56 protein-coding genes and 1 pseudogene (2 of these 57 only partly in view) are annotated in these 53,943 nt (G+C 70.6%); 25 read left to right on the top strand and 32 right to left on the bottom strand.

All coding sequences use genetic code 11. The features are described 5' to 3' along the window. Both wrbA and ACF08B_RS30885 read left to right on the top strand, forming a co-directional pair. Nucleotides 1-447: the 3' portion of an NAD(P)H:quinone oxidoreductase gene (gene wrbA, locus ACF08B_RS30890; RefSeq protein ID WP_392320440.1), read on the top strand. The gene continues 168 nt to the left of window position 1, outside the view; the window shows 447 of its 615 coding nt (coding positions 169-615); its start codon lies beyond the left edge, outside the window; its stop codon occupies nt 445-447. A 90-nt stretch (nt 448-537) separates the two neighbouring features. After that, nucleotides 538-830: pseudogene (locus tag ACF08B_RS30885) on the top strand (muconolactone Delta-isomerase family protein). A gap of 154 nt (nt 831-984) precedes the next feature. Here ACF08B_RS30885 and ACF08B_RS30880 read toward each other — a convergent pair. From ACF08B_RS30880 to ACF08B_RS30865, 4 genes are all read right to left on the bottom strand, one after another. Beyond that, nucleotides 985-2,049, bottom strand: a complete 1,065-nt coding sequence (locus ACF08B_RS30880) for an alpha/beta fold hydrolase (RefSeq protein WP_392320439.1) — start codon at nt 2,047-2,049, stop codon at nt 985-987. A 443-nt stretch (nt 2,050-2,492) separates the two neighbouring features. Further along, nucleotides 2,493-3,929, bottom strand: coding sequence for a dihydrolipoyl dehydrogenase family protein (locus ACF08B_RS30875; RefSeq protein ID WP_392320438.1), 1,437 nt, complete (start codon nt 3,927-3,929; stop codon nt 2,493-2,495). Between the two features lie 230 nt (nt 3,930-4,159). After that, entirely contained in the window at nt 4,160-4,777 is a 618-nt protein-coding gene (locus ACF08B_RS30870) for a TetR/AcrR family transcriptional regulator (RefSeq protein WP_392320437.1), read from the bottom strand. A gap of 45 nt (nt 4,778-4,822) precedes the next feature. Beyond that, nucleotides 4,823-5,266, bottom strand: coding sequence for a VOC family protein (locus ACF08B_RS30865; RefSeq protein WP_392320436.1), 444 nt, complete (start codon nt 5,264-5,266; stop codon nt 4,823-4,825). 138 nt (nt 5,267-5,404) lie between these two features. Between ACF08B_RS30865 and ACF08B_RS30860 the strand changes: the two genes are divergently transcribed. The 3 genes from ACF08B_RS30860 (at nt 5,405) to secY (ending at nt 8,074) form a co-directional block, all read left to right on the top strand. Next, nucleotides 5,405-5,734, top strand: coding sequence for a hypothetical protein (locus ACF08B_RS30860; protein ID WP_392320435.1), 330 nt, complete (start codon nt 5,405-5,407; stop codon nt 5,732-5,734). 108 nt (nt 5,735-5,842) lie between these two features. Beyond that, nucleotides 5,843-6,538, top strand: a complete 696-nt coding sequence (locus tag ACF08B_RS30855) for a type 1 glutamine amidotransferase domain-containing protein (RefSeq protein ID WP_392320434.1) — start codon at nt 5,843-5,845, stop codon at nt 6,536-6,538. A gap of 225 nt (nt 6,539-6,763) precedes the next feature. Continuing rightward, complete coding sequence (gene secY / locus ACF08B_RS30850; RefSeq protein ID WP_392320433.1) at nt 6,764-8,074, top strand: preprotein translocase subunit SecY; 1,311 nt, start codon at nt 6,764-6,766, stop codon at nt 8,072-8,074. A 27-nt stretch (nt 8,075-8,101) separates the two neighbouring features. Here secY and ACF08B_RS30845 read toward each other — a convergent pair whose 3' ends face one another. The 5 genes from ACF08B_RS30845 to ACF08B_RS30825 form a co-directional block, all read right to left on the bottom strand. Continuing rightward, nucleotides 8,102-9,166, bottom strand: a complete 1,065-nt coding sequence (locus ACF08B_RS30845; protein WP_392320432.1) for an LLM class flavin-dependent oxidoreductase — start codon at nt 9,164-9,166, stop codon at nt 8,102-8,104. A gap of 168 nt (nt 9,167-9,334) precedes the next feature. Further along, nucleotides 9,335-9,895, bottom strand: a complete 561-nt coding sequence (locus tag ACF08B_RS30840) for an NADPH-dependent FMN reductase (protein WP_392320431.1) — start codon at nt 9,893-9,895, stop codon at nt 9,335-9,337. 136 nt (nt 9,896-10,031) lie between these two features. Next, nucleotides 10,032-10,646 carry a TetR/AcrR family transcriptional regulator gene (locus ACF08B_RS30835; RefSeq protein ID WP_392320430.1) on the bottom strand — a complete coding sequence of 205 codons (615 nt, stop codon included), beginning with the start codon at nt 10,644-10,646 and terminating at the stop codon, nt 10,032-10,034. A gap of 29 nt (nt 10,647-10,675) precedes the next feature. Next, nucleotides 10,676-11,941: an MFS transporter gene (locus ACF08B_RS30830; protein ID WP_392320429.1), complete on the bottom strand. Its 1,266-nt coding sequence runs from the start codon at nt 11,939-11,941 to the stop codon at nt 10,676-10,678. A gap of 324 nt (nt 11,942-12,265) precedes the next feature. After that, nucleotides 12,266-12,850, bottom strand: coding sequence for a hypothetical protein (locus ACF08B_RS30825; RefSeq protein WP_392320428.1), 585 nt, complete (start codon nt 12,848-12,850; stop codon nt 12,266-12,268). A 494-nt stretch (nt 12,851-13,344) separates the two neighbouring features. Between ACF08B_RS30825 and ACF08B_RS30820 the strand changes: the two genes are divergently transcribed. Further along, nucleotides 13,345-14,058 carry an SDR family NAD(P)-dependent oxidoreductase gene (locus ACF08B_RS30820; protein WP_392320427.1) on the top strand — a complete coding sequence of 238 codons (714 nt, stop codon included), beginning with the start codon at nt 13,345-13,347 and terminating at the stop codon, nt 14,056-14,058. 170 nt (nt 14,059-14,228) lie between these two features. On the opposite strand, the gene ACF08B_RS30815 is transcribed toward ACF08B_RS30820, so the two are convergent. Both ACF08B_RS30815 and ACF08B_RS30810 read right to left on the bottom strand, forming a co-directional pair. Beyond that, nucleotides 14,229-14,933: a YoaK family protein gene (locus ACF08B_RS30815; RefSeq protein WP_392320426.1), complete on the bottom strand. Its 705-nt coding sequence runs from the start codon at nt 14,931-14,933 to the stop codon at nt 14,229-14,231. A gap of 14 nt (nt 14,934-14,947) precedes the next feature. Continuing rightward, nucleotides 14,948-15,598 (bottom strand): response regulator, encoded by a 651-nt coding sequence (locus ACF08B_RS30810; protein ID WP_392320425.1) that lies wholly within the window; start codon nt 15,596-15,598, stop codon nt 14,948-14,950. Between the two features lie 425 nt (nt 15,599-16,023). On the opposite strand from ACF08B_RS30810, the gene ACF08B_RS30805 reads away from it, so the two are divergent. Beyond that, nucleotides 16,024-16,635: a hypothetical protein gene (locus tag ACF08B_RS30805; RefSeq protein ID WP_392320424.1), complete on the top strand. Its 612-nt coding sequence runs from the start codon at nt 16,024-16,026 to the stop codon at nt 16,633-16,635. 213 nt (nt 16,636-16,848) lie between these two features. Next, nucleotides 16,849-17,127 (top strand): GlsB/YeaQ/YmgE family stress response membrane protein, encoded by a 279-nt coding sequence (locus ACF08B_RS30800; RefSeq protein WP_073896213.1) that lies wholly within the window; start codon nt 16,849-16,851, stop codon nt 17,125-17,127. A gap of 169 nt (nt 17,128-17,296) precedes the next feature. Here the strand turns inward: ACF08B_RS30800 and ACF08B_RS30795 are convergent, their stop codons facing one another. Together ACF08B_RS30795 and ACF08B_RS30790 are read right to left on the bottom strand one after the other, a co-directional pair. Continuing rightward, nucleotides 17,297-17,650: a hypothetical protein gene (locus tag ACF08B_RS30795; RefSeq protein ID WP_392320423.1), complete on the bottom strand. Its 354-nt coding sequence runs from the start codon at nt 17,648-17,650 to the stop codon at nt 17,297-17,299. Between the two features lie 181 nt (nt 17,651-17,831). Next, complete coding sequence (locus ACF08B_RS30790; RefSeq protein ID WP_392320422.1) at nt 17,832-18,377, bottom strand: TetR/AcrR family transcriptional regulator; 546 nt, start codon at nt 18,375-18,377, stop codon at nt 17,832-17,834. A gap of 170 nt (nt 18,378-18,547) precedes the next feature. Between ACF08B_RS30790 and ACF08B_RS30785 the strand changes: the two genes are divergently transcribed. After that, entirely contained in the window at nt 18,548-19,381 is an 834-nt protein-coding gene (locus ACF08B_RS30785) for an SDR family NAD(P)-dependent oxidoreductase (protein WP_392320421.1), read from the top strand. 69 nt (nt 19,382-19,450) lie between these two features. Here the strand turns inward: ACF08B_RS30785 and ACF08B_RS30780 are convergent, their stop codons facing one another. The 5 genes from ACF08B_RS30780 to ACF08B_RS30760 all read right to left on the bottom strand — a co-directional run bounded on the left by ACF08B_RS30780 (nt 19,451) and on the right by ACF08B_RS30760 (nt 25,514). Continuing rightward, on the bottom strand, nt 19,451-21,658 hold the full coding sequence (locus ACF08B_RS30780; RefSeq protein WP_392320420.1) for a xanthine dehydrogenase family protein molybdopterin-binding subunit: 2,208 nt from the start codon (nt 21,656-21,658) through the stop codon (nt 19,451-19,453). Continuing rightward, the gene (locus ACF08B_RS30775; protein ID WP_392320419.1) at nt 21,655-22,644 is read right to left on the bottom strand and encodes an FAD binding domain-containing protein; all 990 of its coding nucleotides are present in this window, start codon (nt 22,642-22,644) and stop codon (nt 21,655-21,657) included. The genes ACF08B_RS30780 and ACF08B_RS30775 overlap by 4 nt, the downstream gene beginning before the upstream one ends. After that, the gene (locus ACF08B_RS30770) at nt 22,631-23,161 is read right to left on the bottom strand and encodes a (2Fe-2S)-binding protein (RefSeq protein WP_392320418.1); all 531 of its coding nucleotides are present in this window, start codon (nt 23,159-23,161) and stop codon (nt 22,631-22,633) included. Before ACF08B_RS30770 ends, ACF08B_RS30775 begins: the two co-directional genes overlap by 14 nt. A gap of 164 nt (nt 23,162-23,325) precedes the next feature. Then, nucleotides 23,326-24,129, bottom strand: a complete 804-nt coding sequence (locus ACF08B_RS30765) for a class I SAM-dependent methyltransferase (RefSeq protein WP_392320417.1) — start codon at nt 24,127-24,129, stop codon at nt 23,326-23,328. Then, the gene (locus ACF08B_RS30760) at nt 24,126-25,514 is read right to left on the bottom strand and encodes a S28 family serine protease (protein WP_392320416.1); all 1,389 of its coding nucleotides are present in this window, start codon (nt 25,512-25,514) and stop codon (nt 24,126-24,128) included. The genes ACF08B_RS30765 and ACF08B_RS30760 overlap by 4 nt, the downstream gene beginning before the upstream one ends. Nucleotides 25,515-25,778: 264 nt before the next feature. Between ACF08B_RS30760 and ACF08B_RS30755 the strand changes: the two genes are divergently transcribed. Next, entirely contained in the window at nt 25,779-26,213 is a 435-nt protein-coding gene (locus ACF08B_RS30755; protein ID WP_392320415.1) for a VOC family protein, read from the top strand. A gap of 116 nt (nt 26,214-26,329) precedes the next feature. Here the strand turns inward: ACF08B_RS30755 and ACF08B_RS30750 are convergent, their stop codons facing one another. Continuing rightward, complete coding sequence (locus ACF08B_RS30750) at nt 26,330-26,833, bottom strand: winged helix-turn-helix transcriptional regulator (RefSeq protein WP_392320414.1); 504 nt, start codon at nt 26,831-26,833, stop codon at nt 26,330-26,332. A 95-nt stretch (nt 26,834-26,928) separates the two neighbouring features. On the opposite strand from ACF08B_RS30750, the gene ACF08B_RS30745 reads away from it, so the two are divergent. Further along, nucleotides 26,929-28,341, top strand: coding sequence for an MFS transporter (locus tag ACF08B_RS30745; RefSeq protein ID WP_392320413.1), 1,413 nt, complete (start codon nt 26,929-26,931; stop codon nt 28,339-28,341). A gap of 117 nt (nt 28,342-28,458) precedes the next feature. On the opposite strand, the gene ACF08B_RS30740 is transcribed toward ACF08B_RS30745, so the two are convergent. Then, a complete protein-coding gene (locus tag ACF08B_RS30740) occupies nt 28,459-29,007 on the bottom strand; it encodes a GNAT family N-acetyltransferase (protein ID WP_392320412.1) in 549 nt (182 codons plus the stop codon). A 47-nt stretch (nt 29,008-29,054) separates the two neighbouring features. Next, nucleotides 29,055-30,047 (bottom strand): preprotein translocase subunit SecD, encoded by a 993-nt coding sequence (secD, locus tag ACF08B_RS30735; RefSeq protein ID WP_392320411.1) that lies wholly within the window; start codon nt 30,045-30,047, stop codon nt 29,055-29,057. Nucleotides 30,048-30,207: 160 nt separating this feature from the next. Here secD and ACF08B_RS30730 point away from each other — a divergent pair, with 160 nt between their 5' ends. Together ACF08B_RS30730 and ACF08B_RS30725 are read left to right on the top strand one after the other, a co-directional pair. Then, nucleotides 30,208-30,534, top strand: coding sequence for a hypothetical protein (locus tag ACF08B_RS30730; protein WP_392320410.1), 327 nt, complete (start codon nt 30,208-30,210; stop codon nt 30,532-30,534). Nucleotides 30,535-30,646: 112 nt separating this feature from the next. Beyond that, a complete protein-coding gene (locus ACF08B_RS30725) occupies nt 30,647-31,336 on the top strand; it encodes an SDR family oxidoreductase (protein WP_392320409.1) in 690 nt (229 codons plus the stop codon). On the opposite strand, the gene ACF08B_RS30720 is transcribed toward ACF08B_RS30725, so the two are convergent. The 4 genes from ACF08B_RS30720 to lanKC form a co-directional block, all read right to left on the bottom strand. Next, nucleotides 31,272-33,170 (bottom strand): ATP-binding cassette domain-containing protein, encoded by a 1,899-nt coding sequence (locus ACF08B_RS30720; protein ID WP_392320408.1) that lies wholly within the window; start codon nt 33,168-33,170, stop codon nt 31,272-31,274. The two genes, ACF08B_RS30725 and ACF08B_RS30720, sit on opposite strands and share 65 nt — an antisense overlap. Nucleotides 33,171-33,249: 79 nt before the next feature. Continuing rightward, the gene (locus tag ACF08B_RS30715; protein ID WP_392320407.1) at nt 33,250-34,998 is read right to left on the bottom strand and encodes an ABC transporter ATP-binding protein; all 1,749 of its coding nucleotides are present in this window, start codon (nt 34,996-34,998) and stop codon (nt 33,250-33,252) included. Between the two features lie 136 nt (nt 34,999-35,134). Continuing rightward, the gene (locus ACF08B_RS30710; protein WP_392320406.1) at nt 35,135-35,278 is read right to left on the bottom strand and encodes a SapB/AmfS family lanthipeptide; all 144 of its coding nucleotides are present in this window, start codon (nt 35,276-35,278) and stop codon (nt 35,135-35,137) included. 96 nt (nt 35,279-35,374) lie between these two features. After that, complete coding sequence (gene lanKC, locus ACF08B_RS30705; RefSeq protein ID WP_392320405.1) at nt 35,375-37,933, bottom strand: class III lanthionine synthetase LanKC; 2,559 nt, start codon at nt 37,931-37,933, stop codon at nt 35,375-35,377. Between the two features lie 373 nt (nt 37,934-38,306). Between lanKC and ACF08B_RS30700 the strand changes: the two genes are divergently transcribed. Together ACF08B_RS30700 and ACF08B_RS30695 are read left to right on the top strand one after the other, a co-directional pair. After that, nucleotides 38,307-38,972: a HEAT repeat domain-containing protein gene (locus ACF08B_RS30700; RefSeq protein WP_392320404.1), complete on the top strand. Its 666-nt coding sequence runs from the start codon at nt 38,307-38,309 to the stop codon at nt 38,970-38,972. Nucleotides 38,973-38,975: 3 nt separating this feature from the next. Further along, entirely contained in the window at nt 38,976-39,980 is a 1,005-nt protein-coding gene (locus ACF08B_RS30695) for a HEAT repeat domain-containing protein (protein WP_392320403.1), read from the top strand. Nucleotides 39,981-40,071: 91 nt separating this feature from the next. Here ACF08B_RS30695 and ACF08B_RS30690 read toward each other — a convergent pair whose 3' ends face one another. Further along, nucleotides 40,072-40,902, bottom strand: coding sequence for a helix-turn-helix transcriptional regulator (locus tag ACF08B_RS30690; RefSeq protein ID WP_392320402.1), 831 nt, complete (start codon nt 40,900-40,902; stop codon nt 40,072-40,074). A gap of 198 nt (nt 40,903-41,100) precedes the next feature. Here ACF08B_RS30690 and ACF08B_RS30685 point away from each other — a divergent pair, with 198 nt between their 5' ends. Continuing rightward, nucleotides 41,101-41,871, top strand: a complete 771-nt coding sequence (locus ACF08B_RS30685) for a hypothetical protein (RefSeq protein WP_392320401.1) — start codon at nt 41,101-41,103, stop codon at nt 41,869-41,871. Between the two features lie 805 nt (nt 41,872-42,676). Then, nucleotides 42,677-42,952 carry an alpha-amylase gene (locus tag ACF08B_RS30680; protein WP_392320400.1) on the top strand — a complete coding sequence of 92 codons (276 nt, stop codon included), beginning with the start codon at nt 42,677-42,679 and terminating at the stop codon, nt 42,950-42,952. A gap of 21 nt (nt 42,953-42,973) precedes the next feature. On the opposite strand, the gene ACF08B_RS30675 is transcribed toward ACF08B_RS30680, so the two are convergent. Then, a complete protein-coding gene (locus ACF08B_RS30675; protein ID WP_392320399.1) occupies nt 42,974-43,186 on the bottom strand; it encodes a helix-turn-helix domain-containing protein in 213 nt (70 codons plus the stop codon). 234 nt (nt 43,187-43,420) lie between these two features. Here ACF08B_RS30675 and ACF08B_RS30670 point away from each other — a divergent pair, with 234 nt between their 5' ends. Continuing rightward, nucleotides 43,421-44,497, top strand: coding sequence for a fatty acid desaturase family protein (locus ACF08B_RS30670; RefSeq protein ID WP_392320398.1), 1,077 nt, complete (start codon nt 43,421-43,423; stop codon nt 44,495-44,497). 89 nt (nt 44,498-44,586) lie between these two features. Here ACF08B_RS30670 and ACF08B_RS30665 read toward each other — a convergent pair whose 3' ends face one another. From ACF08B_RS30665 to ACF08B_RS30655, 3 genes are all read right to left on the bottom strand, one after another. Continuing rightward, the gene (locus ACF08B_RS30665) at nt 44,587-45,006 is read right to left on the bottom strand and encodes an SRPBCC family protein (protein ID WP_392320397.1); all 420 of its coding nucleotides are present in this window, start codon (nt 45,004-45,006) and stop codon (nt 44,587-44,589) included. 54 nt (nt 45,007-45,060) lie between these two features. Beyond that, nucleotides 45,061-46,071: an aldo/keto reductase gene (locus ACF08B_RS30660; protein WP_392320396.1), complete on the bottom strand. Its 1,011-nt coding sequence runs from the start codon at nt 46,069-46,071 to the stop codon at nt 45,061-45,063. 267 nt (nt 46,072-46,338) lie between these two features. Beyond that, nucleotides 46,339-46,959 carry an isochorismatase family cysteine hydrolase gene (locus ACF08B_RS30655; RefSeq protein WP_392320395.1) on the bottom strand — a complete coding sequence of 207 codons (621 nt, stop codon included), beginning with the start codon at nt 46,957-46,959 and terminating at the stop codon, nt 46,339-46,341. 269 nt (nt 46,960-47,228) lie between these two features. Here ACF08B_RS30655 and ACF08B_RS30650 point away from each other — a divergent pair, with 269 nt between their 5' ends. From ACF08B_RS30650 to ACF08B_RS30630, 5 genes are all read left to right on the top strand, one after another. Beyond that, nucleotides 47,229-47,585 carry a hypothetical protein gene (locus ACF08B_RS30650; RefSeq protein WP_392320394.1) on the top strand — a complete coding sequence of 119 codons (357 nt, stop codon included), beginning with the start codon at nt 47,229-47,231 and terminating at the stop codon, nt 47,583-47,585. An 80-nt stretch (nt 47,586-47,665) separates the two neighbouring features. After that, the gene (locus ACF08B_RS30645) at nt 47,666-48,943 is read left to right on the top strand and encodes an MFS transporter (protein ID WP_392320393.1); all 1,278 of its coding nucleotides are present in this window, start codon (nt 47,666-47,668) and stop codon (nt 48,941-48,943) included. A gap of 170 nt (nt 48,944-49,113) precedes the next feature. After that, a complete protein-coding gene (locus ACF08B_RS30640; RefSeq protein ID WP_392320392.1) occupies nt 49,114-50,385 on the top strand; it encodes an ankyrin repeat domain-containing protein in 1,272 nt (423 codons plus the stop codon). 148 nt (nt 50,386-50,533) lie between these two features. Continuing rightward, nucleotides 50,534-50,938, top strand: coding sequence for a hypothetical protein (locus tag ACF08B_RS30635; protein ID WP_392320391.1), 405 nt, complete (start codon nt 50,534-50,536; stop codon nt 50,936-50,938). A gap of 134 nt (nt 50,939-51,072) precedes the next feature. Beyond that, nucleotides 51,073-51,513, top strand: coding sequence for a VOC family protein (locus ACF08B_RS30630; protein WP_392320390.1), 441 nt, complete (start codon nt 51,073-51,075; stop codon nt 51,511-51,513). A 47-nt stretch (nt 51,514-51,560) separates the two neighbouring features. On the opposite strand, the gene ACF08B_RS30625 is transcribed toward ACF08B_RS30630, so the two are convergent. After that, nucleotides 51,561-52,043, bottom strand: a complete 483-nt coding sequence (locus tag ACF08B_RS30625) for a GNAT family N-acetyltransferase (RefSeq protein ID WP_392320389.1) — start codon at nt 52,041-52,043, stop codon at nt 51,561-51,563. Nucleotides 52,044-52,358: 315 nt separating this feature from the next. Here ACF08B_RS30625 and ACF08B_RS30620 point away from each other — a divergent pair, with 315 nt between their 5' ends. After that, nucleotides 52,359-52,937, top strand: a complete 579-nt coding sequence (locus ACF08B_RS30620; RefSeq protein WP_392320388.1) for a Type-2Aa cytolytic delta-endotoxin — start codon at nt 52,359-52,361, stop codon at nt 52,935-52,937. A gap of 150 nt (nt 52,938-53,087) precedes the next feature. Here the strand turns inward: ACF08B_RS30620 and ACF08B_RS30615 are convergent, their stop codons facing one another. Next, complete coding sequence (locus tag ACF08B_RS30615; RefSeq protein ID WP_392320387.1) at nt 53,088-53,273, bottom strand: hypothetical protein; 186 nt, start codon at nt 53,271-53,273, stop codon at nt 53,088-53,090. Between the two features lie 553 nt (nt 53,274-53,826). Here ACF08B_RS30615 and ACF08B_RS30610 point away from each other — a divergent pair. Beyond that, on the top strand, nt 53,827-53,943 hold the 5' end (the start) of the coding sequence (locus ACF08B_RS30610) for an FUSC family protein (RefSeq protein WP_392320465.1). Its footprint extends 2,172 nt past the window's final position; the window shows 117 of its 2,289 coding nt (coding positions 1-117); its start codon is at nt 53,827-53,829; its stop codon lies off the right edge, out of view.

Genomic DNA, 53,943 nt, shown 5'->3' with positions numbered 1-53,943 from the left:
TGGGCCGCCAACGACGCGGCGACCGCCGACGTACCCGAAGCCACCGTCGAGGACGTCGCGTGGGCGGACGCGGTGGTGTTCGGCACGCCGACCCGCTTCGGGAACGTGTCCTCGCAGCTGAAGCAGTTCATCGACACGCTGGGTGGCCTGTGGGCCGAGGGCCGGCTCGCGAACAAGGTCTACAGCGGCTTCGTGTCCACCGCGACGGCGCACGCCGGCCAGGAGTCGACGCTGCTCGCCCTGTACACCTCGATCCACCACTTCGGCGGCATCGCCGTCACCCCGGGGTTCACCGACCCGCTCAAGTTCGTCGACGGCAACCCGTACGGCACCTCGCACGTGGACGCCCAGGGCGCCAACCCGGTGGACGACGTCACGCGTACCGCCGCGCGCATCCAGGCCGAGCGGGTCGTCGAGATCGCCGGGGCGCTCAAGGCCGCCGCCTGACGGTCCGGACGCACGTCCGGAGTATTTCGGGATCCGAAGGTGGGTGGCGGACCGCCGTCGCCCACCCGACCGATGGAGGAGGAAGAGTCCGTGAACGAATACCTCGTCGAACTGACCACCACCGTGCCCGAGGGTACGGACCCGGCGGAGGTCGACGTGCGCCGCACGGCCGAGTCCGTGAGGGCCCGGGAACTCGCCGCGCAGGGGCACCTGTTGCGGCTGTGGCGACCGGTGGGGGAGCTGCGCAGCATCGGGGTGTGGCGCGCCGAGGACGAGTCGGAGCTGAGGGAGGCGGTCCTCGGAAGTCTTCCCCTGTGGCCGTGGATGACCGCCGTGGTCACCCCCTGCGGTCGCACCCCAACGATCCGGGGCGGGCCGGCTGAGTCGGAGGCCCCACCGGTGGGGCGGCGGGCGATGCCGGGCATGCTCGCCGCGGGTGCCGCGGGATGTGTCGGACGCGGGTCGTCGCCGAAGTCCTGTGCACGGACGGCCGGCGAGTGTTCGGGCGGATCTCGAAGCCCGGCCGCTGGTCGAACGTCAGAAAGCGCGGTCGACGTCGACGACCGCCTGGGCGAAGGCGGTTGGCGCCTCCTGCGGCACGTTGTGACCGATGCCGGTCAGGGTGCGGTGGTCGTACTCGCCCGTGAACCGGTCGCGGTACGACGCTCCGTTGCCGGGCGCGGTGAACGGGTCGCGCTCGGCGTCGATCGTGATCGTCGGCACGTCGATGACGGGACGCGTCGCGAGTACCTTCTCGTAGCGGTCGTAACGGCGTTCACCGTCCGCGAGCCCCAGGCGCCAGCGGTAGTTGTGGATCACGATGGCCGCGTAGTCGGGGTTCTCGAACGCGGCGGCCGTCCGCTCGAAGGTGGCGTCGTCGAAGTGCCAGGTCGGGGAGACGGTGTCCCAGACGAGACGGCACAGATCGTGCCGGTCCGTCCGGTCCTCCATGGCGAGGCGGCCTCGCTCGGTGCTGAAGTAGTACTGGTACCACCACGCGTACTCGGCCTTCGGGGGCAGCGGCTTCTTCTGCGCCTCGACGTTGGTGATGAGGTACCCGCTCACGGAGACCAGTCCCTTGACCCGCTCGGGCCACAGCGCCGCGATGATGTCGGCCGTGCGCGAGCCCCAGTCGAAACCGGCGAGGAGGGCCTTGTCGATCTTCAGGGCGTCCATCAGGGCGATGATGTCGAGAGCGACCGCCGACTGCTGGGCGTTGCGGACGGTCCGGGAGGACAGGAAGCGCGTGGTTCCGTGCCCGCGGAGGTACGGCACGACGACCCGGTAGCCCTGCGCCGCGAGCAGGGGGGCCACGTCCACGAAGCTGTGGATGTCGTAGGGCCATCCGTGCAGGCACAGGACGACGGGTCCGTGCGCGGGACCCGCCTCGGCAAAGCCGACGTCCAGCACACCCGCCCTGACGTGCTTCAGCGTGTCGAAGGACGTGTGGGTGCCCGGGGCCACTACGGGCACCGTGGGGGTGCCACCCGTCGCACGGTGCGCGGACGCGGCGTTCGCAGGTGTTCCGAATCCGGCCAGCGAGGCGGCGGCCGCGCCCGTGCCGATGCCGGCGGCCTTGGTGAAAGTGCGCCTGTTGATCATGAGAAACCTCTCCGTCGTACGGATGGGAAGGCGTGGGTGCCCGTCGCAGGCGCTCCCGTCGGACGTCTTCGGGCCATCGCGGTGCGCGTGTGCGATGACTGTTCCACAGCGCGCGTCACCAGTCAAACAGGTGACGCACTCGCTCGCTCTGACTCGGAGGGCCGGTCGACCGCGGTGAGAGGTCTCACAAGGCCGGCCGCGCGCCTCGCGGAATGAGCCGCCGGCTGCTGCGGTTTCCCGGTCACCCACCACCATCCGAGCCGGCTGCGCCGCATGCCGGTGTACCGAGGAGAAGAGCCATGAATCGATCGGTGTGCAAGGAGAGCCCGGCCGGTCTGCGCCGCGTCCGCCTGCCCGGAACGGTGCGTGCCTGCCCGGCGAAGGTGCCGCCGCGACCGCGCCCGACAGGACCGGATCCGGACCCGTCGTAGGCGGTAGGAGTCTCAGCCCCGGCACGTCTCCAGCAGCCTCAGCCAGACCTCGCTGATCGTCGGGAAGGCCGGCACGGCATGCCACAGCCTGCGCACGGGCACCTCGCTGACGACGGCCACCGTGGCCGAGTGGAGCAGCTCTCCCACGCCGGGGCCGACGAACGTGACGCCGACCACGGTGTCCCGTTCCTCGTCGAGCAGCATGCGGGCCCGGCCGCGGTACCCCTCGGCGTACTGGCGCGCACCCGCGACGAGTCCGATGTCGTGGTCCACGACCTTGACCCGCCGCCCCGTACGCTCCGCCTCGCGCGTGGTCAGACCCACCGACGCGACTTCGGGGTGGGTGAAGACGACCTGCGGGACGGCCTCGGTGTCCGCGGTCGCCACGTGGTCGCCCCACTTGGCGTCGTCGACGGGCCGCGCATGGGCGCGTGCCCCGATCGCGGCACCCGCGATCCTCGCCTGGTACTTGCCCTGATGGGTCATCAGCGCCCGGTGGTTGATGTCCCCGACGGCGTAGAGCCACCCCTCGGGCACGGTGGTGACCCGGCAGGTGTCGTCCACGGGCAGCCATTGGCCGGGCGTCAGCCCGATGGTCTCCAGCCCCAGATCCTCCGTCTTCGGTGAGCGGCCGATGGCGAACAGGATCTCGTCCGACGTGATCTCCTCGCCGTCGGACACCGTCGTGCGCACCTCGCCGGCCGCGTCGCGCGCCACCGACGTCACCGAGGATCCGATACGCACGTCGACGCCGAGTTCGCGCAGCCCCTCCGCGACCATCTCGCCGGCGAAGGGTTCCATCCGGGGGAGCAGTCCTGCCCGGCTGCGCACCAGCAGGGTCACCTCGGAGCCGAGCGCCTGCCAGGCGGTGGCCATCTCCACGGCCACCACACCGCCCCCCACGACGACGAGCCGGCCCGGTACGTGGTCGGCGCTGGTCGCGTCGCGGCTGGTCCAGGGCCGTACCGCGGCCAGGCCGGGAAGGTCCGGAAGCGCCGCGCCCGTGCCCGTCGCCACCACGACGGCCTGCCGGGCGGTGAGCCGGACGGTGTCGCCCTCGGCGGTGCGCACCTCCACCTGTCTCGGGCCCGTGAACCGTCCGTGACCGCGGATCAGGTCCACGGACACGGAGTTGAGCCAGTCGACCTGGTCGTCGTCCTTCCAGTGTTCCGCCATGGTGTCGCGGTGCGCGAGGACCGCGGGTACGTCGAGCGCCCCCTGCACGGCCCGACTCAGACCGGGCACGCGGCGGGCGTCGGCCCGTGCGATCACCGGTCGCAGCAGCGCCTTGCTGGGCTCGCAGGCCCAGAACGAGCACTCGCCACCCAGCAGTTCATGCTCCAGGATCACAGTGCTGAGACCGGCGGCACGTGTTCGGTCCGCCACGTTCTCACCGGCCGGTCCTGCCCCGATGACCATCACGTCGTACGTGCGGGAGGCGTCGTTCATCACCGCTCCTGTGATCCAGTCGCCTCTCTCGGCTCACCGGACTGCACGGACATGTCGACACCGGGCAGCGCCCTGGGAGTCCGCCGGCGCTGTCACCTACGCACAACGGTGCGGGAGAGGCGGCACATGGCGACCGAATGCCACCCTATGCCCGGAAGAGAGCGCGTGCATGCGGGTGTGAAGCCGTGGGGCGCCGCCCCTCCACGCCCCAGCGGAGACCGGTGGCCGCGTCAGACGTGGACGGGGACCTCGGGGTCCTGGACGCCCAGCAACGCCCGGCAGCTCGGCCAGAGCGTGTTCAAACGGGCGGGGTTGTTGTAGAGCTTGGCGAAGAGCACCTGGCCCTCGAGCTGGGCCACCATCGAGCGGGCGGCCTCGTGGGCGTCGGCCACGGCCACCTCGCCGCGTTCCCGGGCCGCGGTGACGACCGCCTCGACCATCGCCACCTGGGCCTCGAAGATCTCCTGCAGCCGGCCGCGCAGGGCGTCGGCCTGGTTGCTCATCTCCAGGGAGAGATTGCCGAACATGCATCCGAGGACCGCGCCGCAGCTGTCCTGCGCCGCCTGCTGACGCGCTTCGGTGGCCTCGAACAGGCGCTGGAGCCGCTGCAAGGGCTCGGCGTCGGTGTTCAGGACCTGCTCCCAGTCGCGCCGCTCGGCCGTCCAGTGCTCGTCGATCACGGCCAGCGCGAGGGCCTCCTTGGACTCGAAGAAGTAGTAGAAACTCCCCTTCGGCACCCCAGCCGCCTTGCAGATCTCGGCGACGCCCAGGGCCGAGTAGCCGCGCTGCTCGAAGAGTGTCTGAGCGGCGGTGAGGATCTTGTTCTTGGCATCGCTGGTCCGTCCCATACCACAAGTATACGACCGAACGACTATCGGCGTGGATCCGTACCGCTACCGGCCGGGGAGCCTGGTCGTGACCTCCTGCACCACCCACTCGTTGCCGTCGGGGTCGCTGAAGGTGGCGAAGAAGCTGTAGCTGGCCCGCTCCGGGTGCGCGCCGTCCACCCGCCCCTCCTCGGTGCCGCGGTGGAACACCCCGCCGGCGTCGTGGAAGATCCCGCCCATCTCGATCCCGCGGTCCACGAGCTCGGCATGAGCCGCCTCGATGTCCTGGACGACGAGGTGCAGGCCCCGCGTCGAGCCGGGGACGGCCGTGGTGACGCCGGTGCCGAAGAGGATCGAGCACTGCGAGCCGGGAGGCGTCAGGTGGACGACCCGGTAGTCGTCGCCGGCGGCGTAGTCGACGTCCGGTCGGAAACCGGCTCGCACATAGAAGGCCTTGGCCCGGTCGACGTCGGAGACGGGCAGTACCACTACTTCGAGTTTCAGATCCATCGCCGCTTCCCTTTCGCGCGTGGAGGTGTCGCCGTACGGGCGTCACCTGTTCGACCGGTGAGATCTTGCCAGCGCTTCCCGTCACTGGTCAAGCCGGTGACGGTCGTCGGGTGGCGGTCGGTTCGGCCTCGGCCCCGCATGCGCCCGGCCGGACTCGTCCTTAGGCTGGAGTCCGTTCACCCGAAGGGACGAAGCCGGGTCAGGACAGCTCGCCGCACCTGGCCTGGAACGGCCACCTTGCCCCGACGCGGAGCTTCGCGGTCACCGGTTTCCCGTGCCCGGATGTTGGCCAACGACGCCGGGCGGCACGGCTTCCTCGGTGCCGCACCCCCGCCCGGGGAGGCCCCTCACCGCTGCATGTTCGTCGTTCACGCGCTGGATACGCCCCGGCTCGACATCACCACGGAGGCGACCCCCCGTGGCTCGGCTTCCGGCTCGTGTCCCACCGTCCAACACGAGCGGGCCTGACGCCGGTGTGCGGGATCCCGGCCTGACCGCGGAGCGAAGGCCGCGAGCGAGACATGAAGTCAGTCGAATCCCCCTGCACGTCGTGCGGGGACAAGGAGGCGGAGACCGATGGCGAGAGTCCTCTTCATCGTCAGTGGGGCCACCTACTGGGTGCTCAAGGACGGCAGCAGGTACGCGACCGGCTACTGGGCCGAGGAGTTCGCGATGCCGTACAAGGCGGTCACGGAAGCCGGCCACGAGGTCGTGGTCGCGACACCGGGCGGCGTGACCCCGAACGTCGACATGATGAGCCTGCGTCCCTCCATGGCCGGAGGTGAGGAGGGGGCTCTGGAACTGGAGGAGATCATCCGGTCCGCCGAGACGATGCGTCGGCCCCTCAAGCTCTCGGACGTCCGCCTGGAGGACTACGACGCCGTGTACCTGCCCGGAGGCCACGGCCCGATGTCGGACCTCGCCTACGACGCCGACGTGGGCCGGCTGCTGACCGCCCAGCTCGCCTCCGGCAGGCCGCTGGCGATCGTGTGCCACGCCCCCGCCTCGCTGCTGGCCACGAGGATCCACGGCGAGTCGCCTTTCAAGGGCTACCGGGTGACGGGCTTCTCCAACGAGGAGGAGGAAGCCGTGGGTCTGGCGTCCAGGGCGCCATGGCTGCTGGAGGACGAGCTCAAGGACCAGGTGGGCGTCGAGTACAGCCGCGGCCCCATGTGGGAGCCGTACATGGTCGAGGACCGCAATCTCATCACCGGACAGAACCCTCACTCGGCGGCGGTCCTGGCGGATCGCCTGCTGGAGATCCTCAAGTGAGGAGACCCGGAGTCCCCGCGGCCCGGTCGTAGGCCCGACGGCGCGTCGACGGATCCCGCAGGCGTCCGTCGGGCTCCGGTTGCTGAGCGGGCGGGGCCGCCAGAGGATTGTGTGTGTCGCGGTCGTTCCGCGTCCACTTCCGCCCTTGCGGCACCTCGCGTTCGTGGGCTCGGCGAGAAAGCCCCCCCATGTCCTCGCGATCCGGTGCGGGCCGAAGGAGGGATCTTGCTCAGCGCGTTGACCAAGGTGTTCGGAACCAGTGATCTGCGGAAGAAGCTGCTCTTCACGCTGGGTGTCATCGTCCTGTACCGACTGGGGTCGCACATACCGATCCCAGGGATCTCCTACAAGGACGTACAGCGGTGCGTGGACGCCGCCGCGGCCGGCAACGGTGGTCTGCTGGGCCTGGTCAACGTGTTCAGCGGCGGGGCTCTGCTGCAGATCACGGTCTTCGCCCTCGGAATCCTGCCCTACATCACCGCCAGCATCATCCTGCAGCTGCTGACCGCGGTCATCCCGAGGCTGGAGGCACTGAAGAAGGAGGGCGCGGCCGGGCAGGGGAAGATCACCCAGTACACGCGCTACCTGACCGTCGCCCTCGCCGTACTGCAGGGGACGGGTCTGGTCGCGACCGCGCGCAGCGGTGCCCTGTTTCCCGGCTGTCCCTCGGCGGCCGGCATCGTGCCGGACACCTCCATCCTCACGACCGTGGTGATGGTCCTGACCATCGCCGCGGGCACGGCCTGTGTGATGTGGTTCGCGGAGATGATCACCGAGCGGGGTGTCGGCAACGGGATGTCGTTGCTCATCTTCATCTCCATCGCCTCCACGCTCCCGGCCGCGCTGTGGGCCGTGAAACAGCAGGGCAAACTCGCGGACGGCTGGGTCGGCTTCGGCGCCGTCATCCTCGTCGGGCTCGTCATGGTGGCGCTCGTCGTCTTCGTGGAGCAGGCACAGCGACGTGTTCCGGTCCAGTACGCGAAGCGAATGGTGGGCCGCAAGTCCTACGGCGGGACGGCGACGTACATCCCGTTGAAGGTGAACCAGGCCGGTGTGGTGCCGGTCATCTTCGCCTCGTCCATCCTGTACATCCCCGCGCTCGTCGCTCAGTTCTCCCATTCGCAGGCGGGCTGGGCGGAGTGGATCACGCGCAACTTCGTCCGGGGGGACCATCCCTTCTACGTGGTCGCGTACTTCCTGCTGATCGTGTTCTTCGCCTTCTTCTATGTGGCCATCACCTTCAACCCCGAGGAAGTGGCGGCAAACGTCAGACAGGCCGGCGGCTTCATCCCGGGCATCAGAGCGGGCCGCCCCACGGCCGAGTACCTGAGCTACGTCCTCAACAGGCTGACCTGGCCGGGTTCGCTGTACCTGGGTCTTATCGCGTTGGTGCCGACCGTGGCGTTCGCGAGTTTCGGCGGCGCGAACCAACTCACCGGCACCAGCATTCTGATCATCGTGAGCGTCGGGCTGGAGACCGTCAAACAGATCAACAGCCAGATCGAGCAGCAGAGCTACGCGGGCTTCCTGCGTTGACCGCGCCTCCTCGCGAACGATCGCGGATCAGGCACCGGCCGGCTCTGCGGCCAGCAGTTCCCGCACTCGCGGGGCTACTTCACGGCCCAGCAGTTCGATGGTGCGGGCGCGCGCCTGACGCGGGAGGTGCAGGATGTCGTACTTGAGGTCGAAGCGGTTCAGCCGGAGGTCACGGGCCGTTCTGGCGATCTTGCGGGCGACGGTCTCCGGGGAGCCGACGAAGAGTGCGCCGTGGTCGATCTCGTCCCTGTACCGTTCCCAGGTCGGGGCGTAGAAGCCACGCTCCGTCGCCAGGCCGGTCACGACCGGCTTCCAGTACTGCCACCAGGTCTCGGCGGCCTCCTCGTCGGTGTCGGCGACGAGTCCCAGGGAGTGCTGCCCGATCGGCTGCGGAGAGTGTCCGGCCTCGGCCAGGGCCCGCTGGTAGAGATCGACGAGGCCGGCGAAGCGCTGCGGTCGGCCGCCGATGACGGCCAGCATGAGGGGGAGGCCGTAGCGGGCGGCGCGGAGCACGGAGTGCGGACTGCCACCCACGCCGATCCAGGTGGGTATGCCGCCCGTGGGCATCCGGGGTCGCAGCCGTTGCCCGACGAGCGGTGCCCGGAAGGCGCCGGACCACGTCACCGTGTCCTCCCGCTGCAGACGCAGGAACAGGTCGAGCTTCTCTTCGAAGAGTGCTTCGTAGTCGTCGAGTTCGTACCCGAACAGCGGGAACGAGTCGGTGGCGGACGCTCGCCCCACCACGAGCCGGGCCCGGCCGTCCGAGACGGCGTCCAGGGTCGAGAAGTCGTGGTAGAGCCGCACGGGGTCGTTGGTGCTCAGGACGGTCACCGATGTGCCGAGGCGGATGCGACGGGTGGCGGTGGCCATGGCGGCGAGCAGCACGGGAGCCGCCGTGTCGATGTGGTCCGGACGGTAGTGTTCGCCGACGCTGAAGATGTCCAGGCCCACGGCCTCGGCGCTTACGGCCTCCTCGACGAGCAGCCGTGCGGTCTCGGCGTCGTCCAGGACGCGACCGTCGTCCGTGGCGACCTCTCCGAAGGAGTTGAGGCCGAGTTCGAAGGTCGGGGCCGTCGGTGCCGGGTCCGGCATGGTGTCCTCCTCCGGTGGTCCCGGACGGCGGACCACCTGTAGGGCATGGGGTCGGGGGCGTGTCGAGGCGTCGAGCGCCGAGTCGTGGCGACCGCGGCTCTCAGGGCGGCATGCGTCCCACGGGCGGCTGGGCACCGCCTCTCCCTGAGAACCGGCGGGCGGTCGGCGTCAGTTGGCGCGCAGGGGAGCGAGGGCCTTGGCCCACGCCACGACCTGGTCCAGGGTCGTGACCAGCGTGTCCCGCTGGACGTCGGCCGGCTTGAAGGTGGTGAAGTTCTCGAAGTCGGTGAACAGGGAGAGCGCCACCTGGGAGCGGACGTCGGCCATCTGCATCTCGGCCGCGATGCCGCGCAGGTGTTCCACGGCCCGGGTCCCGCCGACCGAGCCGTAGCTGACGTAGCCCACGGCCTTGTTGTTCCACTCGGCGTAGATGAAATCGATGGCGTTCTTCAGTGCGCCCGGCACCGAGCGGTTGTACTCGGGCGTGACGATGACGAAGCCGTCGAGAGAGTCGATCTTCTCGGCCCACGCCTGCGTGTGGGGCTGGGTGTAGTTGCCCAGCGAGGCCGGGTAGGCCTCGTCCAGTACCGGCAGCTTGTAGTCCAGCAGGTCGACTATCTCGAACTCCGCGTCGGCGCGCTGCGAGGCGATCTCGTGGACCCAGCGGGCGACGGCCTCACCGTTGCGGCCGGGCCTGGTGCTGCCGATGATGATGCCGATCTTGGTCATGGGTGGAGCCTTTCGTGGAAATGGCAGCAGCGCGAGAATACGTCTGCGACCCAAAGAACTTGCAGAGTGAAGTAAATATGATTAGTGATTGACGCGTCAAGTAAAAATATGTGCGCAGGCGGGCGGTGCCGCGAGATCAGCCGACGGGCGCTGCGGCTGCGGTGGGGCCGGGCTCGGCGATCGGTGCCGCGTCGAGGAGAACGGACGCGGCCGCGCGGGCCGTCGCGGCGGCCGAGGGATCGCGGTCCATGCGGGCTGTGTGGGCGGCGCCGTCGTAGAGGCAGTGCAACTGGCGGGCCACGTCCTCGGGGTGGGCGTACCCGGACTCGGTGGCCAGTCGGGTCAGCAGACCGCGCAGCCAGGCCCGGTGGTGCTCGGCGATGCGGCGGAACGAGCCGTCCTCCGGAGCCTCGGCCGTCGCCCGCATGAACGGACAACCGCGGTATCCCGGGTCGGCGAACGCCTCACCCTGCGCGTCGAAGACGGCCAGCAACCGCTCCTGCGGGGTCCCGCGGCGAGCCACGGCCCCGGCGATCCGGTCCCGGATGCGGTCGCCGCGCGATTCCAGATAGGCGCACACCAGTCCCTCCTTGCTCCCGAAGGCGTTGTAGAGGGACGCCTTGGCGACGCCGGCGTGCTCGATGACACGGTCGATGCCGACCGTCTGCACGCCTTCGCCGTAGAACAGTTCGTCGGCGGCGTCGAGGAGACGCCGGCGTGCCGTCGGCCTGTCCGCGGCCTTGGTGGCCATGGGATTCACCTGCTTCCAGCCGGTCCGGTTCACTCTGCCCGCGCCGCGGCGTCGGCCATGCACGCGTTCACGGCGACCGAGGTCCCGGCGGGTGATCCGGAAGCCGACCGCACCACCGACACGCGCTCCACGCGGCGACCGCTGAGAACGAGCCCGGTCAGTGCGACCAGCGCCAGTGCGATGACCGCCCCGCCGTACTCCCTGGCCGTCGGGACGAGACCGCCGCCGTGGACGACCAGTATGCCGCCGATGACCGCCGGCACGCCCAGGCCCAGGTAGCACACGACGTAGAGGAGGGACAGCACACCGGCCCGCTCGTGCGGGGCTACACGCGGCACCACCATCCGGATACCTCCCTGGAAGCCACTGCCGAAGCCGAATCCGGAGATCACGCCGCCCGCGAAGAACCCGGCCACGGAGAGCGCGCCGCCCGTCCCGGAGGCGATGGACACCAACGTGATCGCGACGCCGGTGATCAGCGTTCCGATGCCGATCATCATGACCGTGCGGGTCGCGGTTCGGCGCAGCACCCAGACGGCCAGACCGGCGGTAGCGGCGAGTACGAACAGCGGCAGCCCGCCCCACACCACGGAGTCAGAGTGCTCCAGGGTCCTGGCGATGGCCGGCCCGAGGGCGCCGTAGAGGCCGGTGAGGGCCCACACCGCGAACAGGACGGGAGCGGCGACGGCAACCGAGGAGCGGGCGGCCGCGGGCAGTTTGATCTCGGGCGCCATGCTCGCCAGCGCACCGGGCTTCCGGTCGACGGTCTCGCGCAGGGCGAGCACGCCGAGCGCCTGCAGGGCGAAGACGGCGAGCAGTACGACGTACACGAGGCGGGTGGGCGCGGGCAGGTACTGGACGATCAGTCCGGATGCGAGGGCGCCGCTCGCGGTCCCCACGGCAGGGGCGAACGAGTTCAGGAACGCACCGCGTCGCGGGTCGATGTCGAGCATCCCGGCGCCGAGCGCGCCCACCGCCGCTCCCGTGCTCAGGCCTTGCACGACCCGGGCGGCCAGGAGTGCCTCCACCCCGCCGGCGGTGAGGAACACGACCATCGCCAGGGCCTGTCCCAGGAGCGCGGCCAGGAGGACCGGCCGTCGGCCCAGGTGATCGGAGATCTTCCCGAGCACGAGGAGCGACACCAGCACGGCCAGGGCGTAGACGCCGAAGACGACGGTGACCGTGATCGGTGAGAAGCCCCAGCGCTGCTGGTAGATCGCGTAGAGCGGAGTCGGGGCGCTCGACGCGGCCAGCAGCGACACGATGATCGAGGCCAGGAGGCCGACTGAGGCCACGGGCCCCAGCAAGGGCCTTCTCGGACCGGCGTGAGCGGATGAGGGGCCGGCCGGGTTGCGCGTGGAAGCGCTTCGGTTCACATCGGTTGCGTAGCTCATGGCTCACTTTCGGACGGGTCCGACGGCTCGGGAGCCACCGGTAGACAGATCTGTCTGGTCCTGGTGAACCGGGGGTCGGTGTCGGCTATTCCCTCCTTCGGATGAGGCGATCCGCTGTTCATGGGTGTGTCCGTACTGGGCGGCGACCATGTCGATGATCGGTACATCGCCGTTCTCGGCGGCCACGCCCGGCCCTCCATGCCGACGCGGAGGAGCCGCGGCAGGTCAACGAGCGGTGTCGTCGTACAGGCCCAGCTGGTCCAGGCCGACGCCGCTCGCCCACCGCCGCAGCCGGCTGCCGTCGAGGAGGTGAACGCCGCCCTGCTGGGAGGCCCGGACGACGTCCGCACGGCTGAGGGCGCCGGGATGGATCACGATCCGGAGGACACGATCGTCACCGGCGTGGGCGGCCGTCCAGCGCAGAGTGGGGAGCTCGGCGCTCTCCTCCTCGTCCGTCGGGGACACCGGCCTGAGTTCCATCTCCAGCTGACGGTCCCGATCATCCCGTGCGTACAGGCGCGGCCGGTCGCGCAGGCTGACGTCGGTGACCTGCCAGCCGTCGCGCTGAAGCATCCGCGACGCCGCCAGCTTCAGGGCCCGGTCGCTCAGCACGGCGATCTCGGCCGGGGTGTAATGGCCGCCCCGCCGGCGGACGAGCGGCCGGCGCAGGATCCGGAGGGCGGTACCGGCGGCCGCGAGGCCCACGACGCCCAGGACCAGTCCGGCGACGCCGAGCGTGCGGTGGAACGACGTGAGCAGCAGAGCGGCCGTGAGCGCGGTCAGGCAGAGACCGACGAAGGCGGGCAGCACATCGCGCAGCTCAGGTCCGTACCGTCCCCGGGCGCGGGCATCGGACAGCGCCCGCTCGCGCTGTGACCGACGAGCGCCGGGGCCGTACGGCGGCCTCGAACGCCTCGCCGTGTACGGCCGCTTCCTTGTCTCCGGGGCCAACTCTCCACCTTTCCCAGGGGCATCCCATCGTGCCGTACGGATTCCCGCGTCCTGCGCGCAGCCCCGGTCAGGGCGAACTTCCGCACGCCGCTGCCGGATTCCGCACTGCGATCGCAACGGTACGTCCCCGGCTTCCCCCGACTACCGGACCTTCACCGTCATCCTCGCGGAGAGAAACGGGGAGCCCGACAGGACCGGTTGCCTCCCACCTCGGAGGCGCAGGCTCCCAACGCAGGTCAGAGGCTTGACCGTACGAGTTCCCCGACGACGGGTGTGGAATGTAGACGACCGGTCGGCCAGTTGTGTCCGGTGACCGGTCAAGGTGACCGGACCTCCTCCGAAAAGGACAGATCATGACCACTCCCGACCAGAAGGTCGCCGTCATCACCGGCGCGTCGCAGGGCATCGGTGCGGCTCTCGTGGAGGCGTACCGCAAGCTCGGCTACGCGGTGGTGGCCACCTCGCGCACCATCGAGCCCTCGCAGGACCCCGGCATCCTCACCATGCGGGGAGACATAGCCGATCCCGCCACCGCCGAACGCGTCATCGCCGCGGGCGTGGAACGGTTCGGCCGGATCGACACCCTGATCAACAACGCCGGAATCTTCGTGGCCAAGCCCTTCCACGAGTACACCCAGGCCGACTACGAAGCCGTGACCGGAATCAACCTGACCGGGTTCTTCCGCATCACCCAGCTCGCGGTGGAGCGGATGCTCGCGCAGGGCGGCGGCCACGTCGTCCAGATCACCACGAGCCTGGTGGACCACGCCAGCTCCGACGTGCCCTCCGTGCTGGCCTCGCTGACCAAGGGCGGCCTGCAGTCGGCGACCAAGGCCCTGGCCATCGAATACGCCACGCGCGGCATCCGCAGCAACGCCGTCGCGCTGGGCGTGATCAAGACGCCGATGCACGCCGAGCAGTACCACGAGACCCTCGCGGCCCTGCACCCCGTCGGCAGGATGGGGGAGGTCGGCGACATCGCCGACGCCGTCGTCTACCTGGAGAACGCCCCCTTCGTCACCGGTGAGATCCTCCACGTCGACGGCGGCCAGAGCGCCGGGCACTGACGCCGGCGGTGCGACGTGCGAGCCACGGCGCACCGGCGGGATGAGCGGCGGAGTGTACGACCGGTCGTCCGGAGTCCTGGACGACCGGTCCTGCACGACGTCCCAGCACGGGACTCGAATCCCGGTGACCCTTGTAGCCCGGTGACGGCCGGACGGCCGCTCGGTGCCCGTCAGGGACCGGGTTGTCGGGGTTGGTCGGCCTGCCGCCGCTGCAGTCGCCGCGTTTCACGTATCACCAACGCCAGGACGGTCGCCAGCAGTGCCGCTGCCACGGCTACCGCGGGAGTGCCGAGGACACGGGTGAGAACGGCGCCGAGGACGGCGCCGACGACGAACCCCGTGATGATCGCCGTGTATTGCGCGGCGCGATGTGCGGCTTCCGGTTCTTTGTGGGTGAGCCACTGATGTGCGGCAGCGAGCCCTTTTTGCAGGTTCCCGCTCTCCGCGAGGGTGGTGTACGGAATGCCGCGCAGCGTGGTGAAGGTGGAGAACTGCAAGGCGGCGACGAACGACACCGTGACGGTGGTGATCTGTTCGGGTGCGTCGTCGGGCAGGGCGGCGATCGCCGCCAGCAGGGTGATCTGAAGGGTCAGGACGAGCCGGAGCGGCCGACGCAGGACCCGTTCGACGCGGGACAGGCCGAGTACCTCCACGAGCAGCACGCCGATGCAGAAGGCCGCGATGGGGATCAGCAGCAGGACCGCGCGGTGCCAGTGCCGGGCGGTGGCTTCGACGCAGAACAGCAGGACGTTGCCCGACTGCAGGTTGGCGAACACGGTGTGCCGGATGAAGGTGTAGGCGTCCAGGAAGCCACCGACGACTGCCAGGAGCACCCCGACGGCGAGTGTGTCGGGGCGACGGTGGATCGTGGCCATGTCGGGTGCTGCGACTATTCGAGGAGGCCGCGTCGCATGGCCTCGGCGACGGCTGCGGCTCGGTCGGACACCTTGAGTTTCTCGTAGAGACGCTGGGCGTGTGTTTTCACGGTGCTGGTGCCGAGAAAGAGTTCCTGGGCGATTTGCGGGATGCTGAGGCCGCGGGCCATTCCGTCGAGCACCTGGCGCTCACGCTCACTGAGTGACGGGGTGTTCTGGGAACGCCGCATACGAATTTCCTCGGCCAGCCCTCCGGTGATTTCCGGCGGTACGACGGTTTGTCCGCGAGAAATGGCATGCACTGCTTCCACGACTTCCGATCGCTTGCTGTCCTTGGTGAGAAATCCCGCGGCCCCTTCTTCGAGGGCGCGATAGACCGAGGAGCTGTCGGTGAAGGCGGAGAGCAGCAGGACGCGGGTGTTCACCTGGTCGCGGACGAGGGCGTGAAGTACGGCGATGCCGTCGAGCTCCGGCATGCGCAGGTCGAGTACGGCGACTTCGGGCAGCTCCCTGCGAATGATCTCCAGTGCGTCCCGACCGTTTTCCGCTTCGGCTACGACATCAATGGTTCCGCTGAGCTGCAGCGCGCGGGAGATTCCCTCCCTGAACAGTGGGTGGTCGTCGGCGATGACCACTTTGATACGGGCGGGGCTCGGTGTTGCCACGGCAATCCCGACCTTTCCTCTGCGCGGAGCTGCTCTATTTCGGCCGTCGACAGGGTTTACGAATGCTCTTCCGGTCTCTGATTACTGTTCTCAAGGGTATGGGACCCCTTGCCGCCGGGCCAGCGAAGCCCCGACGCCGCCAGGCGCGCATTTGGTGTTCGTGCACCCCTCTGCCCTCGGCTCGTGGGCACCGGGTCGTACCCCGGACCTGAACCTGCCGGTCTCCCCGGTCCCGGGTCCCTGTTCGTGGTCCCCAGTCCCCTTGCCCTCCACGTCACCCGACGAGGGGACGACCCCGTTCCCCCGGACGGTCCACCGGCCGGGGGACGTACAGCGGCGGCCCAGAAGGCTGAAATGAATGTAGGCAGTCGCTCACCAGGAACTGCATCCATCCAGACTCAGAAATCGAAATCCGAGGAATTCTCATGATGAACGCCCGACGTAACCTGGCCCGTATCGCCGGTATCTCCTGCCTCGCCGCTCTGGCCGCGGGATCGGTCGGTGTGGCCAGCGCCGAGGCCGCACCCATGGTGAAGCACCACACGGCGTCCCACGCCAGCGAGCATCACCACCAGCACAGCTCCTCCCACAACAGCTCCAAGAGCTCCATGAACAGCTCGTCGAAGAACAGCAGCTCCAACAGCTCGTCGAAGAGCAACTCCTCGAAGAGCACGCCGAAGGGCGGAAACACCCAGGGCGGCACGCAGGGCTCCGGCAACGGCAACACCCAGGGCGGCACGCAGGGCTCCGGGAACGGCAACACCCAGGGCGGGACGCAGGGCTCCGGGAACGGCAACACCCAGGGCGGGACGCAGGGTGGTGGCAGCGGGAACACCCAGGGCGGGACGCAGGGTGGCGGGAGCGGGAACACCCAGGGCGGGACGCAGGGTGGCGGGAGCGGGAACACCCAGGGCGGTACGCAGGGTGGTGGCAGCGGGAACACCCAGGGTGGCACCCAGGGTGGCGGCAGCGGCAACACTCAGGGCGGTACGCAGGGTGGTGGCAGCGGCAACACCCAGGGCGGTACTCAGGGCTGATGGTTGAAGGAAGGCCGGTACCTCGCACAGGGCGACCTGTGCGAGGTACCGGCCTGTCGGGCACGAGCCCGGCCGCCGATCGGCGGCGACCTATCTGACAGGTCTTCACGCGGTTGCCCAGATTCGGAACTCGCGACAAGGGACGTTTGTTCGGGCGGAGACGGTGCACACGAAGAGCTAACAAAGTCTTTATACGACGAAGTGGAGACGCACATGGGCATCCTCGCGTGGATCATCATCGGCCTGCTCGCCGGCGCCATCGCCAAGGCACTGATGCCGGGTAAGGACCCGGGGGGCATCATCATCACGATGCTCATCGGTATCGCCGGCGGTCTGCTCGGAGGCTGGCTCGGCAAGGTCATCTTCGGAGTCGACTCCGTCGACGGGTTCTTCGAGCTCTCCACCTGGGTCGCCGCGATCGTCGGCTCCCTCATCCTGCTCATCCTCTACCGCCTCGTCACCGGCAATCGGCACTCGCACCGTCACGCGTGACAGCGCACAGCCGCACACCGGATCGGCTCCCTCCCGCACGCGGGACGGGAGCCGATCCGGTGTTCAGGGGCATCCGGCCCACCGGCTCGGGCGAGGAGGCCCGAGCGAGCCACTGTCCATCGAGCGAGCGCCGGTCGAGCGACCGCCGATCAAGAGACCGGGCGGCTCGTCAGGCGCGACGAACGCTGACGCCGCCGATCAGCCCCCAGGCGTCGATGCGGACCGTGGGGCCGCCGGGTTCGCTGGGACCGTCGTCCCTCACTCCGCCCAGGCGCAGCCCACGGACGTCCACCCGGACGTTGCGGGGAACTCTGAGGCTGACACCGCCGATCAGGCTCAGCTTGGTGATCCGCAGCTCGGCGCCGTCCGGGATGTCCACGTCCGTCAGGTCGATGTCGGCCCCGCCGATGAGGGAGGCGGTCACGGTCCGCTCGTGAAGGGTGGCTCCCGCCAGGCGGTGACCGCCGATCAGGCTCACCTTGACATCGGTCTTCTGCGGATCCGCTCCGCCGCTCTTCGTCATGGAACTACCGTATGGGCGCGGGGGAGTTGGTCCTCAGTGTCCGCGGTCCGGAATTGCGCATGACAAGTGTCATGTCGCTGGACCCGCTTCTCCGTGCGTCGGCCGAGGGTGCGCCGCGCTGCCGGCTTCGGCTGCTCACCGTGCGCCTGCGCCGGGGATCACCGTACGCCTGCGACGTGGCTCACCGTGCGCCGACGCCGCGCAGGAAGGTGTCCGCGACGAGGTCGGCCGCCTGCGGGGCATCCATGGACGGGAAGTCGTGGGCGACGGTGTCGACGAGTCGGTCGAGGACCTCCCGTGTCCAGGCCGCGTCGACGTCGGTACGGAGATGGCCCTCGTCGGCGGCACGCCGAAGGAACGCGCTCAACCGCTCACTCAGCGCGTCTCGGCGGGCCCGTGCCTCCGGGTCCTGCCGCATCATCTGCCGGGTGTCGACCGGCCACTCGCGGCTGACGGGGATGATCCCTTCCAGGTAGCGGTGGAGCGCCACGGGCACCGGTGCCTCGGTCAACCGCGCCTCGTCCAGGACCCGTTCGGACGAGTCGAGTTTCGCCTGGAAGACCGCGCGCAGCAGCGCCTCGCGGCTCGCGAAGCGGCGATGAACGGTGGTGCGGTCCACCCCCGCGGCGGCGGCGATGGCCGCCATCGACGTGCTCGGATCCTCCGCGAGGAGGCGGGCGCCGGTGCGGAGAACGGTGGCCAGATTGCGGGCGGCATCAGCTCTCATGGTGACCGGAACCCTACCAGTGTGGCGTTTCACAAGGCTAAGCACCTGCACCTGAAGCGCCTCCCTATCTAAATGCAACATAGAAGTTGCATTTTCATCGAGAACAGCTACAGTGAAGTGGTGCCGCTGCCCGTCGGGGCGGAGGGAGAGAACATCGTGAGGAGTACGTCATGACGCAGACTTGGCTGATCACAGGGGCTTCGCAGGGGCTCGGCAAGGCGCTGGTCGTCGAGGCGCTGGCCGCCGGGAACCGCGTCGTCGCGACTTCGCGGAAGCCGGAGGCGCTGGCCGACCTCGCGGCGCGGCACCCGGAGAGCCTGGCGGCCGTGTCACTGGACGTGACGTCGCCCTCCGAGGCGCGGGACGTGGTGGCGGCGGCAGTGGCGCGGTTCGGCACGCTGGACGTCGTCGTGAACAACGCCGGCTACGCCACCAGCGGCTCCATCGAAGATTTTCCGGAGGACGAGTTCCGGGCGCAGATCGAGGCGAACCTCTTCGGCGTGATCAACGTGACCCGCGCCGCGCTGCCCGTGCTGCGCGGCCGGCGATCAGGAAGCATCGTGCAGATCTCGTCCATCGGCGGCCGGGTCGGCGGTACCCCGGGACTCGGCGCCTACCAGACCGCCAAGTTCGGCGTCGAGGGCTTCTCCGAGGTGCTGGCGAACGAGGTGGCGCCGTTCGGCATCGACGTGATCATCGTGGAGCCGGGCGCCATCCGCACCGGCTGGGGTGCGGGCGCGGCGACGGCTTCCGGACCGGTGGCTCCCGACTACCGGCAGACGGTCGGCGCGTGGCTGGAGCGCAGGACCGACCACAGTGGCAAGGAGTCCGGTGACCCGGTGAAGATGGCCCGTGCGGTCATCGAGGCGGTGGCGGCGGAGCGGCCTCCGCGCCGGCTGCTGCTGGGCGGTGACGCCCTGGACCTCGCGCTCAAGGCGGAGGAAGGCCGCCTGGCCGAGGCCCACGCGTGGAGCGAGGTCAGCCGCTCCGTCGCACACCACTGAGCGACGGAGCGGAGCGGTCGCCGTGCGTGCCGCCGGGGCTGACCGCGGACGCGTCGCCGACTCCACTGGTCACAGCAGTGCGTCCAAAGTGATCGGCAGGTCGCGGAGCCGTTTCCCGGTGGCGTGGTGGACGGCATTGGCGATGGCGGGTGGAATGCCGACCAGGCCGACCTCGCCGACGCCCTTGGTGGCGGTGGCGGTCCCGCGGTCGGGCTCGCCGACGAAGATCACGTCGAGGTCCGGCACATCGGCGTTCACGGCCACGAGGTAGTCGCCGAACGTGCCGTTGGCTATGCGCCCGGTGCGCGGGTCGGTGACCGTGTCCTCGAACAGGGCCATGCCGATACCGCCGACCGTGCCGCCGATGATCTGGCTCCGCGCGGTCTTCTCGTTGAGGATGCGGCCCCCGTCGATCGCGGACACCACCCGTGCGACCCGGATGAGACCGAGGTCCGCGTCGACCCTGACCTCGACGAACTTCGCGCCGTAGGCGCCGGCCAGCGACATGCCCAGGTCCTCGGCGTCCGGTGGGGTGCTGCTTCCGTTCGCCGTGAGCTCGGACAGTCCGTGCCGGGCGAGAACGGCGGCGTAGGACTCCCCGCGGTCGGGGCGGCCCGCGAGATGGATCCTTCCGTCGGTGCACTCCACGTCCTCCGGAGAGGCGCCCTGGAGGGGCGACTCGGCATCGCCGCAGGCGAGTTCGACGAAGGTGCGGACGAGCCGCCGGCAGGCGTCGTGCACGGCGTTGCCCAGGCCGCCGGTCAGCCCCGAGCCGCCCGCCATCATGGAGTTCGGCATGTCCGAGTCGCCGAGGTCGAAGCGGACGAGGTCCAGCGGCAGGCCCAGCTCACCCGCTGCCAGTTGGGCCATCACGGTGTAGGTACCGGTACCGATGTCGGTGGCCGCACTGCGTACCAGCGCACTGCCGTCGCTGTTGACGGTGGCCTGTGCCGCGCAGGGCTGCGCGAAGTAGGGGAACCACGCGCTCGCCATGCCGTAGCCGACGAGCCAGTTGCCGTCCCGCATGGAGCGCGGTTGGGGGTCCCGGTCGGCCCAGCCGAAGCGTCGCGCACCGACCTCGTAGCACTCCAGAAGCGCCTTCTCGGACCAGGGCAGCCCGTTACGCGGATCGACGTCGGTGTGGTTGCGGCGCCGTAGCTCCAGCGGGTCGACGTGCAGCTCGTGGGCCAGTTCGTCGAGTGCCGACTCCAGGGCGAAGTTGCCCTGCGCCTCCGCCGGGGCACGCATGGACGTCGGCACGGCGACGTTCAGCCGGGCCTGCCGATCCTGCGTGACCACGTTCGCACACCGGTAGGCGAAGGCGCTCCCCGACGCGAACGGTTCGAAGTCGGTCTCCTCCATGCTCAGGGAACTGAGGCTGCGGTGCTCGACGGCGGTCAGTTCGCCCTCGCGGGTGGCGCCGACGCTCAGCCACTGCACACCGCTGGGGCGATGGCCGATCGACGTGAACATCTGCGGTCGGGTCAGGACCAGCTTGACCGGTCGCTTGATCATCCGGGCGGCCATGGCCGTCAGGATCACGTGGGGCCACGCGCGCAGTCCGGCACCGAAGCCGCCACCGACGTAGGGCACGAGGACCCGTACCGAACTCTCGGGGATGCCGAACACCACGGAGAGGGTGGTGCGCACCATCGACGGCCACTGACTGGTGTCGTGCACGGTGAGGGTGTCGCCCTCCCAGGCGGCGAGCGTGGCGAAGAGCCCCAGGGGGTTGTTGGTGTTGTCGGCCGTGGTGTACATGGCCCGCACCGTCACCTCGGCGGACTCCAGCGCCGCGGCGACGTCTCCGCGTGCGGTGTCCATGCCCCAGGGGTCCACGAGTGTCTCGGCGCGCGGGTCGCGGAGGTCGAGCAGCGGCTCCGTGGCGTCGTAGTCGGCATGGACCAGGCGTGCCGCTGCCACCGCCTGCTCGGGCGTCTCGGCGACCACGAAGGCGATGTGCTGTCCGTGGTGCACGATCCGGTCGTTGCGCAGGGGCGGCGGCGGTGACGCCCCGAGCGCGGTCGTGGGGCCTGTTCCGACCTGGGGGCGGTTCTCGTGGGTGAGGACGCTCAGCACGCCGGGCGCGCCCTCGGCCGCGTCGGTGTGCATGCGGACGATCCGGCCCGCGGCGACGGTGCTCTGCACCAAGGCGCCGTAGGCCTGACCGGGAACGCTGAAGTCCATCGGATACGGGGCTGTGCCGGTGACCTTGCGCGGGCCGTCGACCCGGTTGACGCCCGTGCCGACGAGTGGCCTGCTTTCGACGGTGCTCATACGTCAACTCCGGATACGTTCTGCAGCTCCCGCACCAGGGTGCGCCGGGCGAGTGGCACCTTGAAGGCCGTTCCGGGCACGGTCCAGGCGTCGCGCATCGTCGCGTCGGCGGCGTCCAGGAAGGTGGCCGTTGTCGCGGGCGCGCCCGTCATCACGTGTTCCGCCTCGTAGGCGCGCCACGGCTTAGTCCCCACGCCGCCCAGGCCGACGCGCGCCTGACGGATCGTGGCGTGGTCGACGACGAGGAGCACCGCCGCCGACGTGAGGGCGAACTCGTACGAGGTACGGTCCCGGACCTTGAGGTATCCCGACCGGGCCGCAGCCGGTGGCAGCGGGATCTCGATCTCGGTGATCAGCTCGGCGTGTTCCAGGACGTTCTCGCGCTGAGGGCTTTCGGCGGCCGTCAGGTAGAACTCGGTGAGGGGAACGGTGCGGGAGTGCGACGGCCCCTGGATGTGTACGGCCGCGTCGAGCGCCACCAGAGCGACGGCGAGGTCCGACGCGTGCAGCGCGATGCACCGCTCGCTCGCGCCGAGGACGGCGTGCATGCGTGCCACGCCTTCCACGGCGGCGCAGCCGGAGTCCGGTGTGCGTTTGTTGCACGCACTGACGGTGGGGTCGCGGAAGTAGCGGCAGCGGGTGCGCTGCAGCAGGTTGCCGCCGATGGTGGCCATGTTCCGCAGCTGTACCGAGGCCCCCTGGAGAAGGGCCTCGCGCACCATGGGCAGCCGCTCGGCCACGGTCGCGTCGGCGGCCAGTTCCTCCATGGTGACCAGCGCCCCCACATGGAGGGTCTCGCCACGGCGTTCGATGCCGTGCAGGGGGAGGCGGGTGATGTCGATCAGCGTGGGCGGCTCGAGGACCCCGTCCTTCATCAGGTCCAGTTGCGTGGTGCCGCCGGCCAGGCAGGCCGCTGCCGGGTCGTCGGCCAGCAACTGCACCACCTCGCGGGTGTCGGTGGCCCGGACGTACTCAAAGGTGCGCATCGGGGCCTCCCTGGGACGCGGCCTGGCGTACGGCCGCCACGATGTTGCTGTACGCCCCGCAGCGGCACAGGTTTCCGCTCATGAACTCCCGGATCTCCTCGTCGGAGCCCGCGCGGCCCTCGGCCATCAGCGCTACGGCGGACATGATCTGCCCGGGTGTGCAGAAGCCGCACTGGAAGCCGTCCTGGTCCATGAACGCCTGCTGCACGGGGTGCGGTCCGTCCCCACCCGAGACGCCCTCGATCGTGGTGATCTCCCGGCCCTCGGCCTGAGCCGCCAGGGTCAGGCAGGCCAGTACCCTCCTGCCGTCCAGATGGACCGTGCACGCACCGCAGGCGCCCTGGTCGCAGCCCTTCTTCGTACCCACCAGGCCGAGCCGGTCCCGCAGCGCGTCCAGCAGGGTGACCCGGGTGTCCAGGCGCAGTGTGTGTGACCGTCCGTTGACGGTGAGTGTCACGACCCGTTCGGTGACCGCGGGACGTTCGTCAACGTCCCGCGAGCTCGCCACGTTGCCCATGCGCGTCCTCCTCCGGGTGGGTCGTGCACGGCTCAGGTCCCACCTGGGAGCGAGTCCGGTCCGATGAACCGCTTCGACCACGGGGTACGAATTGCACGTGTTTGCCACCCTATAGTCCGAAAGGGTGATCCTGCATGTGGTCACACGGACGGGACCGTCGTCGCCTACTCGGCACCGCCGGGCGCGTTCGCACCGGCGGACGACGGCGGCACCTCGACGACGAAGAACAGGAAGCAGGGTCTGGTGGAGAGGGCGTGGAAGTCGTCGGGGAACAGTTCCCGGGCGGCCGGGTCGGGCTGCGGCTCGCTGATGACGGAAAGACGGAAGCCCGCGGTGGTGAAGGCGTCGGTCATCGCGTGCAACGACTTGCGCCAGAACCGCATGGTCGAGGACTGCCCGTCGAACGTCCAGTCGAAGGTATAGCTGGTGGTGGCGAAGTAGTCGGGCCGGGGCTCCTCGAACGTGTACGCCACGATGGGGTGGTCCACCGAGGCGATCAGCCGGCCGCCGGGTCGGAGCACTCGCCGCATCTCGGCCAGCGTCGGCCCCCAGTCCTCGAGGTAGTGCAGCACCAGCGAGGCGATCACGTCGTCGAATGCACCGTCGTGGAACGGCAGGGGGTCCTTCAGATCGACCCTGTGCAAGGCCACGTCGTCACCGAGCCGCCGCCCGGCCAGCGCCAGCATCCCGGCGCTGGCGTCGATGCCGGTGACCACCGCTCCGCGGTCGCGCAGGGCGGCGGACAAGGCGCCCGAGGCGCAGCCGGCGTGCAGGACGCGACGGCCGGCCACATCGCCGGCGAGGGCCAGTGTCGCGGGCCGCGCGTAGTACGCGTTGACGAGGTTGTCCTCGGTCGCCGCCGAGTAGCCCTCGGCGATTCTGTCGTAGTCGTTCACCCGCACGGGATCCGCGGGCTGGGGGAAGCTCTCGGGCTCATCGGCTACGGGCTCATCGGCTAGGGGCTTCATCGCCGCAGCCTAGTAGTCACCTGATCCGCCGACCAGGAGCGGCCGTCGGTAGACCCCCCTGTCCAACGGGTCAGCATGCCGATGGCCTCGGCGCGGTCGGCGGGGGAGAGCTCCGCGATCGCGGTGCTGTGGTTGCCGTCGGGCGCCCAGAGGATCCGGGAGTCACGCGGGCCCGGCCGGAAGGCCTCGGCGACGGCGGGATCCTGGGCGCCGTTGACGAACAGCAGTCGGCTGCCGTGCCGGCGGACCCAGCGGTCGACGTCCGGCATGGCGTCACGATCGAAGCACATCGGGATGTCGCGCGGGACGAACGTACGGGGCTCGACGGCGTCCGGGTAGCGGAGAAGACCGGACAAGTGCCGGACGGGAAAGCCGACGTACCCGAGCTGGGTGCCCAGTTGGTAGAAGTAGGGGACGTAGTGCCGCAGCGCCGTGTCGGCGTAGAGGGCGAGGCCCGTGATGTCGTCCAGCCACGCGTACAACTCGTCGGTACCGGAGTCCGGGCCGGGTATGGAGGCGCCGTCCGCCGTGGTGTTGCGCTGCCAGAACATGAACGCGGCTCGTACGACGGCTATTTCGAGGGCCTTGTCGGCGCTGCCGACGATGCGGAACGAGGTGCTGTTCGCGGCGGCCCAGGCTTCGTACCGGGCGACCAGGTCGGAGCGGCGCAGCAGAGCCTCCCGCTGCACGGTCCGCAGGGCCTCGCGGCACTCGGCGCTGCCTACGCTCTCCAGGAACCGCACGTACGCGCTGTCGTCGCGGTCGTCGACGTTGTCGGGGGCGGAGTAGGCCACGGTGCCGTCCACGTCATGGGGGTGGAAACGGCGGTGGTAGACGCTGGTCATGCCGCCCTTGCTGCTGCCGGTGGAGATCCACGCGCCGCGGTACAGCCGGCGGAAGAGGTGTACGACGCGGTGGTGGTCGTCGGCGGCCTGCCGGATGGTCAGCAGGGAGAAGTCGGCGTTCGCCGGGCGGGAAGTACCGAAGAAGCGGTGCTCGACCTGAAGCTGGTTGCCGCCCAGGATCACCGTCGGTTCGGCCCGACGGGGTGTGAGCACGGCCTCGTAGCCCGTGCTGAACAGGACGGTAGGCCGATCGACCGAGGTGTGGAGCAGGGTCAGGCGCTGCTCGAAGGAGCCGGCCTCGGGGTTCGTGTGGTCGGCCGGCTGGCGCAGCCCGAGGACGAAGAAGCGGTATCCCGGCTCGGCGCCTTGGCGTTCCTCGATCACCCGCAGCCCCGGCAGGGCGTGCAGGGCGGTCAGGATGTCGTCGTCGAGGCGGGTCCGCGACCGCGTCCCGGCAGTCGCGGGTGCGGCGGCCGTGACGGCGAGGCCGGCAGCCGTCGCCGTCGAGGTGAGAAGCCGTCGTCTCGTCCACGTGCGCATCGTGAATCCTCCTGAACCGCGGTCATGGCGACCGTCATAGGCTGACGGCTCCAGTACAGCCGTTCGGCACCGCAGGAAGATCCCGCGCCCGGGGGACCGTCTCCCCCGGGCGGGGGAGGACCACGTTGTCGTGCCGGGCGCCGTGGGAGGGTGACTGCCCGCTTCGGCCGGCACGGTCAGGGACAGGGCACCGGTCGTTTACCCGACAACATGCGGACACACGCCGGGAGATGAGCGCCGGAGTCACCCTGCTATGGTGCGCCGATGTCATCGATCAAGAAGGTCCAGATCACCTTCGACTGCGCGGATCCCGAACGTGTCGCCCGCTTCTGGTGCGAGGTGCTGGGGTACGTCGTCCCGCCGCCACCGGAGGGGTTCGCCACGTGGGGCGATTTCGATCGGTCTCTGCCGCCCGAGCGGCAGGGGGCGGCATTCGCGTGCGGTGATCCCTCGGGCGTCGGCCCGCGACTGTTCTTCCAGCGGGTTCCCGAGGGCAAGGTCGTCAAGAACCGGGTGCATCTCGACGTGCGGGTCGGCACCGGGCTGGTGGGTGAGGAGCGCCTCGCCGTACTCCAGGCCGAGTGCGACCGGCTGGTCGCGCTCGGTGCGGTACGGGAGCGAGTGCTCCTTGCCGACGACTACAACGAGTCGTGCATCGTGATGCAGGACGTCGAGGGCAACGAGTTCTGTCTCGACTGAGTTCGCACCCCCGGAGACGGCGAGGTGGGTGCCGTCTCCGGGGGACCGGCACACATGGTGCGTCCCCTGTGTGCCGATCGGGAGCCTGACTCGGACACGTCCACGGTGGTGCGGCTCTACCGGGTGGACCCCGATCGTCGGCTCGGGGTCTGTACCGGGCCGGAGCGGTTCCAGCCGGGGGTCAGCTCCTCCCGGTGGACGTCCTCGGCGTGAACCCGCTCGCCACAGGTCTCGCAGACCGCGTGGGTGGCGAGTGCGTGGTCCCGGTGGAGGAAGCGAACGGGGGGCGTGGTGACGGCCCAGCGGTCCCCCCAGCCGATGAGCTCGCGGGTGATGCCCGCCAGGTCCCGCCCCGCCTCCGTCAGGTAGTAGCCCTGGTGGCGTGCGTCGTCCGGCAGGGGGCGCCGTTCGAGGACACCGCTCTCCACCAGCGCTTTCAGGCGCGCCGCCAGACGGTCGGTGGGGGCGCCGGTGTTTCTGGCGATCTGCCGGAAGCGGTGGTTTCCGAGCATCACCTCGCGGATCGCCGGCAGGGCCCAGCGATCGCCGACCACCTCCAGGGTGGCGGCGAGCGAGCACGGGCGTCCGTTCATGCCCTGCGGATCGATGTGCTTGGTCACGGGCCCAGTATCACCCCGTGGGGTTTGATTTCCAAACCATCCCGTGCTTGGCTTGCGGCATGCCCACGATGCTTCGATTTTCAAAGCACCCCCGCATGGCCACGCCGGTCGTACTGGTGGCCGTCTTCATGACCAATCTGGATCTGTGGATCGTCAACGTCGCGCTTCCGGCCATGGGGACGACCTTCTCCGGGGGCGGCGCGGGTGCGACCCTCGGTTCGCTGTCCTGGGTCCTCAACGCCTACGCGATCACCCTGGCCGCGCTCCTGGTGGTGGCCGGGCGCGCCGGTGACCGCTTGGGTCAGCGGCCGGTCTTCCTCGCCGGGATCGCCGTCTTCACCCTCGCGTCGCTGGGCTGTGCCCTGGCCCCCGATCTCGGGACCCTCGTGGTGGCCCGAGTGGTGCAGGCCGTCGGGGCGGCCGCCCAGATCCCGACGTCCCTCGCCCTGCTGCTCGCGACGGTGCCGGCCGAGCGCCGTACCCACGCCACCCGCAGCTGGGCCGCGGTCGGCGGACTCGCCGCGGCCGCCGGGCCCGTCGCCGGTGGCCTGCTGGTCGAGATCGACTGGAGGTGGGTCTTCGCCGTCAACGTCCCCATCGGCATCGCGGCGCTCCTCGCGGGCCGATCGGTCCTGCCGAGGCCGACCACCCGGGAGGCCGGACCGCTGCCGGACTTCCTCGGCGCGCTGCTGGTCGTCTCCTCGGTCGCGGCGCTGTCCGGAGGGCTGGTGCAGGCGCCCGACTGGGGCTGGACCAGCGGCAGGACCGTCCTGCTGCTGGCCGTCGCCGTGATCTGCGGCGCCGGGTTCGTCCTCAGGTCCCTGCGGCATCCGCACCCGCTGTTCGAACTGCACCTGCTGCGGCTGCCGCGCTTCGGAGCGGCGAACGCGGGCAGCTTCCTGTTCGGCGTCGCTTTCGCGATCATGCTGTTGTCGAATGTGCTGTGGTGCCAGGAGGTCTGGCACTGGAGCGCGCTGCGCACCGGGGTCGCCCTGGTGCCCGGTCCCGCCCTGGTCCCGGTCGTCACCCTGCTGACGGCCCGCACCGCGCAGCGCTTCGGGCACGGTCCGCTGGTCGCCGTGGGCGGGTTGCTGTTCACCGCAGGCATGGTCTGGCGGGCGGGCTTCGCGTCCGTCGACCCGGACTATCTGCGTGACCTGCTGCCGAGCCAGGTGATGACCGGCACCGGTGTCGGGCTGGCCCTGGGCACTCTGGTGGCCGCCGGTGTGCACGCCCTGCCGGGCCACCGCGCGGCGACCGGGTCGGCGCTGGTCAACTCCGTCCGTCAGATATCGGCCACGGTCGGCGTCGCCGTCCTCGTCGCGGTGGTCGGTTCCCACGTAGGTGCCGACTCCCGCCAGGACTTCCGGATCGCCTGGTGCGCGGCCGCCGTGCTGGGCCTGGCGACGTCGGTGATCGGCGTGCGCCTCAGTCGCGGCGGCGGACCGGCCCGGACGGCGCCCGTCGCCTCGAAGGAGTCCGAGGCGGACACACAGGCTTTGGCCTGATCACGCCCGCGACGCCGGTCGGGGCGGCGTCGCGCGGCTCGTCGTCCTGCGCCGCTGTGGCGCAGGTGGCGCGTAGCCTGCTCGCGCGCGTCCCGTCGACTGCGGAAGGGGTGCACCTCAGCGCGGTGGGGTGGCCGAGGGCCGCACGCCGAACCACTGCTCGGCGCCGTAGTCCTCGTACCGCTCCACCTCCGAGAATCCGAGCTTCGCCGCAACACGCATCGCGCGGGCGTTGGCGGTCTGGGTGCGGAGCACCACCGGCTCGCGGGGAGACGCGCCGGCGAACCAGTCGAGTACCGCCGCACACGCCTCGGCGGCGTACCCGCGTCCCCACGCCTGGGGCAGGAACATGTAGCCGAGTTCGGCCCCTTCGGCGTCCGGACGCACATGACGCGGACTCTCCGCGTCGCGCCGGTCGAGCGTGACCATGCCGATCATCGCTCCGTCGAGGTCGATCACGAAGCAACCGGGGCGCCGGCCGGGCACCTCGGGCATCACGCGTTCGAGTTCCTCACGCGGTCGAGGGCCACCGGTGTAGGCACCCACCTCCGGTGATGCGAACAGCTCGACGAAGGCCGCACGGTCCCGGGCTTCGGACCCGCGGAGCAGGAGCCGCTCGGTCCTTGTCGGCGCAGGCGGCCAGACACCGGGTCCGAGTTCACTCATGGCGGGCAACCTATCGCAGGGCCGGGGGAGTGATCCGAGGACGCACCCTAGCGCTTGGTGATGTGTGTCGCGCCGGCGAACCTCAACGGAGTAGGAAGCGCACCGGAGTTCAGCTTGGCAGCCAGGTCCCGTGCCTCCTTCTCGGTGAAACCTCCGGAGATCTGCGCGGTACCGTCGGTCAGCGCCTGGTTGACATAAGGCGCGGACACCACGCCGCCGTCGACGACGATGGCGAACTCGTTCTGCGGCATCTGGTTCTGGGCAAGCCTGCCGGTCGCGTCGGCGAACTTCTTGGCTCCTGCGGCGGTGAAGTCGAGCTGGACCATCCAACCCGCCCCGTTCGTGGTGTCGTTCACCGCCTCGGCCGAGGTGAGTTCGCTGCCGGTGAGAATGGCCGGCCCGAGCAGGTACTTCGAGGGTGGTTGGCCGGCGGAGTGCTCGGTGGCACAGGCGACGGCGGGGCTGTCGGGGTTCGCGTCCTGTTCGGCCTCGGAGTACGTGTGGCCGGCGGAGCAGTCCAATGCCCTGTACTTCGCCAGGAGGGAGGCGGACGTCCCGTCGGCCCCGCTGGAGGCACTGGCCGACGGGGAACCGGCGGGGTCCGCCCGGAGCGCTCCAGTGGTCGCGCGCCCCTGTGCGTGACTGGCGCTGGGCCCGGGCGTGGGGGTCCGGGAGCCGGCGCTCTCCTGCGCCAGCACCGGCCGGAAGCGGAGTTGGCCCAGAGCTCCCAGCTTCTCCAACTGCTCGGCCTTGTACGGTCCGACGACGGTGAGGGAATTGCCCTCGGTGGTGACCCGGGTGCCTGTCATCCCGAGACTCCTGACCCGTTCCCGCACTCGGTCGGCGGTCCGATCCAGTCCGTCCGCGGACCCGGACGCCGACGCGGTGAAGGTGACCGACCAGTCGGTGCCGGCGGCGACCGTCTGCCCGCCGGACGCCGTGCCGGACGGCTTGGAGTCCGGCCGGGACGGGGCCGGCGCATGCGAGCAGCCGGTCGATGTGGCCAGGCCCAGGCACAGCAGAACCGTCGCGCTTCTCACGTGAAGGGTATGCACGGTGTGCAGCTTCCCAGGCGTAATGCCGGGTGTGCAGGCAAATGGCCGACTCCCGGGCGGCCCTCTCGATGAGACGTTAATCTTGCTCCGCCTTCCGGCCCGCCCAGGCCGACGAGAGTGCGTGGTGAGACTGCACAATGGCCCTGTGACGGGTGGGGATGAGCAGGCGCAGATACTCCGGTACGACCGAGGGGCCGAGGAGGACGACGGCCGTCAGCGCTCGCGGCGTGGCCCGATCCTGCTCACCACGCTGGCCGTCCCGGCCGTCGGAGCCGCCGGGGTCCAGGCCGGCTCGCTGCGGGCCGGGCAGGGCGGTAACGGCATCCTGCACATGGTGGTGGTAGTCGCCCTGCTCCTCATCGCCTTCGTGGTGGTGGCACTTGGCATCATCTGGGCCATCAACACGGTCGCATCCCTGATCGGCAGGATCGCCGCCGGCTGGCGCAGGACGCGCCGAGACGTCACTCGCTAGCCCTGTCCCGTCCGACGACGCACCGGCCCGACCGCCCCCAACGCCGTTCATTTCAGGCCGAACTGCTCGGAGCTCAGTGACTTGCGGCTTCGCTTTGGGTACATACCCCACCATGGGCGTACATTTCATCACAGGTGCTGGTTCGGGTATCGGAGCGGCCCTGGCCGCGGCTTTCGCGGCCCGGGGTGAGGAGTTGTGGCTGCTGGCTCGTAACGAGACACGGGCGCAGGCACTGCGGGCCAGATTTCCCCACAGCCGGACGCCGGTGGCGGACCTGGCGGCGACGGGGTCGCTCCGCGGTGGGCTGGCCGCGCAGGAACTGCCCGCTCGGCTCGACTCGTTGATCCACGTCGCCGGCGTCGCGGAGTCCGGGACGGTCGCGGAACTCGGGGCGGACGTCTGGCAGGACGCGCTCGCGGTCAACGTGGCCGCTCCGGCGGAACTCACCCGGCTCCTGCTTCCCGCACTGCGCGCGGCACGCGGCCACGTCGTGTTCATGAACTCCGGTGCGGGGCTGCACGCGCCGCCACGACTGAGTGCCTACGCGGCATCGAAGTTCGCGCTGAAGGCGCTGGCCGAGTCGCTGAGAGCCGAGGAGTACGGGAGCGGGGTCAGGGTCACCACCGTCTACCCGGGAGAGACCGACACGCCGATGCAGGTCCGCTTGCACGAGCAGTTCGGCCTCCCCTACGACCCCGAAGCCCACATGAGCCCGGATTCCGTCGCCGCCGCCGTGCTCACGGCGCTGGATCTGCCGAGGGACACGACGATGAGCGATCTGATGCTGAGGCCGGGGCGCTGACCGGGCGGCCGGTGTTACCGGGACACACCTCGTCCGTCCCGGGAACACCGGTGTCCCAGTGGCCGACCAGGTCGGCGTAGAGGGGGGCGGACGCCAGCAGCGTGTCATGGGTACCGGTGAGCGGCCGAACGCCGTCCAGGAGCAGCACCCGGTCCGCCCGGCGGGCCGGAGCGATCCGGTGGGCGATCGTCACCACCGTCCCGGGCCGGCGCCGGAACGCCTCCTCGACGCGGTGTTCGGCCACCGCGTCGAGGTGCCGGGTCGCCTCGTCGAGGACGACCAGCCTGGCGGGGGACAGATAGGCCCGGGCCAGGGCGATCAACTCCGCCTCGCCCGAGGACAGTTCGGCCGGGGTGAGAATCGCGTCGAGGCCGCCGATCCGCTGCACCGCGCCGGCCATGCCCAGCTGCTCGACGGCCGCGACGACGGCGTCGTCCGGAGTGTCCGGGGCGAGGTAGCACAGGTTCTCCCGTACCGATCCGGCGAAGACATAGGGATCTTGAGGAAGAAGCACCCGGGCGCGGTGCAGATCGCCGCGCGCGATGTGCTCCAGGGGGACGCCGCCGAGCAGGACCTGTCCGCGGTCGGGCGCCAGGATGCCGGCGAGGACGTCCGCCATCGTGGACTTGCCGATCCCGGAGGGGCCCACGACGGCCAGGTGGTCGCCGTCGGCGAGCGAGAGGTCGAGCCGGTCGAGCACCGGTTGCGCGTCCGGCCCGTACGCGAAGGTGAGGTCCGACAGTTCCGCCGAACCGTCCACGGGCGTCCGTCCGGGCTGTGGATCGGCGCCCGGCGCGGGATGGCGCGCGGCCGTGGACAGGCGTTCGGCGGCCACGGCGAGGCGCAGCCAGGACGCGCCGACTCCCTGGATCAGCAGGCGGACAGCGGGTTCCAGGGTGGCCAGCACATAGGCGACCACGCCCACGACGTCGCCGGACGTCATGCCGTGTCGGACCAGGGTCGGTGCGGCGAGGACGATCAGCAGGAGAGGGGCGTGGGCGCCCAGTGCCACGATCAGCCTGCGTACCGCCGCCAACCGTGCGAGGGCCCGCGACGCACGCAGGTGGGTGTCGATCGCGTCCAGCATCTCGTGTTCCGCCTTCTCGGCGGCGCCGCACGCGACGAGGTCGCGCAGCGCGTGCAGGGTCCCGACGGTGCGGTGGGCCAGGACCTCCTCCGCGACGAACGCCGTGCGCTGCCTGCGGACGGTCGCGGGGGCCAGGACGGCGAACACCGTCAGGGCGAGCACCAGCGGTGCGGCGACGAGGGGTACCGCGCCCGGGGCGATGGCGGCGGTGCCGGCCACGACGGCGGCCACGGTGAGGACGAACTGCCACACGAGCATCAGCTGACCGGCGAGCGAGTCACGGACCGCCTCCACCTGGCGGGTGAGCTGGGCGACCGCGACGGCGGCGGAGTCGTCCCGCCGCCGGGGGCCCCGCGCCACCGCTCGGCGCAGGGTCCCCGTGACGACGTCGCGCAGCAGGCGGTCGCGCTGGGGCTCCACGATCTCGGCCAGCGACGGGTAGGCCTGCCGTCCCGCCCAGGCTCCGGCAAGGGTGACCAGGGCGAACACACCGAGCCACAGCGCTGCCGTCCTGGGCTGGTGCGGGAGAAAGCCGTGGTCGACGGCCAGGGCGAGCGTCTTGCCGGCGACCAGTGCGGGCGCGGCGTGGAGCAGCGTCCACAGGGTCAGGCGCACGGCAGCGGCTCGGCTGTGCGACAGGCTGCCCCGCACCAGGCGCATCGCGCTGCCCGTGATGTCGGCGGGCGGTCGGGCCGTCCGGTCGGGTTCCGGCCGGGGGTGCCGTGTGTCGGCCGTGGTGTCGCCCACTGGCGGTCTCCTTTCGTCCGGTCGCGTCCGCCGTCCGTCGCCGCGGAGACGATGCGTCGCTTCGCGTGGTGACGGCACGTCAGTCGTCGCCGTCGCGGAACACGCTTCGGTAGGCGGGGAGTTCCCAGAGTTCGTCGTGGTGGGCGAATGCCCGGATGCGCCCCTCGTCCAGCCATGCCACGGCATCGGCGCGGGCGGCCGTCGAAGCGCGGCGGGTCACCATCAGCCGGGTGCGGTCCCGGTGGGTGACGGCCATCGCGCCGAGGACCCGGGCCTCGGTGCCGGTGTCGAGACTGGACGTCGCGTCGTCGAGGATGAGCAGCCGGCTGTCGCGTGCCAAGGCCCGTGCCAGCCCGAGCCGTTGACGCTCACCGCCCGAGAGCGGAGCCTCGGACAGCGGAGTCCGGTAGGTGTCGGGCAAGCGGCTGACGAAGGTGTCCGCCTGTGCCGTGCGGGCCGCGGTGCGCACCCGGTCGGCGGCGACCGGGTCCGCGGCGAGACCGACGGCGTCCTGCACCGTGTCCCCGGTCAACGCCGGGTCGGCGAAGGCGAAGGCGACGGTGCTCCGCAGCCGGTCGGGTCGGATGTCGTCCATGGGCACGCCGTCGAGCAGGGCGAGCCCCGTGTCGGGGACCAGGAGGCCGCCGGCCACGGCGGTGAGCAGCGAGGTGCCCGAACCGGAGCGACCGACCAGGGCGACGAGACTTCCGGCCGGGAGCGTGAGGTCCAGCCCGTCCAGGACGGCACGGCCGGACCGGCGCACGGTCACCCCGCGGAGTTCGAGGAGTCCCGGACCCGGCGGCAGATCGCGGGTGCCCGGCGGCTGGACGGGCGTGGCGAGAACTTCGGCGACACGGTCGCGGCCCGCGCGGGCGCGCGCGTAGTCCAGCAGACTCTGTGCCGTACCGAACCCGCCGAGGCCGATGGTGGCGTAACCGAGCGCGGCGATCAGGCCGCCCGCGCTCAGCCGGCCGACGGACAGCTCGTACCCGGCGATGGCGAGCACGGTGATCTGCGTGGCGGGGGCCAGGAGTCCGGTGGCCCAGGCCACGCGGCGCTGGCTGTCCCACAGGGCGCGCCCGCACCGGGAGAGCTCCGGGACAGGGCCCATGACCCGCGCGATCTCCTGGTCGACCGTGCCGGCGGCCGCGATGGTACGGCTGCCCGTGAGCGCGTCCACCAGCCGTGCCGCCACCTCTCCCTGCGCGCGCTGGTAGCCCGCGCCCTGCTGTGTCGTACGCCTGAGATGGCGTCGCACCAGCACATAGCCGGCAGGGGCGGTGACGAGGAAGGCGGCGGCGAGTTCCGGGGCGAGCAGGCCCAGCGCGACCACGGCGCCCAGAGCCATGAGGAGTTGGGCGACGGCGTACACCACCGCCTGCGCGGCGAGGGCGGCCTCCGCACCGCTTCCGGTGAGGCGCGCCACCAGGTCGCCCGGTGCGGTCCGGCCCGGCGGGAAGGCACCGGCCGCCATGACGCGCCGTACCATCGCGCGACGCAGGCGCGCCGTCTCGTCTGCCGTGGCACGCGGTCCGGCGTACTGCGCCGTCGCCTCGGCGGTGGTGAGCAGGGTGAGGACGGCGGCCAGCGGCAGAAAGCCCGCGCCGGTGCCGTCGGACAGGGCCTGGTCGACGGCCTCGGCGAGCACCGCGGGCAGGACCAGGCTCGCCAGGGAGCTGGCCGTCACCGCCAGCGCCAGCAGAGTGGGCCACAGCCAGGAACGTGCTCCGGGCGTGCGGCGGAACCGGTCCGGCCGGCCCGACTCGCCCGCCCGGCCCTTGCCGGGACCAGGGTCGGGCTCGCCACGGCGGTCGCGGTCGCTGTCCATGCGTGCCTCCTCGGTGAGCCGGCCGGAACGGGTCCGGACACGAGACGGAGCCGGTCCGGGCTGCGACGCAGTCCGGACCGGCCGTGCTACCCGGGTCGGCCGGCGGGGCCTGAGGTGGCCGACCCGGTCGCGTCCGCTAGAGGCAGAGCAGGGTGCTGACGGTGCTGTTGGTGCAGTTGACCGCGCTCAGCGAGCTGAGCACCGACATGTACTCGGTGGTCTCTTCGGGGGTCTCCAGTGCCTGCAGGCCGAGGATCGACATGTTGCTCTCCCATCGCATGGTGTGGTGCTCCTGCTTTCCGGCGATCGCCGGAAATCTGTGGACCGCGGTGCGGTCGTCGCGGCGGACCGCCGCTGTCTTGCGTGGACCAGGCGCTCAGGGCGCCTGCAGGACCGGGGCGGACGCCGGCTTGCCGGCCCGCTCGGCGGTGAGGAAGGGAAGGGCCGGTGTGTCGGCGAGTGCCGAGCCCAGCGCCAGGAGGATGCCGGCCGAGCCGGTGGCCAGGTCCATGGACAGCCGCAGCAGCTGCTCGCCGGGGAAGGCGACGTGGCCCTGGTAGGGGATGAGATGCCAGGCGAGCCGCCGGATGTGCCGTCGGATGACCTGGCCGTGGACCTCGGTGCCGTCCTGCAGCGTGTGCAGCAGCGAGATCAGTCCGGCGCGGCCGTTGAACAGCCCTGGCTGGACGATGAACTCGGGTTCCGCGGCACGGCGGATCCGTTCGACGTGCTGCCGCAGCTCCGGGTCCGGACGATGGCGCAGGAAGTCGTGGAGCACGGCGGCGATGCCGGCGCTGCCCGATTCGAGGTACGGCAGCACCCGGGTGCCGTCGTCGACCTGCAGGGTTCCGTCGTCGGTCAGGACGCAGTGGGCGAGGTCCTGCTCCAGCGCCTGTTCCGCGAGATCGAGCAGGCCGGTGTCGGCGGTGCTCTCGTAGAGGCGGAGGAAGAACAGGGCGGCGCCGGTACTGCCGTACATGAGCCCGGTGCGCCGGCCGGGTGTCGGATCACCGCTCGCGTCGGCCGGCTTCAGACGTGCGGCGAGGCGTTCGGCGGTGTCCAGCGCGGCGGAGTGCAGGCGCCCGTCGCCGGTCGTGCCGGCGAAGTGCAGGAGGGTCAGGCCGATTCCGGGGAGACCGCCCGCGAGATCGGTGCCGTGACCGTCCGGGGGATCCTGGAGCAGACGGTCCAGGAGGTGCTGCGCCTGCGGGGCGTGGCCCAGGCGTTCCAGGGCGTAGGCCACGCCGTGGGAACCGATGAACAGTCCGGGCCGGCACGGCTCGCGGGGGACGGCGTCCAGGAGCCACTGGACATGGTCCGGATCGACCTCGGCGCCGGTGGAGTGCAGGGCCCACAGGACTCCTGCCGCGCCGTAGGCGAGCCCCAGCCCGTCGTGGGTGAACTGGCCGGGGTCGCCCGGGAACAGGCGGTCGGTGCGTTCGGGGGTCGCGCTGGCGCCGATGGCCGCCGTCATGGAGTCGCGCAGGGCGGGCCACATCGCGCTGTCGCCGCGGAGGAGGGCGGTGAGTCCGGCGCGCTCGGGATCTCTGGGGGGACCGGGAGGATGGGGGGAGGCCAGCCCGAACCGGCCGGCCGCGGCCGAGGTGAGTTCCGCTCTCTTCCCGGGATCCAGCGAGGTCAGCTGCATCAGCGGCATGTAGATCCAGAGCCGGAGTGCGTCGAGGGCGTATTCGTCCACGGCGAATCCCTCGAGGTCCGGGGGTGCGGCGAAGCCGGCCGCTCCGAGCGCGGGTCTGACGAACTCCGCCGCCAGTGAGGCGAGTTCGAAGTCGATGAACGTCACCCGGCCGTCGGGACCGACGATGAGGTTGCGTGGGTGCAGGTCCCCGAAGACGACGCCGCGGTCGTGGATGGTGCGCAGGCCCTCCTCGATGCTCGCCAGGACGGCTTGTGCCTCCTCGCGATACCGGGTGACCGTCTCCTCGTCCGGATCGGGGTGGACCAAGGGGTAACGCTGCCCGAACCAGCGGTTCAGGGGTTCCCCCTGCACGTACTCCTGCACCAGGAAGTGGTGTTCCCAGGCCGTCAGGTAGTCCAGTGCGGCGGGTACGGCGGGCAGTCCCGCCAGCCGGTCGAGGATGTCGCGCTCCCGGCCGAGTCTGAGCACCGCGTCGTCGCCGCGCTGGTCGAGGCCGGCGTGCGGCCGCGCCTCCTTCAGCACCACTTGGCTGCCGCCGCCGACGGGCCGGCCGACGTAGATGCCCCCGCCGTTGGAGAAGTGCAGCGCACGTTCCACGGTGTACGGGAAGTCCGCCATGCTCGCCCGGCTCTGATCGGCGAGGGCCTGGGCGAGGACCGCCGGCACGGGGGCCCAGTCGGGCACTTCGAACACGGCGCGCCGTACGTCCGGGCGGAGGCGTCCCGACGGCTCGCGGAAGGCGAGGACGAGCTCTCCGGTCTCCGAGCGGCAGAACTGCTCGGTGAACCCGCCGTAGCGCAGGTGGAGCGGTCCCTCGCGCCAGCGTAAGTCGCTGAGGATGTACGGCCCTTGCTGTCCGGTCAGTGCCGCGCCGAGGTCGTGGAGACATCGCTCCAGCGCGTCGTCGCCGACCGGGTAGAGCGTCATGAACTTGCCGCTCGAACCGCGCGAGGCGTACTTCGCGTTCTGCGTCTGCACCAGTGCGGGGCTGCGCAGGAACTTGAACGCCATCCGGTTCTCGAAGCAGTACGCGCTGACGACGGAGAGGATGTGCTCGGCGTTGTCCAGGCATGCGGACACATGGATCTTCCAGCCCTGCTCGGGCAGGTCCAGGTCCGCCGGCTGACGGCCCACCCATACGTCCCTCGCCCTGCCCACCCAGCCGTCGGGTAAGGGCTCGCCGGCAGCGGCGAACTCCTCGACGGTGGCCCAGCGGACAGGCGAGTCGTAGAACAGCTTGTCGGCGTATGAGTACGCCTCATAACGCATGTCCATAGCGACCCCCGATGTGACGAGCTCTCGCGACCACACACGTCGCGAATGACGTTCCCGGTCGCGGACGCCTCCACCGTGTGGTGGCTTCGCCGCTCGCGGCCTCTGATGTGAAGGTAAGGGAGGGGAACCGTGACGGACAGGGCGCGCGGAGTGTACGTAGAGGGGGGCGCGAGGCCCGCACGCAAAAAGGAAGTGTATGTAAATGCGCCCGTATACTTATTCGAGAGCTGTTTTGATGATTGTCCCTTCGGTATTCCTGCGCTTCCTGCACTTCCTGCGCGACGGTGGGCATCAGGCGTCACACCACCGGTCCCGGCTTGACCCTGACACGGTGACAAGGCCTTGACTGCCTGGCCGAAGGAGGTGGTCGCAGATGACGATCAGCGCACAGGAATCGGACGCGGAACGAGCGCTCCAGGGACTGGAGGACAGTCGTGCGTCCGTGCGTCTGCGGGCGGCTCTGGCGCTCGGCACGGCGCCCGAGCCGCGCTTCGTGGACACACTCGTCCAACGCAGTGCGATCGAGCCCGAGTTCTTCGTCCGTGACATGCTGACGTGGGCACTCACCCGTCACCCGGTGGCCATGACCCTGCCCGCACTGCTTCGCGAGGTCCGCGCGGAGTCCGCGCAGGCACGCAGCCAGGCGCTGCACACACTGTCCAAGATCGGGGACCGGCGGGCGTGGCCGGCGATCACTCGGACACTCCTGTCCGACCCCGACATCGAGGTGGCGCGGAGCGCCTGGCGGGCCGCTGTCGTACTCGTACCGGAAGGGGAGGAGAGCGTGTTGGCCACGGTGCTGGTCACCCAGCTCGGGCGGGGCGGACGGGAGACACAACTGAGTCTCAGCAGAGCGCTGGTCGCGCTGGGGGAGGTGCCTCCGCTGTCGGCCGCGACGACGGCTCCCGACCCGGTCGTACGCGCCCACGCACTCGCCACACGCCGGCTGCTGCGTGACCCTGATGCCGGATTCGAGTTCGCGATCGAGGAGGCCAAACGCGTAGTGGCCCTCGGCGCGCCCGACGAGGAGGGACGATAGAACGTGCTCATCGGTGAGGTGGCGCGGCGCTCCGGGGTAAGTGCCCGCATGCTCCGGCACTACGAGTCGCTCGGGCTGGTGCGTCCTTCGGGGCGTACCGTCTCCGGCTACCGGGAGTATTCCGGGGCGGACATCCAGCGGATCTTCCAGGTCGAGAGCCTGCGGTCGCTCGGACTGTCGCTGCGTGAGATCGGACGGGCGCTCGACGATCCCGGCTTCACGCCCCCGGCGCTGGTCGAAGACCTCATCGGCCGGACCCGCGAACGCATCGCGGCGGAGACCGAGCTGCTGACCCGGCTGCGCAGGATCGACGCCACGGACCCCGCGGGCTGGGAGGACGTCCTGCAGGTCGTCGCGCTCCTCCAGGCACTGGAGTCGACAAGCGCCGGCACACGCCAGCGCGCGGCCCTGTCCTCCGTCCACGACGTTCCGGTGCCGGTGGAGGCATTGGTCGAGGCGGTACTCGGCGAGACGGACCCGAACGTCGCCGGGGCCCTCGGGTGGGCGCTGGCGCGATCGGGTGATCCCGGCTCGGCGCTGCTGGCGGAGGGCCTCGGGGCACCGGTGGCCGCGGTGCGGGAACGTGCCGTACGGGCCCTGGCCGAGATTCCCGGCGACCACGCCACCACGCGGCTGCGGGACGCTCTCGCGAACCCTGACGTCGTGGTCCGTCGCCATGCGGCCCTGGCGCTCGGGACCCGTGGCGTGGCCGATGCGGTCCCGACGCTCGTCGACCTGGTGGTGGACGGACGGAACGACACCGACGCGGCCGACGCGTTGAGCGTGCTGGCCGGAGACACCGAGACGGCGGACCGGATCGCGAGCGGACTCGTCGACCGCCTCACCCACGGGACCACCGAGGCGCCGGCGCGCGGGCGGCTGACCCAGGCCCTGGCGGGCATCCCGGGGACGAGGGCGTCGACCGCCCTCGCGGAGCTGTCACATGACCCGGACCGCGCCGTGGCGCTGACCGCCGCGTACGTCCTGCGGCTTCGCGGTGACATATGAGGGGGCGGCGGTCGGCAGCGCCGTCGGCGCCGGACCGGGGCGCCTTGCACGGCCGGGACGTCGTTCCACGGGGAGATCCGTACAGGCCGGTTCAGCCGGCGAGCAGGAGCAGGGCCTTCTCGGACGGCGATCCGGGCTCGACGGTGTACAGACCGAGCGTCTGATCGGCATCGCCCAGGGGGGTGAACGCCTCGAATCCGAGGGTCAGGTCCCCTGCCAGCGGATGGCGGTACCGCTTGACGCCGTACCGAGGCAGGTACACCTCAGGATCGGCCCACCAGCCGCGGAAGTCCCGGTCGTCGGCGGACAGATCACTCACCAACTGGTCGAGCTTCGGGTCGTGCGGATGGTGGCCGGCGTACAGGCGCAGCATGCCCACGATCTCCCGGGCCGTCTCGGCCCAGTCGACACACAGCTCGCGGGCGGCCTCGCTGAGGAACATGTAGCGAGCCATGTTCCACTCCTCGGCCGGCCGGGCGTCGAAATCGAGATACAGGGCGCGGGCCAGACGGTTCGTGGCCAGGACGTCCAGACGATGGCCGAACAGCAGCGCCGGTACGTCGCCGATGGTGTCCAGCGCCCGGACCAGTCCCAGCCGGGCCTGTTGTTCCACCGTGGCATGGGGGCGCTGCCGAACGCCTTCGACCAGCGCGAACAACTGGTCACGCTCCGTGTCGCTCAGTTGCAGCGCGCGAGCCACGGCCCGCAGGACGGAGGGGGAGACACCCGCGCCGCGTCCGGCCTCCAGCCGGACGTAGCAGTCGACGCTCAGGCCGGCCAGCTGGGCGACTTCCTCGCGCCGCAGGCCCGGAGAGCGGGGCGCGCCCGGGTGTGCGGGAAGACCGGTCTGCTCCGGCGTGAGGCGCGCCCGGCGGGTCCCAAGGAACTCCCGGAGAGCGGTCTCAGGCGCAAACTCACTCACGCTCTCAGGCTAACGGAGAGGCGGTGGGCACCGCCCGTCGTCCTCACCCCGGCCGACATGGCTCGCCGTTCCCGTACCGTCGGCTGGATGGCGCGGGAGCCGGTCCGATGTGATGTGGATCATGCCCCGCGCGTCACATCCCTTCGTGGTGCCCCCGAGTCCGATGAGCGGACGGTCTTGTTTAAGGGGAAACAAAAGATGAGCAAGCGAACTCTCATGGCTGCGGCAAGTCTGTGTGCGACGGCGGTGATGGCCCTCACGGCCTGTGGTGGTGACAAGAAGGACGACGCCAACGGGGCAGGCGGCGCCGGCTCCGCCACCGCGGAGGCGTTCAAGGGGCTGACCGCGGCTCAGATATCCGAGAAGGCCCGCGTGGCGATGACGAAGCTGGACTCGTTCAAGGTCAAGGGCGGCATGTCCACCGACGGCCAGCACATGACCTTCGATTTCGCCGTCGCCAAGAAGGGCAACTGCCAGGGGACTTTCACCACGGGTGGTGCGTCCGCGGAGATTCGTCAGGTCGGCGACGCCGCCTACATGAAGGGCGACGAGAAGTTCTGGCAGCAGATGGGCGGCGAGGGCGGCTCCTCCTCGAAGGAGACGGATGCCCTCGTCGAGATGCTCAAGGGGCGCTGGTTCAAGATGCCCGCGCAGGACGCGAAGGCGGACGACAAGTTCCCCTTCTGTGACATCGGCACGATGTTCGAGAAGGATGAGAAGGACGGCCACCTGACCAGGAAGGCGAACACCGATGTCGGCGGAACGCCTGCCGTGACGCTCACGGGGAAGGACGGCGCCGCGACCCAGACCCTCCTCGTAGCCGCCAAGGGCGAGCCCTACGCGCTCAGGATGACCGTCGAGGGTGGCAAGGAGCCCGGCTCGTTCGACTTCTCGGCCTTCAACGAGCCGGTGACGGTCACGGCCCCGCCGGCCGACGACGTCATGGATCCGGAGAAGCTCAAGGGCTGACACCGTCGGCCCGCCGCCCCCTGACGATGCGCGCGGGGGCGGCGGGCCTCGTCGGCGGGATGCCGGTGTCTCCAGGCCGGCGCCGCCCGAGCACGAGTCGCACGGCAGGCATCACGGTCGCCCGCCGTGCGCGGGGGAGCGGAGTCATGCCGTGGCGCCGACTCGGCCGGTCGCGAGTTTGGTGTGGGTCACATTCCCGACCGGCGGGCGCGGAGCTTGCCGAAGAGCCTCTGGGCCTGCGCCCGGCGGCGTGGGTCAGCCGCGGTACGGCGCACCTGTTCGATGGTGCGCTGACCCTGCGGACTCCTCGCGAACTGCTTGAGTCGTTGGAGAACTCCCGACATGTCACTCCTCTCGTCAGGGGTGCCCTCTCGTCGGGCCCCGCAGCGTCCGCCTACCCGTTGACCGACGGTCCAGCCACTTCCGGCCGAAGGTGAGGCGTCGCGGCGCCGTGCCGCTTGCAGCCGTTCCAAAGCGCACTCGGCAGCGAGGCGCGCTGCCTGGGGAAACGGAGCGGGCGCGGCGGAGAGCACTGAAATGGTTGAAGGACCGTGCGGGACGCGGATGCGGTCCAGCTGCCCAGGTGCAGGGCAGCAGCAGGACCCAGGGTGCAAGCGTCCCCCTGTCCGAAGGCGAGCCAGGCGTGTTGCTTCCGGCTCCGTCCCCTGATTCCTTCGAGACCTGAACGCATGACGGGCGTTCATCCCCACGTCTTTGGTCTACGAATCTACCTTCTGTCTAGAGCAAGGGAATCAAGTCGGTGCAGAAATGGATGAATTGGTCCGCTCGGATCGCTGGGTTCATCATGTCTTTGACGCTTCCGTTCGCCCTCGCGGAGCCGGCCTCGGCGCGCTCCGAAAGCCCTGAGCCGGCCCCCGCCTGCGTCACCATGTACGAAAGCTGGCGCTACACCCAGGCAGCCAACGACTGCGCGGACACCCTGGGGCTGATGGTCGTCTACCAGGACGGTGCCACCGGCCCGTGCTCCACGCTGCCGCCGGGTGCTTTCAGCACGGTCGGCGAGGGGTACCTCGGCCTGCACGGCCATCCGGACCACCTCGCCGTCTGCGCCATCGGCTGACCGGCGCGGGTAAGCCGGCCGTCATCGCGTCGACTTGGCGGCGCCGGTACGCGCATCGCCGCCCCGTGCCCGCAGGGGCGCGCCGGATTCGGTGAGGACGCGGTGCACGAAGCCGTACGACCGGCCGTGCGCCTCGGCTATCGCGCGGATCGACCGTCCTTCGCCGTACTCCTCGGCGAAGGTCTTGGCCAGGTCCTTGCGGGCGCTGCCCGTTATCCACTTGCCCTTGTGCATGGTGATCTCCTCTCGAATCGTCGAGACGTGATCACCGGTTGCCCATCTCGCCGCTTGTCATGCGGCCGAGGTGCGCGCGGGCGTCCGACCGGCTGCCTGCGGGCAGCGACCTCGGACGGCCGGCCGCCGTCCGGTCCGGGGGATAACCCCCGGTGTCCGTGGGGGGATGCCTCGGGGGCAGAGGGTGGCTGGCAGGCTTCTTCGGGCGCCGAGGCCGGCGAAAGACTTGCGGGCATGACGACTTCCCCTGATGTCTCCGTGGTGCCCGCGTCCGCCTCCGCCGCCGGGAAACGGGGCTCTGCCGGTACCGGCAGTGACTTCGCCCAGCTCTCCCAGCGGATAGCCGCGGCCGGCCTGATGCGCCGGCGCCCCGGTTACTACACGGCCCGCATCGGCCTGGTGGTCGCGCTGTACGCGGCGGGCTGGGGGGCCTTCTTCCTCCTGGGCGACACCTGGGGGCAGTTGGCGGTGGCGGCCTTCCTGGCGTTCGTGTTCGGGCAGGTCGCCCTGCTCGCACACGACCTGGCCCACCGGCAGATCTTCGGGCGGCGCCGGCCCAGCGAGATCTTGGGCAGGCTGTTCGGCAATCTCGGCGTGGGCATGAGTTACGGCTGGTGGATGAACAAGCACACACGCCACCACGCCAATCCCAATCACGAGGACCTGGACCCGGACGTCGCCCCGGACATCCTGGTGTGGTCCACGGATCAGGCGCGTGCCAGCCGTGGGGTGGCACGGGTGATCGGCGGCCATCAGGCCCTGCTGTTCTTCCCGTTGCTGACCCTCGAAGGCTTCAACCTGCACGTGTCGAGCCTGCGGGCACTGCGTGCGCCGTACCTGAAGAAGCGCACGCTGGAGGGAACCCTGCTCCTCCTGCACATCGCGGGTCTGCTGTCCGCTCTGTTCCTGGTCCTCTCCCCGGGCAAGGCGATCGCGTTCCTGGCGCTGAACCAGTGCCTGTTCGGTGTGTACCTCGGCTGCACCTTCGCCCCGAACCACAAGGGCATGCCCACCTTCACCGGTGACGAGCGGCCCGACTTCCTGCGGCGCCAGGTCCTCACTTCCCGGAACGTGCGGGGCGGCTGGTTGACCGACGTGATGCTCGGCGGCCTCAACCACCAGATCGAGCACCACCTGTTCCCGAGCATGCCCACACCCCACCTGCGGCGCGCCCGGACCATCGTGCGGCAGTACTGCGCGGAGATCGGGGTGGCCTACCACGAGACCGGACTGATCCGCTCCTACCGTGAGGCCCTGACCCATCTGCACCGGGTGGGTGAGCCGATCAGGCGGCAGCGCAGGGCACGGTGACCCCTCGGGAGCAGGCCGGGACATGCCGCAGCCTGGGCACGCGTGACGGTGTCCGGGCTGCGGGATCGCCGGTTCGCATGGCCGTGGTGTCAGGTGCTGAGGGTCTGCCGGAGAGCTTCTAGGCCGTCACGGTAGATCCCGGCGAAGAGGTCCTGCGCTTCGGCGTCGCTCACTCCGTCGGGCGTGAAGCGGCCGGACCACTGGACCTCGGCGACGCCGTCCCGGCCGGCGACCGGGTGGACGCGGAGCGTGGAGAGGTAGCCGGTGACGGGGAAGGGCGCGTCGAGGATGGCGTAGGTGTACGAGCGCTCCGCCTCGCTGTAGGCCATGAGGCGCTCGGTGATCACGTCGCCGTCGGGGTTGGTCAGGCGGCGGACCCGGCCGCCTTCCAGCGGGGTGCTCTCGGGGATGTACGGGAGCCAGTCGGGGAGGGCGCCGAATCCGCCTATGAGGTCCCAGACCTGCTGGGGGGAGGCGGGCAGGACGCGGCTGACGGATGTGGAGGCCATGGTCGTGCTCCTGAGGGTCGTGCGGTGTGTCCGGGTGGGGGAGGAGAGGAGGGGTCAGGCGCCGTGGGGAAGCGGCGCGGCCGGGCTGACCAGGCCGGCGGCGCGGAGGTCGGCCCAGAACGCGGTGGGGATGTGCTCGTCGAGGGCGGCGGTGTCCTCGGCGATACGGCTCGGACGCGTGGCGCCGGGGATGACGGCGACCGCTGCCGGGTGGGCGAGCGAGAACTGCAGGGCGGCGGCCTTGATCCCGACCGCGTGCTGCGCGGCGAGGTCCTTCAGCCGCCCGACGCGCTCGACGATCTCGGCCGGGGCCTGCTGGTACTCGAAGTGGGTGCCGCCGGCCAGGATGCCGGAACTGTAGGGGCCGCCGACGACCATGCCGACGCCCTGCTCCTGCGCCATGGGAAGCAGGCGCTGGAGGGCGTGACCGTGGTCGAGGAGGGTGTAGCGGCCGGCGAGGAGGAAGCCGTCGGGCCGGGGCTCGTCGAGGGCGAGGGTCAGTTCGATGGGCTCGGTGCGGTTGACGCCCAGGCCCCAGGCCTTGATGACGCCCTCGTCGCGCAGCCGGGACAGGACACGGAAGGCGCCGGTGCGGGCCTCCTCGTACTTCTGGAGCCACAGGTCCCCGTGGAAGTCCTGGGCGATGTCGTGGACCCACACGATGTCGAGCCGGTCGGTGCCCAGGCGCTTCAGGCTGTCCTCGATGGACCGCTCGGTGGCCTCGGCCGTCCACTCGTGGACCATCTTGTTGGGGTTGCCGTGTTCGAAGAGGCCGCCCTTCTCGCCGAGGTCGCGGGTGGAGGTCTCGTGCTCGTCGAGGATGACCCGGCCGACCTTGGTGGACAGGACGTAGGAGTCACGGGGCTTGCCGGCGAGGACCTCGCCGAGCCGCTGCTCGGCCAGGCCGGCGCCGTAGAAGGGGGCGCTGTCGTAGAAGCGGATGCCGTGGTCCCAGGCGGCTTCCACGGTGGCGCGGGCCTCGTCGTCGGGGATCGCGCGGAACATGTTGCCGAGCGGGGCGGTGCCGAAGCCGAGGCGGCCGGGGATGAGGTCGGTGAGTGACATGGCTGTGCCTTCGCGTGGTGTGGGGAGACCCCAGGGCGCGGCGGCTCCGTCGACGGAGCGGGCGCCGGGGGGCGGGTGGCCCACGGAGTGGCGCCCACATTAGTTGCAGGCGCGCCTTACGTGCGATGACAATACTTGCATACGCGGGCTATTGCAAGGTGTGCTGATCCTGGGCGGTGGGCGGTGGGTGTGCAGCGCGTTCGGGAGCTGATCGGGGCACCGCCTGGGCCCGGGGCCGGCCTCTTGGGCGATCGCTCCGCCCGCGGTTCACCCTGACAGCGTGTGGACCAGTTCCGCCGTGGTGACGATGGCGTGGGCGTAGGTGGGGCCGTTCAGCTCGTGTGCGGCGCGCAGCATGTCGGTGCTGAAGGCCGCGGTCGCATCGGTGACGAGGGTGACGTGGTAGCCGAGTTCCATCGCGAAGCGGCCCGTGGACTCGATGCAGGTGTTGGCGAGCAGTCCGATCAGGATCACGTGCGTGACGCCGCGCTGCTTGAGCTGGCAGTCCAGGTCGGTGTTGGCGAAGCCGCTCTGCGCCCAGTGCTCCGCGATGCGCAGGTCCCCCAGCTGCGGCCGGAAGTCCGGGTGGAACTCGCCTCCCCAGCTGCCGCGGGCGAAGAGCCGCAGGCGCCGCGTCTTGTGCTGGCTGGGATTCGGGTGGTCCCAGCCGACGTAGTCGCCCTCCTCGTGGCGCCGGTGCGGAACGAACGCCACCACCAGGCCGGCCGTGCGTGCGGCGTGGACGACCGCGCGCAGGTTGTGCAACAGGCCCACTTCGCTGGCCACCGGAGCCAGGCGCGGCCACAACTTGCCCCCTTCGGAGAGGAAGTCGTTGTAGGGGTCCACCAGGAGGACCGCTGTGCGGCCGCTGTCGTAACGGTCCGTCATGGTGACCGCCTTCCGGGGGAGTGTGTAGTGCTCCACCATCGGCCCCCGCAGGCAACCCTGCCCCGAGGCTCGCCGACCGGCCGGCACCCGCCCGTGCTTCTTGATCAATAGTGGTCCGTATCCGCGCGAAGCGGCACGAATGCGGTACTACGCGTGGAGTGGGATTCTCGGGGGCGTTGGTGGTATATCGACGAGGAGAACGGATGACGACTTCTCACCGGGGACAGGAATCCCTGCGCCCTCCGTCATCACTGCCGACGAGGTGTGCGATGCGCAAGATCATGACAGGAACGGCCGCGACCCTGGTCGCGGCAGCCGTGCTCTGCGCCGGATCCCCGGCCCAGTCGCTCGACGGCCCGCGGGCCGCCCCGGGAGCGAGCAGGTTCTGCGGCACGGACCCGGTCTCCGGCCTGGCCGTTTGGGGCGACCGCCCCGACGCCTGCGCCGCCGCCCTGGAAGTGGCGAGCGCCTACACCAAGGCCGCGGCCGGCACGCCCAAGGGGCCCGGCACGGTCCGCGCGGGCGGAGCCACGTGGAAGTGCCAGGAGCGGCAGGGAGACCCCAACCCCTATCAGGAATGCGTCGACTCGAGCGACAGCGGCCGTAGGGTCATCCTCTCGTCCTGACCCGTCCCCAGCCTGACCTGGCGCCGGGCGTCCCGCGGGACTGCACTAGGGTGCTCGCTGCGCCGAGTCCAAGGGGGACCATGAAGTCTGTCGCCGAGAAGCCGCAGGTCATCCGTACGCCGTTGAAGACAGCGGCTTTCCGGCGGTTCGTGTCGGCGAACCTCATCTCGGCGGCAGGGTCGGCGATGGCCCCGCTCGCGCTGGCCTACTCCGTCATCGAGCAGGGCGGAGGGGCCGGCTCCCTCGGTCTCGTCCTTGCCACGAACACCGTTCCCACGATCGCGTTCCTGCTCGTGGGCGGCCTCTTCGCGGACCGCCTGTCCCGAAGCCGGATCCTCTTCCTCGGCAACCTGCTGGCGGCGGGCGCGCAGGGCGCTCTGGCCGTCACCGTGGCCACGGGGCACGCGACGACGGCGTCGATCGCGGCTTGTGGGTTCGTCTCGGGAACGGCGGCGTCGTTCATCGTCCCGGCCACGCAGGGTGCCGTCGGGCAGATCGTTCCCGAGGAGCATCTGCAACAGGCCAACGCGTTGCTCAGGCTCCCGAGCAACGCGGTCAAGGTACTGGGACCGGTCGTCGGCGGACTGGTCGTCGCCGCGAGTGGCGCCGCATGGGCGCTGGCGTGGGACGCGTTCACGTTCGCCGTCGCCGCCGTCCTGCTTCTCGGTCTGCGCCTGGAGGTCCCGCCCGGCGCGGCCGCCGGCGTCCTGGCCGACCTGCGGGCGGGGTGGACGGGCTTCTGGTCCCGCACCTGGCTGTGGACCTACACGGCCGCGGGCACGGTCCTCGTCGCGGCCTGGTTGGCCGGCTTCCAGCTTCTGGGCCCCCTTGTCGCCGCCCAGCGGTACGCCGGACCGCGCGACTGGGGCCTGATCCAGGCGGCCTTCTCCTGCGGACTACTGGCGGGAACCGTTGTCTGCCTGCGCTGGAAGCCGTACCGCCTGCTCGCGGTCGCGATCGCCACGAGCGGTGCCCTCGCGCTCCCGTTGGCGGCCATGGCCGGCGGCCTGCCGTTGCCCCTGGTGCTGGTGGCCGCCTTGCTGGCGGGTATCGGGCTCGATGTCGCGATCGTCGCCTGGACCACCGCGTTCCAACAGCACGTGCCGCAGGCGGAACAAGGGCGCATGAGCGCCTTCAACGGTGTCGGGGAACGCCTCGCCATTCCCCTCGGGTACCTCATCACCGCCCTCGCGGCCCAGTCGTCCAGCAGTCAGGTGGTGCTGCTGGCCTGTGCCGGCATGATCGCCGCTGCCGCCGTCCTCAACCTCTGTGTCCGGGACGTGTACGGCATCAATCGCCGCACGCGAGAGGATCAGCCGAGCGCCCTGAGCGATCAACGCGAGGTCGAGCAGGCGTAGCGGCCGCAGTCCGCGGCACCACCCGGGCAGCCGGACCAACCCCCCAACTGCCGGGCGGGATACACGGGAACAGGGCCTGCGCCAAGGACGCCGCCGGGCACGTACCGCCCGTCGACCGGCGCGGCTCCGGACTTCGCGAGCCGAGAGGGAATTGACGACGGAGGAGAGCCATGGGTGCGGACACGACGACGGGCGACGCGGTGGACGGCGAGCCGCCTCTCGTCACGGCGGTCCGGGCCGGGGACATCGATCTGGTGACGAGGCTTCTCGACGACGGCAGCGATCCCGACGCCCGCGACGCCCACGGAACACCCGCCTTGTGGCTGGCCGTCGGCGCGCGTTCCGCGGCCGTCGCCCGACTGCTGCTCGACCGGGGCGCCGATCCCGGGCAGCACGGCCCGGAGGGCCCGCTCCCGCTGCGCGCGGCGGTCGACTGGGGATCACCGGCGCTCCTCGATGTGCTCCTGGAGGAAAGGATGCGCGGACGTCACCCCAGGTCCGAGCTTCTGGACCTGCGGGACCTGGCGCGTCGGTGGCACGAGACCGGGGTCGAAGCCGAACTGCGCCGCCGCACCGGGGCCGAGGGAACCGTGGCCCGTACCCGGGTCCGGGACGACGAGTTCAACAGCGTCGACGAGTGCTCCCTCGGCGGGACGACCGTGCGGGACGGGCACGCGGCGATCCTCACACGACTGGAGGAACTGCTCGGCATCCGCGCCCCGTTCGAGATCCTGATGGACCGCGCGTTGGCCCACCCCGATCTGGACCACACCGCGTGGGGGAGTTCCGCCATCCTGCTGGGCAACCGGTGCGACGGAACGACCTGGGCGTCTGCCGCGGCGTTGCGCGCACATGACGATCCCCGCCGTAGGTTGTTCGGAGCCCATGTGCTGCGGCTGACCCACCTCTTCGACTGGAGCGAGGAGGATCCGTTCGCCGGCCCCGCGCTGGACATCTTCACCGACTGGGCGGCTGGGGAACCGGACGCCTCGGTGCTCTCCGAGGTGCTGGTCGCCCTCGGTGAACACCCGGGCCGCCGCGCGGAGGCGGCGATCCTGCCCCACATCGGCCATCGCGAGGCCCGAGTACGCCGGGCGGCGGCCCACGGGCTCTGCGCGGCGTCCTCGCCGCCCGCGTTCTCCGGCCCCGCGCGCGAGGCGCTGCTCCGACTGCTGAACGATCCGGAACCAGAGGTGCGGCAGCGCGCCTGCCTCACCGTGGCCGACGGCAGGGACCCCGCCCTCGCCGACGTCCTGGCCGCGCTGCTGGACGACACCGACCGCCGGATGCAGGTCATCGCCGTGTACGGGCTCGCCCTCGTCGACGACGACCGCTGCGTGCCGGGGGCCGGTCGTCTCGGCCCGCCGCGCCCGGGCCACCCGGAGGAGGAGACGTACCTCGGCGCGGCATGGCGCTACGAATGGCGTCGGGACGGCCGATGACCCGTCCGGGCGAGTCGCCTCTCCGCCCGGTCGACCGCCCTGTCGACCGGTCGTTCCTCCGGCCGGGGGACGTACAGCGGGGGCCGCCGAGGCTGGAATGGATGAGCAGGTTCACCCATCCCGTACTCGAGAAGGACGAGGTCTCCTCATGCTCAACGCCCGACGTCATATGGCCCGCATCGCCGGTATCTCCTGCATCGCCGCACTGGCGGCGGGAGCCTTCGGAGTGGCCGGCGCCGAGGCGGCGCCGATGGTGAAGCAGCAGCCGGCCGCGTACTCCAGCAGCAGCGACCATCATCATTACCGGCAGCACCACTGGCATCACCCGTACTGCCAGCACCACCGGGACAGCTCGTGGTCCGACAACTCGTGGAGGTACGACAACTCCGATCACCACGGCTCCTGGCACGACAGCTCGTACGACAACAGCTCGCGGCACCACGACTCGGACCACGACGGCTCCAGGTCCGGCGACTGGTCGAAGGGCGGCAACACGCAGGGCGGCACCCAGGGCTCCGGAAACGGGAACACCCAGGGAGGTACGCAGGGCTGAGTGCCAGAACGGGCCGGCACCTCGCGGAGGACGACTTCCGTGGGTGCCGGCTCCGCGTGGGCCGGTGCGGTGCGGCGCGACATGCCCTGGAGGGACGGCACTCGTCTCGACCGGGACTAACTAGGCTCCGAGCCATGACTATTCAGCGGATGGACAACGTCGCCATCGTCGTCGACGATCTGGACGCGGCCGTCGCCTTCTTCACCGACCTCGGCATGGAGCTGGAAGGCCGGGCACAGATCGAAGGCCTTTACGCGGACCGCACCGTCGGACTCGACGGCGTGCGCAGCGACATCGCGATGATGCGGACCCCGGACGGCCACAGCAAGCTGGAGCTGACCAAGTACCACACCCCGGCGGTGTCCGACGCCGAACCGCGGAACCCTCCGCCCAACACCCTGGGCCTGCATCGCGTCATGTTCGCCGTCGACGACATCGACGACACCATCGCCCGCCTGCGCCCCCACGGTGCCGAACTCCTCGGCGAGGTGGCGCGGTACGAGAACATCTTCCGGCTCTGCTACCTGCGCGGCCCCGCAGGCATCATCGTCGCCCTGGCCGAACAGATCGGCTGACGCGGATCCGCCACGCGGAGCATGTCGGCTCAACACCGCGGCTGTGCTCAGGGGCTGATGGCCGGAGCCGGCAGGGGCTTGCCGGCAGGGTCTGCCGGAAAGCCCTCCACGCGGTAGACGGTGGAGTGCCTCGCGTGGAAGCCCAGGCGCTCATACAGCCGGTTCGCGGCCTCGCGATCCGGCCGTGAGGTGAGGTCCACCGTGCGGGCGCCGGCCTTCTCGGCGATCCGCAAGGCCTCCTGGATGAGAAGGCCCGCGATGCCCTGCCCTCGTGCCGCACTGTCGACGACCACGTCTTCGATCCGGCCCCGCAGACCTGAGGGCAGGGGCAGGAGGGCGAGAGTCAGGGTGCCGACGATGCCGTCGGCCGAGCGGGCGACGAGCACGGTGTTGGCGTCGCCGGTGACCATCCGCTCGACCGCCTCGTGGTCGAGCGGCTCGGCTCTCGACGACAACTGCGGCAGCAGCCGGCCGAAGGCGTCCACCAGTTCCTGACCTGCTTCACGGGCGATCTCCACACGGACGTCCATGGGCGGAGACTATCCGCCGTGCGACCTACGGCAGCGCTCATCCAGGAATCGGTCGGTCCTCGGTGAGCAGCCGACCCGCGGGCACCTCGCGCTTCGTCAGCGCTGGTCGTTGAGCCGGCGGCGTCGAGTTCGGTCTGCGTGCGTCCGTCGGAGCTTCCCAGGGCCGCACCGTCCCCATGGGCGGCGAAACCCCTGATAAAGGCCCACGCGCAGCTGCGGCCCTCCACGGCTCCGGCGAGGGACGCCGCAAGGTTGAGCACCCCTAGGGCATACTGACGCCCTCACTGATGCAACAAAATGTTGAAGGAGGCGGAGTTGGCAGCCTGTTTCAGGACGGTCACCGAGGTGGGAGAGGCGCATCGCTCCCAAGCAGAGGCGCTGGGGCGTGCCTTCCAGGAGGCGATCGCGCCGGCCACGGTCAACTACGACTTCGGTCATATCCGGGATGCGGCCGCCGCGCTCCCGGACAGCGACATCGTCAAGATGGTCCGCGGCTGGGGGCTCAGGGAGGAGGCGCCGATCCTGGTCATGGCGCTCTCCCTGAAGGAGGCGGTCCGTCAGGCTCTCCCGCCCGAGGCGGCGAAGGCCTCGTTCTGGGACACCGTCGAGCGGGGCCTCGTGGACGCCTTCACCGACCTCGCCGCTCAGGAGGGAGAACCGGGTCTGGCCTACTACGAACAGGAGCCGGACCACACGAGTTACTACCGTGACCTGTTCTTCGCGCTCCAGGACGAGGAAGCCGGCGCATACCTGTACGGCGTCGCCTTCTGCACCGATGTCACCGTCGGCCTGGAGAAGACCCGTGTCGGCACACTGGGCCTCACCGACACCGCACCGTTCGCGGTACGGCTCAACGCGATCGTCGTGCGCCAGAAGCTCGCGAACCCGGCCTGAACGGTTCCGCACACCGCACGGCCCGCCGTCCCGGGCCGCGGATGTGCGTACCGCTGAGGCACCTGACCGTGCGTGCGCCCGCGTCCGGCGGCAGGAAAGCGTGGCCCAGGACAAAGACATGGAACCTGATGGGCGGCGGACGCCGCCGTGTCACCGGCCGGTCCGGCCGAAGTACGAGGCACGCTGGGCGAGAACGGTCACCCGTTGTTCCGCCGAGGACCGGAGAAGGTACTCCCCGGAGAATTCCCCGTTGGGGCTGTAGACCTCGAACCGGTCGGCGATCTGCTGGATCGTGAACCCGTTCCGGCCCGGAGCGGGAGCGTACTGAGCCGTCATGGTGGGTGATCCTTCCCAGGTGCGGTGGGGGGCGGAAGTGGGACTACCGACAGTCTGGCCGTGTGCCCAGGCGCCTCCGGTCAGCCGACCGGGGGACCGTACGGGGGGACGCGCTGTCGTCGGGACGGCGGGGCCGACGGGGGGAGCCGGGGGCCCGGGCGGCAGCCCGAGGACCGACGGCCCCAGGACCGTCGCCGAGCCCTGCCGTGCGGGCCGCCACGGGCGCGCGGCCCGACCGCCGCTCGCCCGGGCCCACCGGGCTCCACCGCCGGCACAGCCGCACCGGGGCCGGCGGCCGGGAGATGTCACGGCAGGCCCGGCTGCCGGGCGTGGGGGACCATGACGGTATGGAGACCGGGAGCCCGTCCTTCCGCCACGCGGATCAGGTCCCTGCCGGGCCCGGGGGCGGCGGTGAGGTTCCGGTACGGCGCCACGGGAGTGCCGATGACCGCCGGCTGACGGGAGACGCCCCGGGCGGCCGGGGACGACTGCGGACCGCGACGGGCGTACCCGCGTCGGGCCGGGCTGTGTCCGGGGATTGCTCGTGCCGAGCATGACCGGGCGTGGTCGCGGCCGGCGTACGGCGGGCCTGTTCGCTCCGGCGGCGGGGAGCCGGCCCGCGGTGGTCGCGGGGTTGGGCAACGGAATCGCGATCAGCGTGCTGCTGCTG

The sequence above is a fragment of the Streptomyces sp. NPDC015139 genome, assembly GCF_043079785.1.
In the GTDB taxonomy this organism is placed as follows: Bacteria; Actinomycetota; Actinomycetes; order Streptomycetales; family Streptomycetaceae; genus Streptomyces; species Streptomyces albidocamelliae.
The sequence above is the reverse complement of the archived record's forward strand: the minus strand, read 5'-3'. Positions and strand labels throughout refer to the sequence as shown.

What these genes read in the sequence shown, in the direction of transcription:
- ACF08B_RS30880 (WP_392320439.1), bottom strand. Translation starts at nt 2,049, where the DNA reads ATGATCAACAGGCGCACTTTCACCAAGGCCGCCGGCATCGGCACGGGC.
- ACF08B_RS30875 (WP_392320438.1), bottom strand. Translation starts at nt 3,929, where the DNA reads ATGAACGACGCCTCCCGCACGTACGACGTGATGGTCATCGGGGCAGGA.
- ACF08B_RS30870 (WP_392320437.1), bottom strand. Translation starts at nt 4,777, where the DNA reads ATGGGACGGACCAGCGATGCCAAGAACAAGATCCTCACCGCCGCTCAG.
- ACF08B_RS30865 (WP_392320436.1), bottom strand. Translation starts at nt 5,266, where the DNA reads ATGGATCTGAAACTCGAAGTAGTGGTACTGCCCGTCTCCGACGTCGAC.
- ACF08B_RS30860 (WP_392320435.1), top strand. Translation starts at nt 5,405, where the DNA reads ATGCGCCCGGCCGGACTCGTCCTTAGGCTGGAGTCCGTTCACCCGAAG.
- ACF08B_RS30855 (WP_392320434.1), top strand. Translation starts at nt 5,843, where the DNA reads ATGGCGAGAGTCCTCTTCATCGTCAGTGGGGCCACCTACTGGGTGCTC.
- ACF08B_RS30845 (WP_392320432.1), bottom strand. Translation starts at nt 9,166, where the DNA reads ATGCCGGACCCGGCACCGACGGCCCCGACCTTCGAACTCGGCCTCAAC.
- ACF08B_RS30840 (WP_392320431.1), bottom strand. Translation starts at nt 9,895, where the DNA reads ATGACCAAGATCGGCATCATCATCGGCAGCACCAGGCCCGGCCGCAAC.
- ACF08B_RS30835 (WP_392320430.1), bottom strand. Translation starts at nt 10,646, where the DNA reads ATGGCCACCAAGGCCGCGGACAGGCCGACGGCACGCCGGCGTCTCCTC.
- ACF08B_RS30820 (WP_392320427.1), top strand. Translation starts at nt 13,345, where the DNA reads ATGACCACTCCCGACCAGAAGGTCGCCGTCATCACCGGCGCGTCGCAG.
- ACF08B_RS30815 (WP_392320426.1), bottom strand. Translation starts at nt 14,933, where the DNA reads ATGGCCACGATCCACCGTCGCCCCGACACACTCGCCGTCGGGGTGCTC.
- ACF08B_RS30805 (WP_392320424.1), top strand. Translation starts at nt 16,024, where the DNA reads ATGATGAACGCCCGACGTAACCTGGCCCGTATCGCCGGTATCTCCTGC.
- ACF08B_RS30800 (WP_073896213.1), top strand. Translation starts at nt 16,849, where the DNA reads ATGGGCATCCTCGCGTGGATCATCATCGGCCTGCTCGCCGGCGCCATC.
- ACF08B_RS30795 (WP_392320423.1), bottom strand. Translation starts at nt 17,650, where the DNA reads ATGACGAAGAGCGGCGGAGCGGATCCGCAGAAGACCGATGTCAAGGTG.
- ACF08B_RS30790 (WP_392320422.1), bottom strand. Translation starts at nt 18,377, where the DNA reads ATGAGAGCTGATGCCGCCCGCAATCTGGCCACCGTTCTCCGCACCGGC.
- ACF08B_RS30785 (WP_392320421.1), top strand. Translation starts at nt 18,548, where the DNA reads ATGACGCAGACTTGGCTGATCACAGGGGCTTCGCAGGGGCTCGGCAAG.
- ACF08B_RS30780 (WP_392320420.1), bottom strand. Translation starts at nt 21,658, where the DNA reads ATGAGCACCGTCGAAAGCAGGCCACTCGTCGGCACGGGCGTCAACCGG.
- ACF08B_RS30775 (WP_392320419.1), bottom strand. Translation starts at nt 22,644, where the DNA reads ATGCGCACCTTTGAGTACGTCCGGGCCACCGACACCCGCGAGGTGGTG.
- ACF08B_RS30770 (WP_392320418.1), bottom strand. Translation starts at nt 23,161, where the DNA reads ATGGGCAACGTGGCGAGCTCGCGGGACGTTGACGAACGTCCCGCGGTC.
- ACF08B_RS30765 (WP_392320417.1), bottom strand. Translation starts at nt 24,129, where the DNA reads ATGAAGCCCCTAGCCGATGAGCCCGTAGCCGATGAGCCCGAGAGCTTC.
- ACF08B_RS30760 (WP_392320416.1), bottom strand. Translation starts at nt 25,514, where the DNA reads ATGCGCACGTGGACGAGACGACGGCTTCTCACCTCGACGGCGACGGCT.
- ACF08B_RS30755 (WP_392320415.1), top strand. Translation starts at nt 25,779, where the DNA reads ATGTCATCGATCAAGAAGGTCCAGATCACCTTCGACTGCGCGGATCCC.
- ACF08B_RS30745 (WP_392320413.1), top strand. Translation starts at nt 26,929, where the DNA reads ATGGCCACGCCGGTCGTACTGGTGGCCGTCTTCATGACCAATCTGGAT.
- ACF08B_RS30740 (WP_392320412.1), bottom strand. Translation starts at nt 29,007, where the DNA reads ATGAGTGAACTCGGACCCGGTGTCTGGCCGCCTGCGCCGACAAGGACC.
- ACF08B_RS30725 (WP_392320409.1), top strand. Translation starts at nt 30,647, where the DNA reads ATGGGCGTACATTTCATCACAGGTGCTGGTTCGGGTATCGGAGCGGCC.
- ACF08B_RS30715 (WP_392320407.1), bottom strand. Translation starts at nt 34,998, where the DNA reads ATGGACAGCGACCGCGACCGCCGTGGCGAGCCCGACCCTGGTCCCGGC.
- ACF08B_RS30710 (WP_392320406.1), bottom strand. Translation starts at nt 35,278, where the DNA reads ATGCGATGGGAGAGCAACATGTCGATCCTCGGCCTGCAGGCACTGGAG.
- lanKC (WP_392320405.1), bottom strand. Translation starts at nt 37,933, where the DNA reads ATGGACATGCGTTATGAGGCGTACTCATACGCCGACAAGCTGTTCTAC.
- ACF08B_RS30700 (WP_392320404.1), top strand. Translation starts at nt 38,307, where the DNA reads ATGACGATCAGCGCACAGGAATCGGACGCGGAACGAGCGCTCCAGGGA.
- ACF08B_RS30685 (WP_392320401.1), top strand. Translation starts at nt 41,101, where the DNA reads ATGAGCAAGCGAACTCTCATGGCTGCGGCAAGTCTGTGTGCGACGGCG.
- ACF08B_RS30680 (WP_392320400.1), top strand. Translation starts at nt 42,677, where the DNA reads ATGTCTTTGACGCTTCCGTTCGCCCTCGCGGAGCCGGCCTCGGCGCGC.
- ACF08B_RS30675 (WP_392320399.1), bottom strand. Translation starts at nt 43,186, where the DNA reads ATGCACAAGGGCAAGTGGATAACGGGCAGCGCCCGCAAGGACCTGGCC.
- ACF08B_RS30670 (WP_392320398.1), top strand. Translation starts at nt 43,421, where the DNA reads ATGACGACTTCCCCTGATGTCTCCGTGGTGCCCGCGTCCGCCTCCGCC.
- ACF08B_RS30665 (WP_392320397.1), bottom strand. Translation starts at nt 45,006, where the DNA reads ATGGCCTCCACATCCGTCAGCCGCGTCCTGCCCGCCTCCCCCCAGCAG.
- ACF08B_RS30660 (WP_392320396.1), bottom strand. Translation starts at nt 46,071, where the DNA reads ATGTCACTCACCGACCTCATCCCCGGCCGCCTCGGCTTCGGCACCGCC.
- ACF08B_RS30655 (WP_392320395.1), bottom strand. Translation starts at nt 46,959, where the DNA reads ATGACGGACCGTTACGACAGCGGCCGCACAGCGGTCCTCCTGGTGGAC.
- ACF08B_RS30650 (WP_392320394.1), top strand. Translation starts at nt 47,229, where the DNA reads ATGCGCAAGATCATGACAGGAACGGCCGCGACCCTGGTCGCGGCAGCC.
- ACF08B_RS30645 (WP_392320393.1), top strand. Translation starts at nt 47,666, where the DNA reads ATGAAGTCTGTCGCCGAGAAGCCGCAGGTCATCCGTACGCCGTTGAAG.
- ACF08B_RS30640 (WP_392320392.1), top strand. Translation starts at nt 49,114, where the DNA reads ATGGGTGCGGACACGACGACGGGCGACGCGGTGGACGGCGAGCCGCCT.
- ACF08B_RS30635 (WP_392320391.1), top strand. Translation starts at nt 50,534, where the DNA reads ATGCTCAACGCCCGACGTCATATGGCCCGCATCGCCGGTATCTCCTGC.
- ACF08B_RS30630 (WP_392320390.1), top strand. Translation starts at nt 51,073, where the DNA reads ATGACTATTCAGCGGATGGACAACGTCGCCATCGTCGTCGACGATCTG.
- ACF08B_RS30625 (WP_392320389.1), bottom strand. Translation starts at nt 52,043, where the DNA reads ATGGACGTCCGTGTGGAGATCGCCCGTGAAGCAGGTCAGGAACTGGTG.
- ACF08B_RS30615 (WP_392320387.1), bottom strand. Translation starts at nt 53,273, where the DNA reads ATGACGGCTCAGTACGCTCCCGCTCCGGGCCGGAACGGGTTCACGATC.